Here is a 57671-nt window from a genome sequence, read left to right on the forward strand (position 1 = left end):
ACGACGGCCGGCGGGTCGCGGTCAAGATCATGTATCCGGGCGCGCGGGCCGCGATCGAGGGCGATCTGGTGCAGTTGCGCCGGATTTCCATGCTGGCCACGGTGTTTCTCGCCGGCGCCGATGTGAAGGGCGTGACCGAGGCGATCTGCGACGGCGTGCGGGCCGAACTCGATTACGCCGCGGAAGCCGAACATCAGCGCGCGTTCGCCGCCGCATATGCCGGCGATCCGGATTTCTGCATCCCGAATGTGGTGGCGCAGCGCGGCGATGTGCTGATCACCGAATGGCTCGATGGCACGCCCCTGACCCGGGTACTCGCGAACGGCAGCCAGGACGAACGGGATCGGCTGGGCATGCTGATGCTGCGTTTCGTGTTGTCGGGGTGGGCCCGCGACGGATTGCTCTATGCCGATCCGCATCCCGGTAATTTCCGGGTGCTGCCGGACGGTCGCCTCGGTATCGTCGATTTCGGCGCCTGCTGCCCGTGGCCGCCCGAGGGCTTCGACGAACTCGCCCTGGATTACTGCACCGCCATTTTCAAAGGCGGCCCGAAAGATCTGGAACTGGCCGCGCGCCGGCACGGATTCGTGGAATCGAGCCGGGTTTTCGATATCGACGCGTTGTTCAAGACGGTGATGTCGGCCAGTGAGCCGTTCCGCCGGTCCAGGTATCGGCTGACCACCCCCTGGCTGCGCACCCAGGTCCTGCGCACGACCAAACTCGAATTGTCGAACGTGACACGGCAATTGACGATGCCCGCGTATTTCACGCCGTTCGCGCGCTCGGCGCTGACCCTGATCGGGACGCTGTCGCAGCTGGAAACCGAAGGGCCGTATCGGGACGAGATCGTGCGCTGGCTGCCGGAGCTGGAGCAGGCGATCGAGGCACAGCCGCGGAAGCCCAGCGGCCCTGTCGATTTGGCCGGTGTCCGGGAACGGCGGGCGCGGTCCGCGGAGCGGCGAATCGGGTAATTCCCTTCCGTCCCAGACAGTGTTACCGTCGATGGTGGACTACCAACGGAGGTAACCATGTCGACTGCACGGCAGCGCGCGGAGCGACCGGCGGCGGGCGAACGGCCCGACTACGAGGTCGTGGTGATCGGGGCGGGTTTCGGGGGGATCGGCATGGGGGTGGAGCTGCGCAAGGCCGGTATCCACAACTTCCTCATAGTCGACAAGAACAGCGATATCGGCGGGACCTGGCACGCCAATACCTATCCCGGTGTGGCCGTGGATATTCCGTCGGTCTACTACAGCTTCTCCTACGAGCCGCCCAAGCAGTGGTCGCGGATGTTCGCGCCGGGCGCGGAGGTGAAGGCGTACGCCGATCAGGTGGTGGACGCCTATGGTTTGCGTTCCCGAATCCGGTTGAACACCACCGTGGTCGGTGGCGAATGGGATGAGCAGCGGCAGCTGTGGCGCGGGCGCACCGACACCGGGGAGGAAGTCACCTCGCGTTTCGTGGTCGGCGCGGTGGGCGGCCTGGAGGTGCCCAAGCTGCCCGAGATCGAGGGCATCGACAAGTTCGCGGGCAAAGTCGTGCACACCGCGAAGTGGGACCACGACTACGACTACCGAGGCAAACGGATCGCGGTGATCGGCACCGGAGCGACGGCGCTGCAGCTGATTCCGGAGCTGGCCGATATCGCGTCCCGGTTGACCGTGTTCCAGCGCCGGCCGATCTGGGTGGTGCCCAAGGCCGACTTCCCGATCCCCGAACTGGCCAAGAACATCATGGTCAATGTGGGCCCGTTGCGCCGGGCGATCCGGGCCGCGGTCACCCTGGGCATCGATTTCGGCATTTCCGGCGTCGGGGTTTTCCACAGCTATATCCCCGGGATCGTGCAGCTCGCGCAGCGCGGCGGGGGCGCGTTGTACAAGGCGCAGCTGCCGGGAAACGCGGAGCTGGCAGCGCGATTGACGCCCGACTACGCGCCGGGTTGCAAGCGGCCGTCGGTGTCGAACCGGTACTTGCAGACCTTCACCGAGGAGCACGTCGAGCTGGTCACCGAGCCGATCCAGAAGATCACCAAGACCGGGGTGGTAACCGCGGACGGGCAGCTCCGCAAGATCGATGTGCTGGTGTGCGCCACCGGGTTCCGGGTCATGGAGAAGGGGTACACCCCGCCCTATCCGCTGATCGGACGGGACGGCCTGGAGCTGGGGGAGTTCTGGGATCGCGAGCGCTACCAGGCCTATCAGGGCGTGAGCGTGCCGAAGTTCCCGAATCTGTTCCTGATCACCGGCCCGTACGGCTTCGCGGCGGGCTCGTATCTCGCGATGATCGAGTGCACCAGCCGGCACGCGGCGCGTGCGATCAAGGAGGCGAACCGGCGCGGCGCCACCGCGGTGGAGATCAAGCAGGAACCGCACGACGCCTACTTCCGGAAATGCCGGAAACGGGGTGCGCAGACGATGTGGCTATCGGAGGCGTGCGCGGACTCCAACACCTATTACGTGAACTACCAGGGCGATCCGGCGCCGATCCGGCCGAGTACGCACGTCGAGATGTGGTGGGGGAACAAGCATTTCCCGTTCAGTCACTACTCGTTCACGACGCGACCGGCTACCCTCGCCACGCCGGTCGAGCGGAAATCGGTGGGAGCGCGGTGAGATGGCACAGCTCTACGACCACGAGATCGCGGTAATCGGAGCCGGTCCCGGCGGGATCGCCGCGGGGGTGAAGCTGATCCGGGCCGGGCTGGACGACTTCGTCATCCTGGAACGGGCCGACGACGTCGGCGGCAGCTGGCACGAAAACCATTACCCGGGCTTGAGCGTCGATATCCCCGCGCTGGCGTATCAATACTCGTTCGCGCGAAAGGCGGACTGGAGCCGGGTCTTTCCCCGGGGCGCGGAGGTGAAGGCGTACCACGTCGAGGTGGCGCGGCGGTTCGGTCTGTATCCCCGCCTGCGGTTCGGCGCCGAGGTGATGCGGCAGGAGTGGGACGACCACCGGCATGTGTGGCGGCTGCATCTCGCCGGCGGCGGCGAGGTCACCGCGCGGTATGTGATCAGCGCGGTCGGCGCGTTCGTGAATCCCAAAGCCGATCCGGGTATTCCGGGGCTGCTGGACTACCACGGCAAGGTGCAGCGGCCCAGCGCCTGGGACGACGACTACGACTATCGCGGCAAGCGGGTCGCGGTGATCGGGACCGGGGCGAGCTCGGTGCAGATCGTGCCCGCGCTGGCGCGTTCGGTCGCGAGTTTGACCGTCTTCCAGCGCACGCCGGTGTGGTCGCTGCCCAAGCCCGATGCGCAGGTGCCCGGGGCGGTGCAAGCGGTCCTGCGAATTCCCGGTGTCCAAGCCGGGATTCACGGGGGCGTGCTGGTCGCGGTGGATCTGATCCTGCGCGCCGGGGTGGCCGCGCCGATGTGGCTGGCGCGTCCCGCACTGCGCACCATCGACACGGTCGCGATCGGCGCCTACCGGCGCTACCTGCGCCGGGTGGTGCGGGATCCGGAGACGGCCGCGGCGCTCACGCCGCACTACGGCCCGATCGCCAAGCGCCCCACCATGTCCGGGTACACGTTCGCGTTCAACCGGGACAACGTCGCGCTGGTCACCGACCCGATCCGGCGGATCACCGCGAACGGGATCGAGACCGATGCCGGCACCCGGCACGAGTTCGACATGATCGTGCTCGCCACCGGATACGAGGTCTTCTCCGATCCGGAGACCTACCGGCCTGGAATGATATTGGGCCGCAACGGATTCGACCTGAGCACCTTCTTCGACGAGCACGGCTTGCAGGCTTACCAGAGCGTCGCGCTGCCGCGGCTGCCCAACCGCTGGATGCTGGTCGGCCCGTACTCGTGGACCGGCAGCGGCTGGCACGCCTTCGTCGAAATGACCGCCGACCACGCGGTGCGTGCCATCACCGAAGCCCGGCGCCGCCAGGCCACCAGGGTGGAGGTGCGGCAAGCCGTGCACGACGCCTACCACGAGCGCATCCACCGCAAGGCCGCGTTCCTGCGCTACTACCTGGCCGATCTGAACGGGCACGTGCCGACGTACTACCGGAACTCCCAGGGCGACACCACCTACATTCGTCCCTCCGGGTTCTTCGAAGCGCGCCGCGGCAACCAGCGATTCCCGCTCGACGACTACGAGTACACCTCGCTGCACACCGCGCTGGCGGCCGGGCGCAGCAACGGAAAGGCTGCGTCGACGCAATCCGCCACCGCCTGAGCGCGGGCGGAGCGCGCTAGCGGGACAGCCACTCCTGCCACCGCGGCAGGACCAACGCGGCGAGTACTTCGTACCCGGCCGCGCCCGGATGCGCCCCATCGCCCTCGCGCACCTCGCGCATCCACACCGCACTGCCCAGCAACGCCTGATGTACCTGGACGTAGGGCACCGCCGCCGCCGCGCAGATCTCGGCGAACCGCTCGTCCAGCTCCGCCGTGCGCGCGTTCTGCTCGGCCTCGCTGATCGGCGGCGGCGCGACCATCAACACCTGCCAGCCGCGTTCGGCCGCTTGCCCGAGCAGTTCCGTCAAGTTGGCCGCCGACCCCTCCGGATCGACCCGCGGCCCGCCGTTCTCGTAGGTGGTGTCGTTCACGCCGAACGACACCACCACCCGGGCATCGGTTCCCGGGAGCAACCGCTGCTCGCATTCGGACGCGAAGCGGTTCAGCACATCCGCCGAGGTCTGACGGCGCACGCCGAGGTTGTAGGCGGTGAGCGCTACGCCGTCGTCGACCGCACGCTGCCCGAGCCGTCCGGCCCAGCCCAGCAGCAGCGGATCACCCACTCCCGCCACGAACGAATCCCCGACGAAACACACCCGCACATCAGCACTCACCCGGCCATCTTGGCAGGCGCCGACTAGATCGCGTCCTCCAGTTCGCTCAGCGCGTTCTCCAGGTGGTCCAGGATCCGGTTCATGTCCGGCACGCTGCGCCGGCACCCGACCAGGCCGAAGTCCAGATTCTCGGCGGTGGTGGTCAGGGTGATGTTCATGGCCTGACCGTCGAACGGAATCGACATCGGATAACTCGCGTCGAGCCGGGCGCCGTTGAAGTACATCGGTTCCCGCGCACCCGGCACATTGGAGATGACGATGTTGAACGGCGGCGCTGTCCGCTGCACCAGGGCGGGCAGCAGCGACATCGCGATCGGGCTGAGCGTCAGCGCCGACAGCGCCATCGACTGGGTACTCGACAGCTGCCGGTAGACGTTCTTGGTGTCGTGCATAGATTCGCTGATCGCGGTCAGCCGGGCCAGCGGGTCGACGACGTCGGTGCCCAGGTTGCACAGCGCGGCGCAGACCTTGTTGCCGCTGGTCTCGGTGTCGTCCTCGCCGCGCAGGTTCATCGGCACCATGGCGATCAACGGCTTGTCCGGCAGCGCGTCGCGTTCCATCAGATAGCTGCGTAGCGCACCCGCGGACATCGCCAGCACCACATCGTTGATGGTCTTGCCGCTGGCCTTCTTCACCTGCTTGATCCGCTCCAGCGGCCAGGACCGTACCGCGACGGTGCGGGCGCCGCCGATCGGGACGTTGAGCATGGTGCGCGGCGCCTCGAAGGGCAGTGTCAGCTGCTGCTCCAGCAGCGCCGAGCGCGCGGCGCGGGCCAGCTTGGGGCCGAAGCCGGCCGCGGACAACAGGTTTCGCGCGCCGTCGCCGAGCCAGGAGCCCTCCGGCTTCGGATCATGGTGTCGCCGTGGCAGATTCCACGGCACACGTAGCTCTCGTGCGGCCGGGTCGGCGGTGAGGGTGCGCTGCATCAGACGCTGCCCGGCGACGCCGTCGATGAGCGCGTGGTGCATCTTGGTGTACAGCGCGAAGCGGCCGTCGTTCAGGCCCTCCACCACGCGGATCTCCCACAGCGGGCGGTGCCGGTCCAGCAGCTGGCCGTGCAGCCGTGCGGCCAGATCCAGCAGCTGGGTGACGGTGCCGGGGCTCGGGAGCGCGGACCGTCTTACGTGATAGTCGAGTTCGACGTCGGGGTCTTCGGACCAGCCCAGCTGCGGTGCGCCGAGCCAGGTGGCGGGACGCTTACGGAAGGTGGGACTGATCGTGTCGTCCGCCAGCACCTGTTCATAGATGGAGCGGGCGAAGTCGGGGCCGGCGTCCTCGGGCGCCTCGAAGAGTTGCAGGCCACCCACGTGCATCGGGTGTTCCCGGGATTCGGCGAGCAGGAAAATGGCATCGATCGGTGAGAGTAACTCCATGGAGCGTCGCCCCCTGACGACAGTGGTGAAGTCTTGTAACGGATCGACCACGTTGTCGGACGAGCGATAGTCCAAAGTTACCCGGCCGGTCGGCCTGGTGTACGGCGAATTATCGTGGCTTCCAGCACAACACGTAGGCCTGCTCGAACCGCTCGCCGGGGCCGGGTTCCCGGACCATTCGCGCGAGCACCTGGAATCCGCTGTCTTGCAACAGCTCGGCAAGCCGCTCGGGCGACCAGCGATACGCGCGAATCACCTTGTGATCGAACGGTTCCACCACCTCAGAACCGTCCGTCGCCTGGAAGGCGAGCAAGGCGTGCCCTCCGGCACGGAGTACCCGATGAAACTCCGCCAACACCCCGGGAATGCGATCGGGCGGTAGATGGATGATCGAATACCAGGCGACCACGCCGTCGAGGGTGGCGGCGCCGAAGTCGAGGTCCTCCATGCTGCCCGCGTCGAAGCGCAGGTGCGGATATTCGGTGCGCGCCATAGTGAGCAGCGCGTCGGAGACGTCGATGCCCCGCACGTCCAGGCCCGCTCCGGCCAGTTGCGCGGCGATCCGGCCCTGACCACAACCGATATCGGCGACCGCGCCGCCGGGGCCCACCAGCTCGGTGAAGGCGGCCAGCATCGCATCGTCGAACGGCTGGCTGTAGAGCGGTTGGCGCACCAGTTCGTCGTAGAGCACGGCGATTTCGTCATAGGCCGCACCGATCGCGGCGATGTCATTCATCGCCGTTCATCGTAGGCGCCGGGCGGCACCGGCACGTCGGCGCACGGGACCGGCTGGATGTCGTCCTCGGTCTCGGTCTTGCGCGAGCGGGCGGTGCCGAGGATCGAACCCAGGATGACCAGTGGGAAGCCGATGGCCATTCCCGCGGTGAGCGGTTCGTTCAGCGCGGTCACGCCGAGCAGGATCGCCACGGCCGGATTGATATAGGTGATCACGGTGGCGCGGGCCGGGCCGACCTCGCTGATCAGGGCGAAGAACACGAGGAACGCCAGCGAGGTGCAGATGACGGCCAAGCCCACCACCGACCAGCTGGCGTCGGCCGGGTAGTGCTCCGGCATGCGCAGTGCCGCGATCGGCGCGTAGATGATCGCGGCCAGCACCAGCGACGCGGTGACCACACCCATCGGCGGCAGGTCGGCGAGCGAGCGCGCGATGATGATCGGCCCGAGCGCGTAACCGATCGCGGTCAGCCCGATCGCGCCGATCGCGGCCGGGTTGGACAGATCGACATCGAGCCCGACCAGCGTCGCCACGCCGCCGAACCCGACGATCAACCCGAGCACCCTTCGGGTATCGAAGGTTTCGTGCCCCATCGACGCGACCAGCACCACCGCGATCAACGGGACCGCCGCGATCAGCAGCCCGACGGTGGAACTGTTCAACGTGGTCTCGGCGTACCCGATCAGAAACCACGGCCCGGTGATCTCCACCAAGGTGTAGGCCAGCAACGGTTTCCATCGCCGCAGCACCGGCATCAACGATTTCGAGTACAGCGCGATCGGCAGCAGGATCAGCCCGCCGAGCAGCGTGCGCCCGAACGCCACCACGAACGGGTCGAAGTCCTCGACGGCAATCCGGATCATCGCGTAGGGCACGCCCCAGATCGCGCCCATCGCGAGAAACAACACCCAGCCACGCCTGGTCATCGGCTTACTCCTCTGCGATCCACCCGGAGCCTAACCAAAGATCCGATGATCCGACATAGGAACGGGATGCCCCGGATCCGGTACCGCCGCCGATCAGCGCGCGGTCGAATCAGCCAGTTCCCTTACGGTTTCGATGAACGGGGCGACCAGCGGATTCTTGTGCGCGGTCGGCCACATCAAGCCGTAGTCGATGGGAGGTGCGTCGTGAAAGGGAACGAAGGCCATGCCTGGGCGGGTGTGAAACTGTTCGGCGGCGGCCGAAACGGTGCTGACACCGACCCCCTGACTGACATGCACCAGTACCTCCGGCCAGAACACCGCCGCGGGCCCCTGCGGGATCGGGCGCCCGGACGGGGTGCGGCGCGGAAAGTAGTAGTCCATCCAATAGCGCGGGACGGCGTCGCTCTTGATCGTGATCAGCGTGGTGTCGGCGAGATCTTCCAGCGATACCGAGTCCCGGCTCGCGAACGGATGATTCGCCGGCACCATCAGGCTGCGGGGTTCGGAGAAGATGATCGGCCCGGTGCTGATGTCGGGCTCGGAGATGGGAAACTCGGTCAGCTGTAAATCGACAGCGCCCGAACGCATCCGGCCGAGCGGGTCGGTGAGCTGGATCTCCTCCACGGTGACCAGGCTGCCCGGGTAGCGGTCCCGGAAGACATGGGCCGACTTGACCAGCAGGTTCCCGCACCAGGGGGCGGAGAAGCCGACCGTGATCGTCCGGGCGATCAGATTCCCGCTGCTGGCGGCGGCCACCCCGGCCGTGATCTGGTCATAGGCGGGGCGCAGATCATCACGCAACTGCTTGCCGACGACCGTCAATACGACCTTGCGGCTGGAGCGTTCGAACAGCGGCGCGCCGATCCGGCGTTCCAGCTGGCGGATGGTCTGGCTGACCCGGCTCGTCGTCACATGCAGACGTTCCGCCGTCCGCCCGAAGTGCAGTTCTTCGGCGAGCGTCAGAAACGCCTCCAGTTCCAGCCGTTCCAGCATCGAGATCCCTATCGTGAAGCAGAAGTCAACGCAGCGTAGCTGTTTCCGGTCTTGACGCCATGCCCCCAATTCTTGCAGGTCAGGGTCATTGCAACGCGGAATCGGGCAGCGTGCGGAAAGCGGCGCGCCCACCGTGCGGAAACCGGCGCGGAGATGAGATCGCTCACCGCCTGCCCCCGAACGCAAAACGAACCGGCCGGAGGGAGTCCGGCCGGTTCGCTGTGCGGTGCTTCTACTTCGACTCGGTGGTGGTCGGCGCGGCCGATTCCGTGGTCGTCGTGGTGGTCGGCGCCGCCGTGGTGGTGGGCGCGGTGGTGGTGGGCGCGACGGTCGTCGGCTTCACCGCCTCGGTGGTGGCCGGTGCCGTGGTGCTCGGCGCCGTGCTGGTCGTGCTCGGCGCGGTCGTCGAGCTCGAGGTGCCGGACGGCGTCGTGGTCGGCGCCTGGGTCGTCGAGGCCACCGCCGCATCGGACTTCGTGGTCGTCGTGGTGGTGCTGGTCGGCGACTTACTGGTCGAGGTGGCCGCCTGGGTGGTGGTCTTCGGGGCCTTCGACTCGTCGACTGCCTTGTACATCGCCTGGACGTCCTCGGACTTCGGCGTGGCCGTCTTGTCCACCGGCTCACCGGCCTGCGCCTGCTTGGCCAGATGGGTCAGCCACGCGGCCGCGTACTCGGCGGAGGTCAGCGGCTTGCCGTTCTCCGGATCGGCGTTCTTCCAGTAGTCGAAGTGATGACCGGTGTGGTTCGGGCCGAGGGTGAGCTTGTAGGGATCGCTCATGACCACCGGGATGGTGTTCTGGTTGGTCACGATCAGCCCAATGATCTCGTTGAGCACCTTCTGCGGCAGGTAGGCCAGCGGCGACATCTCGTCGGTCGAGATCTCCGACTTCACCGGCACCGCCTTGGCGGTACCCGGCTTGTAAGCCGGATCCGAAACCCGCAGCAGCACAGTCAGGAACGTCTCGTCGCTCTTCATCCAGTTCGGCTGCGCCGCGATATCGGCGAAGGCCGCCATCGCGATCCGGCCGAGCACCTCGGCGACATTCTGGCCCGTCGCCGGGGTCAGGCCCTCCCGCTCCAGGTTGTCCACATTGATCTGCCGGCCCACGTTCGCCGCCAGTTGCAGCAGCGAAATGTTCTGCGGCGCGGCGCAAGTCAGGTCACCCTCGGAGCAGAACGAGGCGATCTTGCCGTTCAGCTTGCCGAAGCCGCCGCCGGTGCCCTGCATGACGCCCTGGCCCGAGATCGGCTTGCCGCCGTACTGCTGATCGAAGTTGTCCGGGTTGTTCGGATCCTTCGCGCCGATGAAGGTGCCGTCGCCGGCCGAGCGGCCCGGGTCGGCCAGGATGACCACGCCGACCACGTCGTCCGGGTTGACGATCCCGTACTTGCCGTCCTTGTCGGCCTCCTGGTTGCCGACCTCCATCGCGACCCGGCGCACCACGTCCGCGCCCTCGCTGTAGCCGACGATCGAGAAGCGGGTGTCGGGGCAGGCCTGGGCGATCTCCCGCATGACTTGCTTGGTATTCGCTACACCGGCGTTCACGGAGTCCTCGTAGCTGGACATGTTCGCCGGGTACGCGACATACACCGCGCGATAGGAGCCGGGCTCCACGTCGTCGGCGGGCGCGTTGACGACCGGATCCACCCACTCGCTGCGATGGTCACCCGACAGCGCGGCCGGCAGCGGATTGCCGTTGGCGTCGACCAGCATCGCCGTGGTTTCCGGATTCGGAGTGTCGTTACGACCGGCGACCGAGATGGTCACCATGTCGTGGCACTCGGTAACCGAGCTGGTCAGCCGGGTATCCCGGGTTTCCGGTGTGGATGTCAGCGTGAACGAGGCGGCAACCACCGCCGCCACGCCGAGCACCGCCGGTGCGGCAACGCCCACGCCGATCCGATGGCGCGCAAAGAACTCGCGAAGAGCCATGTCCTGATCCCCAATTTCATGAAGCGACAAGAAGAAATGGACAGGCCCCCCGACGGGCCATGTGTCACGGAAGCTGTCGTCCCAGGACACGTGAGTGTTACGGATTGTGTGCTACGCCCTGCTCACCCGCGTGTCGCCCGGCACGGACCGCAGCAGTTCCTGCCGCTTCTCGTCCTTGGACCACCAGGTGCGCGCACCGGGCTTGCGGGCCTCGTAGCTCAGCTGCCAAACGGTGCTCCAGCAGACCACCTCCTTGAGTAGCGCGCCGGGACGTCCGCCCAGGTAGCGCTTGGTGGCCTGGTCGTCCTTCGACGAGAACTGGAAGACCCCCGCGCGCCTGCCCAGGCTGATGCACTGACCCGCGAAACCGACGTCGATGGTCGAAGGCGTGTTGCCCGTGATCCGGCTCAGGACAGTCTCGGCGGCCTGCGGTCCGGTCTGCACAGCGGACTGGCAGCCCATCCGGAACGGTAGATCCGAGGGTGCCGCCGAGTCACCGGCCGCGATGATGCGCTCGTCGTCGATGCTGGTCAACGTCTCGTCGGTGCGCAAGCGGCCGGCCGCGTCGGTGCTGAGTCCGCTGCGCGCGGCCAGATCCGGCACACCGAAGCCGGCGGTCCAGATGGTCACCGCGCTCGGCAGCTCCCGGTCGTCGGCCAGTCGCACGGCAGTGCCGGTCACGCCGGTCACCTTCGCGCCGCCGCCTTCGAGCACCGTCACCCCGAGCTTGGCCAGCCGCTCGGCGATCGATCGCCGGCCGCGCGGGTGCAGGTAGGGGCCCAGCACGCCGCCGCACACCAGCGTCACCGCGCGGCCCTGCTCGGCCAATTCGGCCGCCGTCTCGATCCCGGACGGGCCGCCTCCGACCACCGTCACCGTGCCCTGCGCCGGCGCGGCTTCGAGGGCGGCCCGCAACCGCTCGGCTTCCTCGAAACTGCCCAGCGGGTAAGCGAATTCGGCCGCGCCAGGTGCGGCGGGGTCGGCGGTGCCGCTGCCGACCGCGTAGACCAGGTAGTCGTAGCCGAGCGTGCCGCCGTCGCGCAGCGCCACGGTGCGTCCGGCGGCGTCGATCCGCGTGACGGTGTCGACCACCAGCCGCACCCGCTCGTTCAGCACCTTGCCGTACTCGGCGACCGCGGAGTGGGTGCCACTGATCAACTGGTGCAACCGAATTCGTTCGACGAAGGTGGCACGCGGGTTGATCAGTGTCACGGTCACGTCGTCGCGCTGGGTCAGTCGGTTGGCCGCCATGACTCCGGCGTAACCGCCGCCGATCACAACTACGTCGATGTTCGCGCTCATGGTGTCTCTCCTCTGTTTCAGGCGTTCGGCCATGAAGACACCGGGTGCGCGGAAGTTGTGACAGCTGTGTGAGGCAGCTCACTCCTGCTGAGCGTCGAACTGGGTTCTCGCGCGCTCTACCTCGGGCAATGTGACGGTGGACCAGAGCAGCAGAGCGTCGATGAGGCCCTGCAAGGTCTTGCCGAGCGGCGTGATGCCGTACTCGACGGCGATCGGCCGGGTGCCGACGATGCGGCGCTGGACCATGCCATTGCGCTCCAATCGACGCAGCGCGGTGGTGAGCGACTTCTGGGTCACGACCGGGATGGCGCGGCGCAGTTCGTTGAAGCGCAACGACTTTCCGCAGAGGGCGTCCAGGATTTGCAGCGACCACTTGTCGAGCATCTCGTCCAGCAGCTCCCGGTGCTGGTGGGTGAGCTGCGGGGCGTCCGGCGGGCTGGTGGCGGTTTCTCGCATGCCACCTAGTCTCGTTGAAGTGCCCTTCCGGTACCAGGTAGACATCGGATACCTACTCCGGAAGGGAACTCTTCGATGACAGTGCAACTGCTCAGCCCCGAGGGCATGTTCAGTCCTGTTCCGTACCACCATGTTTCGATCAGTACCGGGGCGCGCCAGGTGCATGTGGCCGGGCAGATCGCCCGCGATGCGGACGGCAATCCGGTCGCGACCGGCGATCTCGCTGGTCAGCTCGCCCAGGCGCTGCGCAATACCGCCCGCGGGCTGGCCGGAGCCGGCGCGAGTTTCGCCGATGTGGTCCGGCTGCGGTTCTTCGTCACGCACTGGACCCCGGACAAGTACGACCAATTCCTCGCCGGAATCGATGCTGTGGCAGAAGAACTCGGTCTGCCGCGACCGTTGCCGCCGGTGTCGGCGATCGGCGTGGACTACCTCTTCGAACCCGACGTGCTCGTCGAGGTGGAGGCGTACGCGGTGCTCGACTGACAGATAGTGATCCAGATCACTGTTGAGGTTGACCTCGGGTCAGGGTGGATGTTTGTGGCACAGCACGAGATCGGCACCCCACCCGAGGAGCAACCACCATGAACGCCATCGCCACCAGCCAGAACGGCCCGGAACTGCAGAAGACCATCGACGAGCTCGTCGGCACCGGATTCACCGGCCTGTCGCTGCGGGTCACCGACGAACTCGGCGCCTGGGTCGGCAGTGCCGGCGTCGCCGAACTCGGCAAGCCGGGCGCGCCGCCGGTCGACGGGCACATCCGGATCGGCAGCAACACCAAGACTTTCCTCGCGACCGTGGTGTTGCAACTGGTCGCCGAAGGCAAGATCGCCCTGGACACCCCGGCGGTCGAGTACCTGCCCGAGTTCGACCTCGATGCCCGGATCACGGTGCGAATGGTGTTGCAGCACACCAGCGGTGTCTTCAACTTCACCGGCGAGGTCTTCGAGGACGGCAGCACCGCGCCCGGCATCGACTGGTCCGGCCAGGCCTGGGTGGAGAACCGTTTCAAGACCTACCAGCCGGCGGAACTGGTGCGATTCGCACTGTCCAAGCCGGCCCGCTTCGAGCCCGGCACGGACTGGAGCTACGCCAACACCAACTACGTGCTGGCCCGCCTGATCATCGAAAAGGTCACCGGCCGCGGGCTGGCCGAGGAGATGCGACGACTCATCCTGGGCCCGCTCGGTCTGTCGGGCACCGTGGTCCCGGACACCGCCACCGAAATCCCGGAGCCGCACGCGCACGCCTACTACCGCTACAACGACGCCGCGGGCGTCGAGCAGATCGCCGACGTCACCAGTCAGAACCCGTCCTGGATCTCCGGCGGCGGCGACATGATCTCGACCTCCGCGGACCTGCACACCTTCATCTCCGCGCTGGTCGGCGGCCAGTTGGTGCCCCCGGCCCTGCTGGAAGAGATGTTCACCCCGCACGCCAAGATCCCCTACGGCCTGGGTGTCTTCGTTCAGGAAACCGCCAGCGGCACCGTCATCACCCACAACGGCGGCCACGGCGGCCACGGCGCCCTGATGTACGCCACCCGGGACGGCAGCAAGACCATGACCGCCACCCTCAACTACATCGACGACGCCGACCTGTCCCTGGCCGGGGAGTTCCAGGCCACCACCCAGCGCCTGATCAACGAAGTCTTCGGTGCCGCACCAGCGGAGTAGGCATCCGCATCACCCGGTCCACGTGGAGCGGGGGCCGCCTCCGTCTGATGTCGGAGTCACGTCCTCGACCCGTGGACGTTGGTGGCTGTGCGGCACCGGATTCGAACAGCACACCGAATCGATTGCCACCGGCTCGGCCAAGTCCACCGGCCCCGGTTGTGCGTCACCGCCCGCGAAATCGTCGTCGAGCACCCGCTCGCGGCACAACTCCAGCCCCGGCCCCATAGCCCTACTGTCCATTCCTTCGACGGCTCGCTCTGCGGCGACTGTCTCCAACACACAGCAACTCCCGCTGCGAATCGTAGAGGTTGAAGCGTTTAGTTACCAACCGGAAGCGTCAAATCATGAAAGGGCGAGTTCAGCGACAGTCGTTGTGCGCTAACAGCTTTGAAGTACCCGAATCGTGTATTGCGTCGCGATCACCCCGCGTGGCACCCAGCTAACGAATGGCATCGGCACCGGTTCTCCCGCGCGGATTCGACGCCGGAAGTCCGGTTTCGACCTGTATGTCACACTTTCCTCCCGCAGATCGTCAACCAGGTAGCAACCTAGAAGTCGTAGCAACAGCAAGCGAGGACAGAGCAATGAGTATCGAGGAATTGCGGAGCGCGGCCCGTGGACGTGTGCTGCTGCCCGGTGACGCGGGATTCGATCAGGCCGTGCAGCCGTGGAACGTGGCGGTAGCGCAGCCGGTGTCCGGCGTCGTCGCGGTCGCCGACGCTCAGGACGTCGCCGACGTGCTGAAATACGCGAGCAGCGCGGGTCGGCAAGTGGTGACGCAGACGACCGGCCACGGCGCGACCGGCGGTATCGAGGACGCGATTCTGATCCGCACCGGCGCGCTGGACCGCCTCGAGATCGATGCCGAGCGCCGGGTGGCGCGGGTCGGCACCGGCGTGCAGTGGGGCGCGGTGCAGGCCGCGGCTGCCGCACACGGGCTGACCGGGCTAGCCGGTAGCAATCCCGTCGTGGGCGTCACCGGTTACACCCTCGGCGGCGGGTTCGGCTGGTTCGCTCGCAAGTACGGCTGGGCCGCGGACGCGGTCCGTGCCTTCGAGATCGTCGACGCCGACGGCCGGCCCGCCCGCGTCACCGCCGACTCCGATCCGGAACTGTTCTGGGCGTTGCGCGGTGGCGGCGGCGACTTCGCGATCGTCACCGAGATCGAATTCGACCTCTTCCCGCTGCCGCGGCTGTACGGCGGCCGGGTGATGTGGTCCGCCGACCGCACGCAGGAAGCCTTCGAACTCTTCACCGAGCTCACCACCGACGCACCGCGGGAACTGTCGGTCTGGTTGCAGCGCTACCAGATTCCCGGCGCCGCACCCACCGTCGCGATCGACTTCGCCTACCTCGGTGCGGCGGAGGAAGGCCGCGCCCTGACCGCCCGCCTCGACAGCATCGACGGCATCCTCGCCGACACCCGCGGCACCCTCACCCCCGCCCAGATCGGCGAGATCACCGCCGAACCCACCGATCCGAGCCCGTCGCTGTCCCGCGGTGAACTCCTCACCGATCTCGGCGACGCGGTGGTCAAAACCCTCATCGAAGCACCCGTGGCGCCCCTGCTCAACATTCAGATCCGAGCCCTCGGCGGCGCTCTCGCGGAAACGCGGCCCGAGGGCGGCGCCCGCGGCCCCATCACCGAGCCTTACGCCCTCTACCTGCTCGGCCTCGGCCTGCCCCACCTCCTCGCCGACATCCGCACCCGGTTCGCCGGCATCCTCGACGACCTCGGCACCCACATCACCGGCGCGAAGCCCTACACCTTCCTCGCGCCCGGCGAATCCGCAGCCGCGGCCTTCGATCCGGAAACCCTTGCCCGCCTTCAGCAGATCAAGTCCACCCGCGACCCCCGCGACACCATCCGAGCCAACTTCCCGCTGCACAGCTGAACCCTGCAACCCCGGGATCCGGGAACCTGCGAGCCGCGTAGGTTCCCGGATCCCGTTGTGTATTCAAATGTCTTGGTCGGCAATGGCATTCCGCCTTGTAGCACCGAGAGTTCGACGGATGGCATTGCGGAGCCACTGGTGTGCTCCGTCGGCGGCGTGGCGGGGATGCCAGGCCATGCCGATGGTCAAAGACGGTAGGGGCAGGGGGATTTCGAGCAGGTGCAGGCCAAGTGCTGCGGCGTCATCGGTTAGCGGGGACTGGGCCGTGCCGGGGAGGGCGGCGGGTACCAGGCAGACGATGTCGCTGCGCGCGGCGAGGGTCATGGCGGCGAGGTGGCTGGGCAGGACGACGCTGACTCGCCGCCGCAGGTGCTGTGCGGCGAGGGCGGTGTCGAGCGGGCCGGTGAACCGGCCCCGGCGGCCGACGGCGACATGCTCGGCGGCGGCGAGAAGGGCTGGCGTCAACGGTTGTTCGGCGAGCGGGTGCCCGGCGCGGACGGCCGCCATCATGCGCAAGGTGGTCAGTTCCTCGACCCGTGTTTCGGGGTCCACGTGGTCGATGGATCCGATCTCCAGATCGATCCGGCCGTCGCGAAGTGCGGATCCGGCCTCCAGCTCTTCGGCCAGGAGCCGGAACGAGACCCCCGGCGCCTCCTGCTGCGCCAGGCGCAGCAGGCGGGGAGTCAGGGCCGCGCCGACCAGGTCCGCGGCCTGCAGGGTGAAGGTGCGAGTCAGGTGGGCGGGATCGATGGCGGCGCCGGGGCTGAGCAATGCCCCGAGATCGCGAACCACCGCGGCTGCTTCCTCGCGCAAGGCCTCGGCGCGCGGGGTCGGGACCATAGTCTGGCCGGCGCGGACCAGCAGCGGGTCTTGCAGGATGCGGCGCAGCCGGGCGAGGGTGCGGCTCATGGCGGCGGGGGAAGTGTGCAGCCGCTCGGCGGCGCGAGTGACGCTGTGCTCAGCCAGCAGGGCGTTCAATGCGAGGGCGAGATTGGCGTCGATCACCGGATCAGGGCTGTTCACCAGCATCATTCCATTTCAGTCAATGATTCAGTGCTGAAATTCCCATTGTGGCAAAGCTGGGCCGCTCGCAGGATGGCCACATGATCGTTATTACCGCTCCCACCGGAAACATCGGCCGTCCGCTACTGGCTCAGCTCCTGGAGTCCGCCCCCGCCGCGAATGAGGAACTGCGCGTAATCGTCCGCGATCCCGCGCGACTCCCGGCCGCGGCGCGCGGTCACGTCGAGGTGATCACCGGCTCGCACGCCGACAGCGTCGTCCTCGACCGCGCTTTCGCGGGCGCGGACGCCGTCTTCTGGCTCGTCCCGCCCGACTCCTCCCGAACCCCGCACGACGGCTACACCGGCTTCACCCGCCCCGCCGCGAAAGCGCTTGCCGCTCACGGCGTAAGCCATGTCGTCGGCGTCTCCGCGCTGGGCCGCGGCACCTCGGTCGCCGACCGCGCGGGCCTGGTCACGGCCTCCCACGCCATGGACGATCTGATCGCCGGCACCCGCGTTGCTTACCGGGCTCTGGCCAACCCGTCCTTCTTCGAGAACCTGCTGGAGGAGGCCGACACGATCCGCGCCACAGGCGTCTTCACCGACGTCGTCGACGCCGACCGCAAAGCCCCGATGGTTGCTGTCGCCGACATCGCCGCCGTCGCGGCGCGCCTGCTGCTGGACCGCTCCTGGACCGGCGTCGCCGACGTCCCCATTCTCGGTCCCCGGGATCTGTCGCCGAACGATTTGGCCCGCATCATGACCGAACAGCTCGGCCGCTCCGTCCGCTACGAGCGCCAGTCGTTCGACGACCTGCACGCCACCCTGGTCCACGAGGGTCTGCGCGCACCATTGCTCGAAGGTGGTGGGAGACATGGTGTCCGGGGTACGAGCAGCCCCGGCGTCGAGGCCCTGGTCCTTGGCCCGCTTCATGTCGACGATGCCCTGGACGAACGCCTCGTCGAGGCCGTAGCCGAGCCCGCCGTCCGCGACTGAGAGGCCGCGGCGGCGCACATCGACAGCCAGGCCGGTCACACGCGCGGGCGCCGGGTCATGGTTGTCTCCTGATCCCGGAAGGTCAGGACCAGGACTTTTTACACCCGGAATAGAAGCCGATCGACCGGCCGATCACGAACGGCCTGAGATGGGTCGGCAGGCGATCGGCCGTTTCGACCCGGTCCAGGGACGCGCATTGGATTTTCCCGGTACCCGGGCCGGCCTCTTTGGCGGCGTAGATGCGGTACGGCCCATTCCCGGCGTTCATCCGGGCCGTTTCACAGAGCCCGGTGAACTCGCCCTTGTTCGTATCGAATGTCGCTTCGATGCAGACCCTGGTCGCCAGCGGTTCCGCGTGCGCCGGCGTTCCGGCGCAAAGAACAGCGCCGATGCCAGCGGTGACGACAGCGGGAAGCACACGCTTCGCGCTCATATTCCCTCCTCGGTGTGTCTTGCCGGTGCGGGGAAAGCGAATTGATGCGATGCGCGGAATCAGCCGCGAGCCATATCGACGAATCGGCTCAAATGCAGCTGGTGCGCGACGGTGATGGTAGCGGTGGGGCCGTTACGGTGTTTGCCGAGGATCAGGTCGGCCTCGCCGCCGCGGGGATCGTCGCGCTCGAAGGCGTCGGGGCGATGGAGCAGGATGACCATGTCGGCGTCCTGTTCCAGCGAGCCGGACTCGCGAAGGTCGGAGACCATGGGGCGCTTGTCGGTTCGCTGTTCCGGACCACGGTTCAGCTGGGAGATCGCGATAACCGGAACTTCCAGTTCCTTCGCCAGCAGTTTGAGATGTCGCGAGAATTCCGAGACTTCCTGCTGCCGGGATTCGACCTTCTTACCCGAGGACATCAGCTGGAGGTAGTCCACGACGACGAGTTTCAGGTCGTGACGTTGTTTGAGCCGACGCGCCTTGGCGCGGATTTCCATCATGGTCAGGTTCGGCGAATCGTCCACGAAGAGTGGGGCTTCGCTGATCTCGCTCATACGGCGAGCAAGTTTGGTCCAGTCGTCGTCGCTCATCCGGCCGGAGCGCATATCGCCGAGTTTGATTTTCGCTTCGGCGGAAAGCAGGCGCATGACGATCTCGGTGCGGCTCATCTCCAGGGAGAAGATGACGCTGGCCAGGCCGTGTTTGATCGAACAGCTGCGCATGAAGTCCATGCCGAGCGTCGAATTGTGGGTGGGCACCCGGGTTTCGCCGGCGAGGTAGAGATGGTCGGGGTTGTCGACCTCGACGCACCGCACCGGCAGGCTGTCGATCTTGCGGACATCGACGATGTGGCGGGGGCCCGAATGGGCGGTTCCGGGTACCAGGTGGTTCAGGCCACCATCGAAGCCCCGCAGCGTATGCGCGATGTCACCGGTGGTCCGCACCGCGACGCGGTTTGCCGAGTCGAGGCCGGACTCGGTGAGCCATTGGTGCTGCTCGTCGGCGACGAGCACTGTGCCGTCGGAGAATTCGACCTCGTAGCACGGGCGGTCGTTCATGACTTCGGTGGCGGCGACGACACGGGTGGGGCGGCCGTGGGCGTCGAGGATTTCGTCGCCGGCGCGGACTTCGCCCATCGTGGTCCAGCCGGTGGGTGTCGGCAGCGGGGTATCGAGGGCGAGAGCCTTGCCGACACCGGGGCGGGCCGCGACGATGATCATCTGGCCGGGGTGCAGGCCGTTGGTGATTTCGTCGAGTTCGGTGAAGCCGGTGGGGACGCCGAGGGAGATGCCGCCGCGGGAAGCGATGGAGTCGATTTCGTCCATGGTGGGCTGGAGGAGTTCCTCCAGAGGCATGAAGTCTTCGGTGGTGCGGCGTTCGGTGACCTCGTAGACCTCGGCTTGGGCGCGGTCTACCACCTCGGCGATGTCCTGGCCGTCGGCGCCGGCGTAGCCGTACTGGACGATGCGGGTGCCGGCCTCGACGAGGCGGCGCAAAATGGACTTCTCGGAGACGATTTCGGCGTAGAAGCCGGCGTTGGCCGCGGTCGGGACGGTCTGGGTCAGGGTGACCAGGTAGGGCGGGCCGCCGATGCGTTTCAGCTCGCCGCGGCGGTCGAGGCCGGCCGAGACGGTGACCGGGTCGGCGGGTTCGCCGCGGCCGTAGAGGTCGAGGATGGTGTCGTAGATGGCCTGGTGCGCGGGGCGGTAGAAATCTCCGGGGCGCAGCACCTCGACGACATCGGCGATGGCGTCCTTGGACAGCAGCATGCCGCCGAGAACCGACTGCTCGGCCGCCATGTCGTGCGGCGGCTGGCGACCGAAATCCTCGCCGGGAGGTTCGGGCGGGAACTCCGAGGTGTGCCCGCGGTCATCGACGACTGCCACCAGACTCGACCGTCCTCTCGTCCCCTCGACCGGGATCACACTATCGATGAGTTGTTCTACTCCCGGGTACCGACACGTTTGCCAGCAAACCGTTGCGGCACTGTCGAACCCGATCTTTGTCCCCGGTGCCGGGATGAACCTAGGCGACCGCGCGGCGGGTCGCCAAACCGACCTGTGTACACAACTGTGGATAACTTGGGGAGTGTTAACCCCTCGGTGTGCAGCCGCTGTGGACTACTTGGGGAAAACGCAGGTCACACCGCAGAAAGATGCAGCTGGACAGTGATTTTCCGACCAATCGGCGTGTGGATTAACAAAGCCACGGCGTGTCGGTCGAGATGAACAACCGGGCGTGTTGGGTTAACGGCGGATGTGGAGGAGGCTGCCGCGCCTCACATTGCGATCGGTCGGTTTCCTAGTAATCCACAGGCCGAATAACCGGTGGTAGGGCCGGGGTCCGACATTCGCCGGGGATACACCCGAGCGTTGCCCCGAGGGAATGGCAAATTCGCGGCTATCAACGTATCCTCGTCGCCGCGCAGCCGAAGACCACCCTCGCGCGAACGCGAGGGTGGTCTTCGAGTGAACTCAGTTGGCCGCGACCTGCAGGTCGAACTTGGCAACCACATCGGGGTGCAGGTGCACCACGACGCCGTGCTTGCCAACGGTCTTGATGTGCGACTTCGGCAGCTCGATGCTGCGCTTGTCGACAACGGGGCCGCCCGCGGTCTTGATGGCCGCGGCGACATCCGCCTGGGTCACCGAACCGAAGAGCTTGCCGGTGCCGGCGGTCTTGACCGACAGCGAGACCGACTCCAGGCCCTCGATGGCCTGCTTCAGCTCGTTGGCGTGGTCCAGGTCGCGCACCTTGCGGGCGTCCTGCGCCCGGCGGATGCCGGCGACCTGCTTCTCGGCGCCACGGCTGGCGACGATGGCCAGGCCACGGGGCAGCAGGAAGTTACGGCCGTAGCCGTCCTTCACCTCGACGGTGTCGCCGGGCGCACCGAGGTTGTCCACATCAGCAGTAAGAATGAGCTTCATTGCGATGCTTCCTTTCTCAGCGAGCCGTGGAGACGTAAGGCAGCAGGGCGACCTCACGGCTGTTCTTGACGGCAACGGCGACATCGCGCTGGTGCTGCACGCAGTTACCGGTGACCCGGCGAGCGCGGATCTTGCCGCGATCACTGACGTACTTACGCAGCAGCGTGGTGTCCTTGTAGTCGATCTTGACGGTGCCGGACTTGGCTTCCTTGCAGAAAGTGCAAGCCTTCTTCTTCAGCACCTTTTCGCGCGCGGGCGCTTTAGGCATGGTTTTACTCCGTTAGTTATCGGGCCCGAAGCCCAGGTATGCCGTTCGTCAGAACGGCGGTTCGTCATCTACGCGACCGCCGCCCCCGAAGGAGCCGGCCGCGGGCGCACTGCCCCAGGGGTCGTCCTCGGCGCCGCCGGAACGACCGCCACCACCACCGGAACCGGAGGATTGGGCTGCGGCGAAGTTGTTTCCGCCGCCGCCACCACCGAAGCCGCCTCCGCCACCGCCGCGATTGGCCTTGTTGACCTTCGCGGTGGCGTAACGCAGGGAGGGACCGACCTCGTCGACCTCGAGTTCGACGACAGTGCGCTTCTCACCCTCGCGGGTTTCGTAGGAGCGCTGCTTCAGTCGTCCGCTCACGATCACTCGCGAGCCCCGGGTCAGCGATTCGGCGACATTTTCCGCAGCTTCGCGCCAGATGTTGCAGCGCAAGAAGAGCGCTTCGCCGTCTTTCCACTCATTCGAATTACGGTCGAACACACGGGGAGTCGACGCGACGGTGAAATTGGCCACCGCCGCCCCCGCGGGCGTGAATCGAAGCTCGGGGTCAGCCGTCAAGTTTCCGATGACGGTGATGACCGTGTCGCCTGCCATGTGGTTCCTCCTGCTCGGTGTGCAGTCCGCCTTGCACTCGCTTTGCGCTAGAGCCTAGGCATAGGCACCGACGCAATCGAGGGGGTCACTTGCCGTGGCGCAGAACCTTGGTGCGCAGCACCGACTCGTTCAGACCCAGCTGGCGGTCGAGCTCGCTCACCGTGGCGGGGGTAGCGGTCAGATCGACCACCGCGTAAATGCCTTCGGCCTGCTTGGAGATTTCGTAGGCGAGCCGGCGACGGCCCCAGATGTCGACCTTGTCGACCTTGCCGCCCTCGGTCTTGACGACGTTCAGCATGTTGTCCAGTGTCGGACTAACAGTGCGCTCGTCCAGGCTCGGGTCGAGGATAACCATCACTTCGTAATGACGCACGGACCAATCACCTCCTGTGGGCTAAATCGGCCACGGACGGTCCGTGGCAGGAGGGTTCGTTGCGTCAGCAACCCGACAAGGCTACATGAGGCCCAGGTCAACACTGAAATCGATCTAGTGGGGCTGGGAATAGGAGCGTTCCCGGCCGCGGCCACCTAGGGTGGTCCGCATGTCGACGGGACCGGTGCTGCGCGTACTGGGCTTTCCGCGCCCGTCTCGTCGCGTTGCCCTGGTCACGGTCACTTTCCTGCTCTGCGCGCTGACCTTGGCGCTGGCCTACGCGAACAAGGCGCGGTGCGCGGGCGCGCCGTTCTACGGCGACGGGCGCAGTGTGGCCTTCGATGTCCGCAAGGATTCCGACGTCTGTTATTCCGACATCCAGTTCCTCTGGCTCGGCCGCGACATCGATCAGCACGTTTTCCCCTATATCCACGGCGGCATCACGCCCGACGGCGCGCTGACCGGGGGTGCGGTCGAATATCCGGTGCTCGGTGGCCTGCTGATGTGGCTGGGCGGGATCGGCGCGGACAACGACGCCGAATTCCTGCGGCATTCGGCCTGGCTGCTGGCCCCGTTCGCGCTGCTGACCGCGGTACTGCTGGTGCTGCTGGCCGGGCGCGCCGCGCTGCTGTGGGCGGCCGGTCCGCCGCTGGTGCTCTACGCCTTCCACAACTGGGAGCTGCCGGTGGTGTGCACGGCGGTCGCGGCGGTCTACGTGATGACGGTGACCAGGTATTCGACGCGCACCCGCGGCGTGCTGGCGGCGATCCTGCTCGGGCTCGGGTTCTGTTTGAAGCTGTATCCGGGCCTGTTCCTGCTGCCGCTGCTGGCGTTCGTGCTGACCAGCGAACGCAAGGGCAAGGGCTTGGACGTGCGCGGCGCGCTGCTGACCCTGGGCGCGGCCCTCGGCACGGTCGTCGCCGTGAACCTGCCGTTCGTACTGTTCGGCTACGAGGGCTGGCGCGCGTCGATCACCTTCCAGCAGCTGCGCACGGCCGACATCACCACCAATTCCATCTGGTACTGGGGCCTGCGCCGGCTGTTCGGCGCGGATTACGCGAGCGAGGTCTCCTTCCAGCAGCTGGTCTCCTTCGCCTCGCCGGTGCTGATGCTCGCCGCGTTCGCGCTGGCGCTGTGGCTGGGCTGGAAGCGTTACGACGCGACCGGCGTCTACCCCTGGATCGGCGTCAGTGGGGCCATGCTGTGCGGATTCATGTTGCTGCACAAGGTCCATTCGCCGCAGTACACCCTGTGGCTGCTGCCGTTCCTGGTGTTGCTCGAGGTGCCCTGGCCGGTGATCGGGGCCTACCTCCTGGTCGACGCCGCGATCGGAATCGGCGTCTTCCGCTACTTCCACGCGCTGGCCACCGGCCGCTGGGTGGAGCTCTCGGAGAGCGTGGTGCAGTTCGGGGTGTGGGGTCGCGCGATCCTGCTGGGGGTCTTGTTCTTCCTCTTTCTGCGGTCCGGTCTGCGCGGGGTCCGTCCGGAGCCGCCCGCGGTGCCGCGCTACGAACCCGGCACGCTGGTGACCGCGTAGCCGGTCCCGCAAGGGAATTCGCGGCACACTGTGTGAATGCTGCACATCCGGGTCAATGCGCCGGCCGCGATGACCGACGACGTGATCAAGATCTTCGACGAGGACGACGCCGTGACCGGGCTGTCGGTGCTCCGCGGTGCGTCGGTGAAGCCATCCGGTGATCTGATCCTCGCCGACGTCGCCAGGGAAGCCGGCAACGACGTGGTCACCCGATTACGCGAGCTCGGGGTGCACCGCGAGGGCACCATCGAGGTAGACGAGGTGCGAACCTGGCTCTCCCGCAGCGGTTTCGACGCGGAAATGCGTACTCCGGGCAGCAGTGCCGACGCGGTGGTGTGGGCGGATGTGGCGCAGCGCTCGTACGAGGAAACCGAGCTGAACTGGACCTATCTGAGCTTCATGACGCTGGCGACGGTGATCGCCTCGATCGCCATCATCCTGGACTCGCAGATCCTGGTGATCGGCGCGATGGTGCTCGGCCCGGAATTCGGCGCCATCGCGGCGCTCGGAGTCGCGCTGGTACGCAGGCGGTTCACGCTCTTCGGACTTGCGGTGCGAACCCTGCTGATCGGATTCGCGGTCTCGATCGCCGTCACGTTCGTGCTGGTGCTGATCGGACGCGGATTGGGCTGGATCACCCTCGACGACGTGATCGGGCCCCGGCCGAGCACCGCGTTCATCTACACCCCGGACAAGTGGTCGTTCATCGTCGCGGTCGTCGCCGCTATGGCCGGTGTGCTGGCACTGACCTCGGCCAAAGCGACCGGCATGGCAGGCGTCTTCATCTCGGTGACCACCGTGCCTGCGTCCGGCAATATCGCGCTGGGCGCGGTTTTCGGTGTGGGCGAGGCGGTCTGGGGCTCCACCCTGCAACTGGCGGTGAACCTGGCCGGCATGGCGTTGGCAGGCTGGGCGACGCTCGCGTTTCAGCAAGCTGTCTGGCATCGGATGTCGGTGCGCCGCGCCAAGGCGGCGCACCGGCCCTATCGGATGCTGTGAGGTCAGTGCGCGCCGCGCTTGGCCCGGAAGGCCGCGCTCTTGGCGCGGTTGCCGCACAACGTCATATCGCACCAGCGTCGCGTGCCGCCACGTGAAGTATCCACGTACAGCCGGGTGCAGGGGGGCCGCCCGCACTGCTTGATGCGCTGCCGATCGGGTCCGCCGAGCAGTTCGACGGCGGCCCGCGCGATCATGGCCAGCGCGGCCTCCGGTCCGCCGGCGCGCGTCACCCCGCCATCGGATCGCAAAGTGACGCTGGGTAACTCGCCGCGCGCGCAGTCGTTGACGAGGCGGCGATCGGCGGCGTCGAAGGCTTGACCGCGCGCGGCGGCCGCCGCCAATCGGTAGGCGGCCTCGCGCAGCCGCAGCGCCCGCTCCAGGGTCGCGACATCGCAATCCGCGGTGTCGAGCAGGCCCGCGGCGACCAGCCACCGGGCCAGATCGCCCGCGGTGGGCAGGACATCGACGCTGGTCGTGGATCTGTGCTTCACCGTGCCCGCGAAGTCCAACGCGAGATTCCCGCTGACGAAGGTGAACATCTTCCCATAGTAACCGCCTTGACAGGTTATGCGCCGGACTGCCACCGTAGTAACCACCTTGGCCGGTTATATGGAGGAATGATGAAGGCGCACTTCACCACCGCTACGCCGCCACTGTTCGTCCTGCTGTGGAGCAGCGCCTTCCTCGCGGGCATCATCGGCGTCGGCGCGGCGCCGCCGATGATGGTGCTGCTGGGCCGTTACGCCATCGGCGGCGCGCTCTTGCTGCTGTACGCCTGGGCGATCGGCGCGCGATGGCCGCGCGGACAAGCCCTGCGGCACGTAGTGGTCGCGGGGCTGCTCATGCAAATCGTGCAGTTCGGCGCGTTCTATACCGCGATGTCCCACCACGTTTCGGCCGCCGTCATCGCCCTGATCCAGGGCCTGAACCCGGTGGTCATCGCCTTGTTCGCCGGTTTCCTCGGCGAGACGGTGACCGCACGCCAGTGGCTCGGATTCGGCATCGGCGGGGTGGGCGTCGGACTGGCGGTGGCCGGACAGTCCGGCTTCTCGCTCGCCGGGCTGATGCTGTGCGTGCTCGGCCTGCTCGGCCTGAGCATCGGCACGGTCTATCAGAAACGCTTTGTGCCACAGGTCGATTCGCGCGCCGCGACCGCCGTGCACGCCGCGGCCAGCGCGCCGATCGCCGCCCTGCTGGCCTGGTCGACCGGGCAGTTGCGGATCTGGGACGTGCCGCACTTCGCGGCCGCGCTGACCTGGATCGTGCTGATCAACTCGATGGGCGCGTTCCTGCTGCTGAACGCGATGTTGCGGCGCTGGGACGCCACCCGGGTCGGCCGCCTGTTCTTCGCGACGCCCGCGGTGACCGCGCTGCTGGCGTGGCTGCTGATCGATCAGCCGGCGCCGCCGCTGACGATCGCCGGGCTCGGCGTCGGATTGCTCGGCTTGGTGCTGGCCGCACGAAAAGCGGCCCCTTCCGGAAAGGAAGGGGCCGCCGGGTCTTTCGAGCGGGGATCAGGCGACCGGGGTCGCCGACTTCTCCAGCTCGACCTCGGGGGCGTCGTCCCCGCCATTGCGCTTGTTGCGAATGATGCTGGAAATGAACGCGGCGCCGATCAGGGCGATACCGATGAAACCGGTGACCAGCTCGGGCACGTGCACCTTGATCGAGATGAACAGGATGATCGCCAGGGCGCCGATGGCCCAGTGCGCGCCGTGCTCGAGGTAGACGTACTCGCCCAGCGTGCCCTTGCGCACCAGGTACACCGTGATGGACCGGACGAACATGGCGCCGATCAGGCCGAGGCCCAGCGCGATGATGATCGGGTCGGAGGTGATGGCGAAGGCGCCGATGACACCGTCGAAGGAGAACGACGCGTCGAGCACTTCCAGGTAGAGGAACAGGAAGAACGCTGCCTTGCCGGTGGCCTTGACCAGGGTGGACGGCCCGCCGTGCTCATGCTCCTCGACGAGATCCTCGGTGTGGAACATCGAACCGAGGCCGTCGACCGCGATGTAGACGACCATGCCGAGCAGGCCCGCGAGCAGGACCGTCGAGCGATCCGCGTCGGCGGTGAGGAACTCGGCCGTCAGGATCAGTGAGACGCCGGCCACGACGACCGAGAGCATGTCCAGCTTGCCGGCCTTGGCCAGCGGCTTCTCCAGCCAAGTCAGCCAGGTGATCTCGCGCTCGGAGAAGATGAAGTTGAGGAACAGCATGAACAGGAACATGCCGCCGAACGCGGCGATCGACGGATGCGCGTCGGTGAGCAGCTTCTCGTAACTGGGGCTGCCGTCGGGGAAGGTGAGCTTGCCGTCCTCGGGTGGGTTCAGTGCGAGGTCGAGGGCGCGCTTGGGATCGAGTCCGGCGGTGATCCAGACGATCGCCAGCGGGAAGACCAGGCGCATACCGAACACGGCGATGAGCACGCCGATGGTGAGGAAGATCTTCTGCCAGAACTCGCTCATCCGCTCCAGGATGGTGGCGTTGATCACGGCATTGTCGAACGATAGCGATACTTCGAGGACGCCGAGAATGGCGCAGAGAATGAACGCCTCGGGACCGCCGTAGAGGAAGGCCACGATCAGCGATACCACCGTGACGGCGATGGAGAGTCCGTATATGCGCAGGACCACTGGGGGACCTTTCGTGTTATGTCTGATGAGAATCGAGTGCTGGGGTCTCTTTCAGCGTGGTCGCTGACGCGCTGGATGTCCAACTGCCGCCCCCCGAATTTGCGTCCCGCTGATCATGGGCCGCAGACACACGAGGAAGGGGGCCCGGCGGCGAGCCCCCCTCTTCGTCAGCGACGTCGTTAGACGTTGACGCCGTAGTCGCGAGCGATACCGGCCAGACCGGCGGCGTAGCCCTGACCGATGGCGCGGAACTTCCACTCGGCGCCGTTGCGGTACAGCTCACCGAAGACCATGGCGGTCTCGGTGGAGGCGTCCTCGGAGAGGTCGTAGCGGGCGAGCTCCTCGCCGCTGTCGCGGTTCACCACGCGGATGTAGGCGTTGCGGACCTGACCGAAGGACTGCTGCCGGGTCTCCGCGTCGTAGATCGAGACGGGGAAGAAGATGGACTCGATGGTCGGCGGGGTGCCGGCCAGGTCGACGTTGATGACCTCGTCGTCGCCCTCGCCTTCACCGGTCTTGTTGTCACCCGCGTGCTCGATGGCACCCTCGGGGGACTTCAGGTTGTTGAAGAAGACGAAGTGCTGGTCCGAAAGGACCTTCTTGTCCGCGCCGGTCGCGATGGCGCTCGCGTCGAGGTCGAAGTCGGTGCCGGTGGTGGTCCGAATATCCCAACCGAGGCCGACAGCCACCTTGGTGAGGCCAGGCGCCGCCTTGCTCAGCGAGACATTTCCGCCCTTGGACAAACTGACACCCATGCGGGGATCCCTTTCAATAGTCCGTCTAGTGGTTCCCAGCATGTCCGAATAGCCGGGTACGTCAACGACAGTAGTAGGTTTCCGCGGACTTGCGTAGGAACTGGTTAAGGCCGCCGATCGTGAACACCGCATACGATCGGGGCGTGGCAGGCCGTAGACGTGGTTGGTTCCGGCCATCCGAGAGCAACGAATGGATCGAGGCCGCTCGCGCGCGCCTGACCGAAGCGTTCCTGGACATGGATCGGCGGCAGAGCGCGGCCGAGGCGGCGGTGCACGCCTCCGAGCAGGTCTATCCGGAGCGACGGCACGCGGCGGGGTGGGAGCCGGTGCGCGCCCGATGCTACGAGGCGGCCGGGGCGTACCTCAGCTTGACCGAGGAGCTGGAGACCGCCGAGCGCGCGAAGGCGCCGTTCCCGCAGGGGCAACAGCGCGCGGACACGGTGACCAGGCAGCTGATCGACGCGGCCCGTGGGGTGGACGAGTTCTATCGCGGGCATCAATCCCAGCTCGAGCATGCGATCACCGTGCTGGGTTCGGTGCCGCAGCTGGCCCGGCAGGTGAAGCTCACCGCCGCGAAAACGCGTGGTGAGGCTGCTGCGAGCGAGTTCGCCGAGTACCCGTCGGTGCGCGCCCGGGCCGCCGCCGTCGATGAGGCTCTCATCACACTGGAGGCGGCCGAGCTGGGCTCCGATGGCGCCGGGCGCGGCGCGGCCTCGAAAGTACGTGCGGCGGCCACCCGGCTGGAGACAGTTACCGCCGAATTGGCAGATGCCTTGGCGCAGGCCCCTTCTCGGCTCGGCGCCGCGCGCACCGCCATCACCTCGGTGAATACCAGGTTGTCGGCGGTGCGGACGCGCGCGGAACGACTGGACCCGGCGTTCTCGTCGTTGCTGCGCGAGTTCAATGCTGCAAGTTCGGCGGATCTAGCGAACAATGGGCGCGAGAGCCAGCGAGACATGGACGCTGCCGCTGTCGCCTTGGAGCGGGCGCGGGCGGCGCTCGCCGAGAACAACCCGGAGTTAACCCTTGAACTGACCTCTACCGCGCGGGGGCATCTGGCCGAGGCCGAACGCCTGGTCGACGCCGTCACCAAACGACTCGCCCTGCTGCGCGAAGTCCGCGCACAACCGAACGACAAGTCGAAGGCCGTACGCTTCCGGCTACGAGACGCGCAAATGCTGGCCGTGAACCGCGGGCTCGTCGCCGAGTGGGGATCTGTGCTCGACGCGCAGGTGGACCGGATCGACCGAATAACCGAATCACTTACGGGGCGGCACCCCGATTACTGGGCCTATGTCACCGAACTCGATGCCGTCACCGAATTCATCGCCGGCGTGGTGGATCGAATGAGAAAACAAGCAGGACAACAAAGAGAATGAGGTTGGGGATGGGGCACCGATGACCGTGGGCATCGCCGTCCAGCAGGAGATATCCCTGCGGAAGCGTTTGCCGCTGCGCCATTTTCGGCAGTTGCACGGACCGGATGTACGACATCTTTTCCATCGGCCGCCGGAGCCCTTCGGTGACAGCACCGATCGAGATCTACTCGCAATAGCTTTGGGGGCAACGCTTTACGCGCCCGCGACGCGGCCGGACCTGGCGGAGACGATCCGCAAGCGGGCCGAACGCGGGGTGTGTTCGATGGTGATCGACCTGGAGGACGCGGTCGCCGACGACGAGGTGGAATTCGCCAAGGGGCAGGCCGTCGCCGCGCTGAACGTGCTGGCCGAGAGCATGGAACCGAATCCGCTGGTGTTCGTGCGGGTGCGCGACGCCGACACGGTCAACGAGATCGTCGATCAGCTCGGGATCGGCGCGGCGGTGCTGACCGGTTTCGTGTTCCCCAAATTCGACAGTTCCACGGGCGCGAAATACCTTGACGCACTGGAGGAAGCGGCCGAACGGCTACAGCGGCCGGTGTACGGCATGCCGGTCCTGGAGTCGAAAGCCCTGGTGCACCGCCAGACTCGGGATCAGGAGCTCACCGAGATCGCGGCGCTGCTGGCCGAACACCGCGAGCGGGTGCTCGCGGTGCGGGTCGGCGCCACCGACATGTGCTCGACCTTCGGCATCCGCCGCGACCGCGACCTGACCATCTACGACGTGCGGGTCGTCGCCGACGTGATCGCCGACATCGTCAACTACCTGGGCCGCGCCGACGGCACCGGCTTCGTCATCACCGGGCCGGTGTGGGAGTACTTCGCCGACCACGAGCGCATGTTCCGGCCGCTGCTGCGCAGCGCGCCGTTCGAGGAATCCGACGCGGTACCGTTCCGGCAGTACCTGGTGAGCCGGGACCTGGACGGTCTACTACGTGAGATCACGCTGGATCGGGCCAATGGCATCCAGGGCAAGACCGTCATCCACCCCTCGCACGTGGCCGCGGTGCACGCCCTGTCGGTGGTGACGCACGAGGAGTACTCCGACGCGCTGGACATCCTGCAGGTCGAGGTCGGCGGGGTCGCGGCCTCGGAGTACCGGAACAAGATGAACGAGATGCGCCCGCATCGCAGCTGGGCGCACCAGACGCTGCTGCGGGCACGGGTGTTCGGTGTCGCGAACAAGGGCGTGTCCTTCGTGGATCTGCTGACGGCGCTGGTGAAGGTATGAGCGGGCTACCCTGGGCCACCCGAGAACTCGGGATCGAACTGCACCATTTGCGGGCGCATGCCGCCGAGTTGTCGATTCCGGCGCTGATCAAGCCCGGGCTGCGGCGTAACCCGCGGCGCGCGCACCTGCTGGTGTCCACGGTGCTCGGCAAGCATCTGCCGACCGATCCGCGGGTCGTGCTCGACGCCGGCGACCGGCTGGGCGACCTGGTCCGCGCGGCAGTGGGGGAGCAGGAGGTGGTCGTCCTCGGATTCGCCGAGACCGCGACGGGCCTCGGGCATATCGTGGCCGCGCGCATCAGCGCCGGTTGCTACCTGCATTCGACGCGCCGCGACGTGGCCGAGGCGGAGACGCTCACCGGATTCGAAGAGGGGCATTCGCATGCCACCTCGCATCTGCTGCAGCCGATGCCCGCCGAAATCTTCATGAACGATCAGCCGCTGGTGCTTGTCGATGACGAGATCTCCACCGGGGCAACGGCTATCGACGCGGTGCGTGCCCTGCATGCCTTCGCCCCGCGCTCGCACTACGTGCTGGCCTCGCTGGTCGACATGCGTACCGAGGCCGACTGCGAAGCGTTCGAGAAAGCGGCCGCCGATCTGGGCGCGCGCATCGACACAGTCTGCCTGGCCGCCGGACGCACCATGCTGCCCGAGGGCTTGATCGACGCGGTCACCGCGCTGCCCGATCCGGAGCTGAATCCCGTTGCTCCGCAACGTGGGTCGTTTACCCGACTCGAATTGCCTTGGCCGTCTTCGGTTCCCGAAGGTGGACGGCATGGAATCCTGGATTCCGACACCGCCTCGTTCGAGGCCGCGGTTGCCGCCGCCACCGCGGTGGTGCGGGCCCGACTGGCGGCCGCGGCCCCCGGCCGACCGGCAATCGTGCTCGGCCACGAGGAGCTGATGTACCAGCCGCTGCGGCTGGCGGCGGCGCTGGCCGAATCCGGTGTTCCCACCCGTTTCCAGACGACGACCCGCTCGCCCGCCTACGTACTGGACGAGCCCGGCTACCCGCTGCGTCGCGGATTCCGTTTCACCGCACCGGAACCCGATGCCGAAGCCCCCCGCTACCTGTACAACGCGCAGTGGAGCCAGGACCTCGACGCCGAGCTCGAGGCGATGACCGGTGTCACGCCGACGGTTCCGGTTAGAGCTGACGCCGTGCTGGTCGTCGTTATCGACAAGCCCGCCGACACCACCGAACTCATCGCCGAAGGCGGCCTGGTCGACGTACTGACCGCGTCCGGATCCGATGTCATCGTCGCGGTACTGCCGGGCGCGGATCCGCGTGAGTTGCACGAAGAGCGCACGGGTGCGTCGGCCGCTCCAGCCGCTCCAGCCGCTCCAGCCGTGTCGGTGCCGGCCGCCACCGCCGCGGCTACCGCCGACCAGCGTGTACCCGCAGAGCCCACCCGACCGGCCGACAACGGCGACAAACCGGCTCGGATCGATGAACGACCTGGCCGCGGTGCCGCGCGCCAGGATGGAGGACGAGCCGTGACTTCATCGACCGCCCCGCGACTCACGCTGGAACTGCCTACCCCGCTTTATGGTCCGGAGTTCGGTTCCTATGCAGCCGAAGAGGTTTCGTGGCTGCTCAAGGACCTGTCCGGTGCCGACCTCGAGGCCGACGTAGCCGAGCGCGAGCAGCGCATCCAGGCGGGTGAGGCGCATTACGCCGAGTCGCTGCCGATCGAGTTCCAGCCGGACGCCGCCTATCGTGAGCTGTTCGAACAAGTACTCGAGGCGAGCGCGGAACGGTTGGCGCTCGCGGTGGCGACGGTCTCGGAACTTGTGGTGGCCGAACGGGGCGAGGGCATCGTGCTGGTGTCGCTGGCGCGCGCGGGCACTCCGATCGGGATCCTGATGAAGCGCTGGCTGAAGTCTGGCCGCGGCGCGGGTCAGCCGAGCCTGGATGTCCCGCACTACGCCGTGTCGATCGTTCGTGGTCGCGGCATCGATGCCGTCGCGCTGGATTACCTGGCCCGCCACCATGATCCGGCGTCGATCGTGTTCGTCGACGGCTGGACCGGCAAGGGCGCGATCACCCACGAGCTCAACGACGCACTCGACGCCTATCACGCCGCCGGCGGTGCGCGCTTCAACGGTGAACTGGCCGTGCTCGCGGACCCGGGGCACTGTGTGCGCACCTACGGCACTCGCGACGACTTCCTCATCGCCTCGGCCTGCCTGAATTCGACGGTGTCCGGGCTGATTTCGCGCACCGTACTGAACGACACCCTGATCGGGCCCGGCGATTTCCACGGCGGGAAGTTCTACCGGGATCTGGCCGGGGACGATGTGTCGGGGCGACTGCTCGACACCGTCAGCGCGGCCTTCCCCGCCGTGCGCGATCGAGTGTCCGCCGAGCTGGCCGCGATTCACGCGAGCGACCGCACGCCGACCTGGTCCGGCTGGACCTCGGTGGAGAAGGTGCGGGCCGAGTACGGCATCGCCAGCGTGAATTTCGTGAAACCCGGTGTCGGCGAGACGACTCGGGTGCTGTTGCGGCGGGTGCCGTGGCGGGTGCTGGTCCGGGAAGCCGACGCTCCCGAGCACGCGCATCTGCGCCTGCTCGCGGCGGCGCGCGGTGTGCCGGTGGAAGTCGTTCCCGACCTTGCCTATTCGTGCATGGGACTGATCAAGGAAGTGCGTAAGTAATGCTATTCAGCAGACCGCGAAGACAGACCCTGGTCGCCACCGATCTGGACCGCACCATGATTTACTCCCGCAATGCCATGACGGTCGGGGCCGAGGTGCCGACCGTGTGCGTCGAGCATCTCGACGGCGACCCGCTCTCGTTCATGACCACGACCGCCGCGCTGCGCATGCAGTCACTGACCGAGCCGGCCGCCGTGATTCCGACGACCACCCGCACCATCAAGCAGTTCGACCGGATCAAACTCCCCGGCGCCCCATGGCGTTACGCCATCACCAGCAACGGCGGCAACATCCTGGTCGACGGAGTCCCGGACCTGCGCTGGCGGATCGACATCGACACCAAGGTCCGGACCGGCGGCGCTACATTGTCCGAGGTCACCGCCGAACTCCGGGCCCGCATCGACGATTCCTGGGTCACCAAGTTCCGGGAAGCCGATGACCTGTTCTGCTACCTGGTGGTCCGGCCCAAACTGGTTCCCGAAGGCTTCCTCGCCGAATGGGACGCCTGGTGCCGTGCGCACGGCTGGTCCGCGTCGCAGCAGGGTCGCAAGATCTACGCGATGCCGCTGGCGGTCTGCAAGAGCCGCGCGGTCGCCGAGGTCCGGCGGCGGCTCACCGAATCCGGCGAACTCGTCGCGGGCGCAACTACTCTGGCGGCCGGTGACGGCGCGCTCGACGCGGAAATGCTGCGTGCCGCCGACGCCGCGATCCGGCCCCGCCACGGCGAGCTGGAGCAGCTGAACTGGACCAGCCCGAACCTGACCATCACCCAGGCCTCCGGCATCCTCGCCGGTGAGGAAATCATCAACTGGCTGATCCAGGAATCTCCGGCCGCCGCGGCCTGACATCGTCCCAGCATGGGCTTCGGCCGGGACTCAGGCACGCGGTAGGGGCGTGCAGCTGAGTCCCGGCTGAAGATCGCCGCGGCGAGGAGACTGTTTACTTCTGGCCGAGGGCCGCGCTACCGGACTCGATGAGGTCCTGCAGCGGGTTACCCGCGGTGCCGCCGACCTCGACGTTCTTGTTCAGCAGCTCGATCGCCGGCTTGTTCACGGTGCAGCTCTCGCCTTCACCGACGAACAGGTGGACCTGCACGTTGTAGGTGCCGGGTTTGATGTCCGCGAGCACGGCGGAGGGCTTCTCGTGCGTCAGGATGGCCTGCTGGAGGCGATCGTCCAGCATGACCGTCCCGGACCAGCACTTGTCATCGGTGTTGTTGATCGAGACAGTGATGTTGTCCTTGCCGCCCACCGCGTCGGCGGTCCGCGCGGCGGACGCGGTGCCCGCGAACAGCGTGATCGCGGCGGCGGCGAGGGCAGTGGCTCCGGTGGCTAGCTTGAATGTACGCATAGTCCCTTTAGTAACCAAAAATGCTCTTGTTTAACAAGATTCGTCCTACGGCGCGCTGAACAGGCCCTTTTCCAGGGTCGGCCAGGACGACTTCAGGTCATCCTGCCAGTAGCCCCAGGAGTGCGTGCCGCTGTTGCGGTAGACGAAGGTGGCGGGGATGCCGAGCTGGTTCAGGCGGTTGTTCATGTTCTGGTTGGACCAGTTCACGCCCGCTTCGATGATGCCGCCCAGCGCAACGGTTTTCGGGGTTTCCTCCGGGGATTCCATGCGGAACTTGCCGCCCGGCTGGTCGTACTCGCCCGGGATGCCGTTGCCGGTGGAGAAGAACAGGTGGGTGCCGCGCAGCTTCTCGGCGTTGACCATCGGGTCGTTCGCGGCCCACAGCGGGTTGTTGAAATCGCCCCACATGTTCTTGGTGTCGCCGCCGCCCCAGGTCTCCACGGTCAGCTTCACCATCTGCTGCCCGATCGGGTCACTGACCTGCGCGATGCCGCTGTAGGTGGCGACGCTGCGGAACAGGCCCGGCTTCTGGATCGCGAAGTTCAGCACCGAGGTGCCCGTCATCGACAGCGCCGCAACGGCATTGACGCCGTTGGTGCCGAGCGCGGCATCGATCAGCGCGGGCATTTCCTCGGTGACGAAGGTCTGCCACTTGTTGACCCCGAGCACCGGGTCCGCCGCGATCCAGTCGGTGTAGAAGCTCCACGCCCCGCCGACGACCTGCACCACATTGATGTTCTTCTCCGCCAGGAACTCCAGCGCGTCGGTATTGCGCTTCCAGGAGGCGTCGTCCATGCCGCCGCCGGCCCCGTTGAACAGGTACAGCGTCGGGCGCGGCACCGAGGTGTCGGCGGGCCGCAGCACGTCCACCGAGACGTTCTTGTTCATGGCTGTGGAGAAAATCTGCATCCGCACATTGCGGCTGTCCTTGGTCGCGATCTTGTCGACGTAGGACCCGTCCGCGGATTTGATCGCGGGCTTGATCACGCCGGGATTGGTGATCACCGGATCCGCCGTGGCCGGCGCCACCCCGACTCCGAGCGCGACCGCGCCTAGTAGTGCCGCCAGCGCGATCCGCTTGCCCCGGTGGTGCGACATCCGCCCCTCAATTCTTCGTACAGCGATAAAAATCTGGTCCGATGATCAGATCGGCTCTCACTGTAGCGTCGTTAGAGCCCGATCCCACCCACCGGAATTGGGGGGCCTCAGCGCCCGTCTCGCAGCGAGACCAGCCCGCCGAGGGTGCCCAGGTAGGCGGTCCCATCGGGGCCCAGCGCGATGCCCGCGTAGTTGTTGTTGAAGCCGACTCCGCTGCCGGACAGACGCTTCCACACCAGCTCGCCGGTGCGGAAGTCCAGCGTGGTCCAGTACCAGGGATCGGTGGCCTGCGTGCCCTTGGTGTAGGTGTAGATCAGGCCGGTGGCCAGCGAGAGCTTCGGCACGACGGTGGGCGCGGCCTCGGTGCTGTTGGTCCACACCAGATGGCAGCCGTTGCCGTCGTCGTCGATGTCGACGCGAGCGAAGCCGGGCGTGGTGGTCGCGCCGAGCATGGTCGCGTCGGGGCCGGTGTAGCCGTAGTTGTTCTCGACGATCAGCGAGCGGCCCGCGCCGATCAGCGAATTCTCGGTGCTGCTCGCGCCGCGGTCGAACACCGGGACGCTGCAGACCTGACGCTGCGCGGCGTTCGGGGCGGTGCGGTACACCACGACGTTCATCGGGTCGGAGTTGTCGGTGATGGCGACGAAGCCGTCGGGCAGGACGGTCGGGGTCGTCCCGGTGCCGTCGTCCACCTGGCCGGGCTTGTGCTGGCCGCCGTTGGCGTAGGTGACCCGCCAGGTGATGGCCGGGGTCTTGCCGGGGCCCGCGTCGAAGCGCAGCAGTTCCCGGTTGGTGGCGACGTAGACGTCCCCGTTCGCCCCGACCGCGAACGAGTTCTGGATCTGCCCCTCGGCGCCGTTGCCGAGCCGGATCACCTGTGTCGCACCGGTTTCCAGGTCGAGCGTGCCGACCACGCCGCTGGCCTTGGCGACGAACCAGAGCAGTCCGTTGGCGTCGGGCAGCGCGGAGTTCAGGGTCTCGCCGGGGCGCAGCACGGTATTCAGGTCGTAGTCGCGCACCAGGGTGAAGCCGTTGGCGGCGGGGTTCTCCGCGAGGACCAGGATGTGGCCGGTGGCGGTGCCGACGACGGCGCGGTCCTGTTTGTCGACATAGAAGTAGGCGCCGCCGCCGAAGTTGGTGAAGGCGCCCGGTTTCAGCAGGTCGACGGGATTCTTGCCGGGCAGCGGGTACTTGCCCAGCACCTGCAACGACCGTGGATGGATCAGATACAGGCCGGGCTGGGCGCCGATGCAGGTGGCGATGATGCGCCCGGCGCGGTCGAAGGCGACCGAGCCGCACTCGCTCGCCAGGAACAGCGAATTCACCGTGGTGCCGACGCCCAGCGGGCCGGGCCGGGTGTAGGTGTCGCTCATCCAGCCGTCGTTGTGGATGCCCGCGTTGCCGTTGGGCGCCAGGAACGGATGCTGCGGGATCGCCGGAATTCCGAGGATCGGGTCGGCGGTGGCCGGGTCACCGAGGAATTCCGGCACGTCGAGCGGCGGAACCGAGGGGATCGGTCCCGCGCCCGCGCTCGCCGGAACGAGGAAACAGGTGGCGAGGGCGGCGGCGACGGACGCCGCTCGACGCAGGAACTTCGGTGACACGCGCCACACGCTAACAGTCGACATGGGCAGTTGACCAACAGTCTCGGTGGGTGAGACTCGAGGATTAGTACTGCTGCTGGCCCTGCAACTGCTGCATGATCGTGGCCTGCAAGCGCTGTAGCCCGCTGGGACCGATTCCGCTCTGCAATTGCCCCTCGATGGTGCGCACCAGCATCGCGTCGTTCATCACCTTCTCGCTGGACTGGATCAGCACCGTGCCCGCGCCGGTGAAATCGAACTGGCGCTCCTCCCCGGAGGTCGCGCCCATCCGGGCCGCACCCGCCGCCAGGAAGCTGGTGATCCAGCGCTGGTCGTAGTGATGACTCGGGGACGGGCAATCCGCCCAGCCCACCAGCGATTCCGGGTCCACCCGCAGCGGCGGCTCGGCGAACATGACCGGCCCGTTGGAGGAGGCGAGGAACTTGCCGGTGCCGATCAAGGTCAGGAAGCCCGGCACGATGGACTGATTCAGTGACAGCCCCGGCTCGAAGGCGAGCAGGTTGGCGGCGCGGACGGTGAGGTTGCCGTCCTCGAGGTCATAGGAATTGATGTTGTAACCGCGGTCGCCGATGATCAGCTTGCCGTGCCCCTCGGCGACCACGTAGTCGCCGGTGAACAGCGGCGCCGAGAACTGCTGCGACACCATGTGCATCAGCCCGCCCTGCAGGCCGTGGGTGAGCATCTGGAACTGAATCTGCCCGTAGTAGGCGATCATCGCGCCCTTGCGCGTGAACCACGGCTTGTTCAAATCGATGCAGTAGGCGTAGTCGTTTCCCGGGATATTGTCGCTCTCACCGAGATTCATGGGATTGAAGATTTGCGCCATGGTTTACAACTTCTCCTCGGAGGCCTGCACGTACACGACGCCTTGTCCGGCGCAATGCAATTGCATCGCCTCGCCGGACCCCTTGCCCACCGCGTCGCGCCAGCTCGCCGCCGACTTCAACTCGGTCTGCACATTGCCGTAGGCGGCGATGAACGCCTGCGGGTCGACGACGACCGGATTCGGCCCGCCCACTTGCAGTTCCAGGAAACCGCCGTGCGCCAGCAGCACCGCGGCGCCCTGGCCGGACAGCTGGGTGGTGAACATGCCCTGACCGGTCAGCGCGCCGGTGGCCGCGCCACGCAGCGCGCCCATCAGGCCACCGCCGCCTCCGCCGCCTCCGCCCGAACTCATCACCGAGACAACCGAACTCTGCAACGCTGCGGTATTGGCGAGCAGGCGCGAGGCCTCGACCCGCAACATCGCGCCGGGCTGCATCTGGACCACATGCACCTCCAGCCCGGCGAACCCGTAATGCACCTCGCCGTGGCCCTGCGCGAGCATGGTGCGCTCGTGCTCGCCCGCCATCATCCGCCCGGCCATCCGCATCAGGCCGGCACCGCCGCCCATCTGACCGGCGCCCGGGATCTGGTGTGGTGCGAAGGAGACATCGCCGGTGTAGAACAGCATCGCGCCGTTGCGCGCGACCACGCCGCCGGCCATCCCGACATTGACCTTGACGACCTTGCCGTTGACTTTCTCGAACATCGTTGCGCCCTTACCGTTCCGCCGGCTGGATCAGAACCACGCCCTGGCCGTCCCACCTGATCTGGAACGCCTCGCCGGAGCCCGCGCCGACCATGTCACGCCAGCCCATATTGCTGGTGATGAACGAGGACTGCACATTGCCCTGCGCGGCCACGAAGGCGTCCGGGTCGACGATCAGCGGATACTGCGGCGACACCTCGAGGTGGATCAGCGGCCCGCCGGCCGACAGCAGCGCGACCTGACCCTGACCGGTGACCGTGGTGGTGAACAGGCCCTGCCCGCTCGACGCGCCGCTCACCCCGGCGAAGCGCACATCGGTGCGCAGATTCCCGGCGTAGGCGAGCAGTTGCTGCGATTCCACCTGCAGCGTCTCGTTGTTGAGGTTCACCACGGTGACGTCCTGGCCGTTCACCGCGAAGAAGACCCGCCCATGGCCCTGGCATTCCATCAGCGAGAGTTTCTCGCCGGTGGCACGGCGCTTCATTCCGGCGAGCACGCCCTCGCCGCCGCCGAAACCGGCGGATTTGAACTGCACATTGCCTTCGTAGGCGATCATCGAACCCGAGATCGCACGCATGGAGGTGCCGTTCAGTTGGGCCTCGATGACCTTTTTGGATTGCTCTAACAGTTGCGCCATGTGGTGAGTTGCCTGCCCCTTGTCGACCGCTACGGCCGTCACCCTAACGGCCGCAGTCCGAGATCGTCTATCCACTGGCCGCCTGTTAACGCGTTTGCTCCGGCGGGGACCACCACATTTCTCGTAGAGTGACTATCGAATGCACCGACAAGCGAAGGGTCTACCTTGTCCGCAACACTCGCCAAGGGCCAGAACGGTCCCCTGGCCACCAACGATGTGGTGATTTCCGTCCAGCTCGCGGCGCCGGCCGACCTGTCCGCGCTGCTGGTGACCGAACGCGGCAAGGTCCGCACGGACGCGGACTTCGTATTCTTCAATCAACCCAGCGGTCCCGGCGTGAACCTGCAGCCCGCGCCCGCCGGACAGCCCGCTTCGCTTGCGGTGTCGCTGAATTCGGTGCCGCCGGACATCGATCAGATCCGCGCCGTGATCACCCTGGACGACGCTTCCAGCAATTTCGGCCGGTTCGCGCCGCCGACGGCGATCGTGTCGGATTCCAGCGGTAATCGGTTGTTCGAGTACCAGATCACCGGATTGCAGAGCGAGTCCATCGTGATCGCGCTGGAGCTGTACCGGCGCCAGGGCTCCTGGAAGGTGCGCGCGGTCGGGCAGGGCTACGCCGGCGGTTTCGCCGCGCTGGTCACCGATCACGGTGTGACCGTGGAGGATTCCGCTTCCTCGGCCGCCGCTCAGGCCGCCCCGCCGCCGCCGCCGGTGAGCCCGCCGAGTTACCCGCCGCAGCAGCCGCCCCAGCAGCAGTACGCGCCGCCGCCCGGCCAGGGCTACCCGCCGCCGGCCCAGCAGGCCCCGCCGCCACAGCCCACCGGCGAGGTCAGCCTGAGCAAGGACCGCCCGGTCAGCCTGGTCAAGGGGCAGAAGGTCACGCTGCGCAAGGAAGGCGGCGCGGCGCTGACGTTCGTGAAGATGGGCCTGGGCTGGGACCCGGTGCAGACGCGCGGCATGTTCGGCAACCGCACCGTCGACATCGACCTGGACGCCTCGGTGATCATGTTCGCCGACGCCAACCCCGCGGATTACGCCTACTACGGCCAGCTTTCGTCCAAGGACGGTTCGGTCCGGCACCAGGGCGACAACCTCACCGGTGAGGGCGAGGGCGACGACGAGATGATCCTGGTCGACCTGACCCGCATCCCGGCCCACATCAGCACCCTGGTCTTCGTGGTGACCTCCTACAAGGGCCACACCTTCGAGCAGGTGCAGAACGCGTTCTGCCGCTTGATCGACGGCACCAACAACGCCGAGCTCGCGCGCTACACGCTGGCCGGGGGCATGGCGTACACCGCGATGGCGATGGCCAAGGTGTACCGGGTCGGCGCCGACTGGAAGATGCAGGCGCTCGGCGAGGGCTTCCAGGCCAAGCATCCGGGTGAGGCGATTCCGCAACTCGGCCGGTTCCTGTCGCCGAACTAGCCACTTCGTCGAAACAACAGGGCAGATCACGTGATTCAGCTCAAAGCCGGTCAGAACACCGCGCTGGCCTCCGATGTCCTCCGGTTCAGTGCGAAAGCCGCGGCGGCACTGGATGTTTCCGCGCTGGTGGTGGCGGAGAACCTGCGGGTGTTCGACACCGGCGACTTCGTCTTCTACAACCAGACCGCCACGGCGGGAGTCGATCTCACCGGCGACGAGGTGACGGTCACGCTATCGCAGGTCCGCGCCGACGCCAAGGCGGTGCTGCTGGTGGTCAGCGCCGATCCCGCCCCGCTGGGCGGGCTCGGCCCGGTCACCGCCACGCTGTCGGAGAACGGCACGGCGGCAGCGGAATTCACGATCGCGCCGCTGGCGGGGGAGACCGCGCTGATCTGCCTCGAGGTGTACCGGCGCGGCGCGGCGTGGAAGGTGCGCGCCGTCGGCCAGGGCTACGCCGGTGGTCTCGCGGTGCTGCTCACCGCGCACGGCGTCGAGGTGGATCACCCCGGCCCGGACGCGCACGTGCAGTCCGCGCAGGCCGCCACCCCGCACGGCGGCGACCACGGCGCCATCACCGGCCCGCAGGCCGGGGCGCCGCTGGAGATGTCACACGGGGTGGAACGCCTGTGGATGATCTTCGAGGACGCCGCCCGCTCGGCCGCCGCGCTGATCTCCGCACGCGACTACGCGACCGACCGCCTCGACGAGGAGCTGTCCGCCGCCGTCTCCGATCCGGCGACGCGCAACAGCCCGGCCGGCGAGGCCGTCCGGCAAGCGGCCCACCAGCGCTACGACGACCTGATCGCCACCGCGGAGGCGAACCATCGGCGCGACAGCGAGCACCTCATCCAGGAGCTCGCCGCCGCCGACGACCAGCTGCCGCCCGCGCTGGCGTCCTGGGATTCGGCGTCCTGGGATCGCCCGGCCGCCAAGTCCGACGGCATCCGCCTGGGCGAGCTGTACGCGGACGAGCGTGGGCCGCTGCGGATTCCGTACTGCGTACCGGTGCCGCTGACCCGGCCGCTGTGGATCGATACCGAGCACTCCGCGGCCGTCGTCCCGGTGGTCGGCGCGCTGCTGGCTCGTTTACGCGCCGCCGATCCGACCCGCCGCTGCCGACTCGACGTGATCGACCTGTCCGGCGCCTTCACCGGGTTGATCGCCCCGCTGCTGCCGCTGCTGAACGGACCGGTCGTCACCGACCACAGCGAGATCTCGGCCCGCATCAAAGCTCTCGCCGACCAGGCCGAGCTCGCCGAAATGGCGTACTCCACCGACAATTTCACCCCGCCGACCGAGCACCGGGTGCTGATCGCCGCGGACTTCCCGCACGGCTACCAGCCCGTCGACGCTCAGCGCATCGGCGCGCTCATGCTGCGCGGCGACCTGATCGGGTTGTCCATCATGATCGTCGGCACCGACGAATCCGAGTCCGAGGACGAGACCATCGCGGTCCTGTCCCAGGCCAGCCGGCATCTGCCGACGCTGGTCGACACCCCGATGTTCGACCCGTGGACCGGCAGCGCCTGGCACCTGGAGCTGGACCTGCTGCCGCCGGACCCGCATCGGCAGGCCCGGCTGCTGCGCGTCGACTAGCGGCCGGCCGGCTCGGTGGTCCGGGCCGGATGGTGGTTGCGCACGGAATCCCACGGCCGCAACCACACCGGCAGCCAGGCGAGCAGGGGGTCGCCCGCGCGATCGACGATGCCGCCGACCGGATCGTCCACGAAATCGCGGCGCACCAAATCCTGCTCCGGCCGGTAGATCTGCCACACGATCAGCGCGCACAGACCCAGCACGGCGATGTCGCGCAGCAGCACCGTGCCGGTGAACCACTCCTCGGGCAAGCCTTTTCGATCCAGCCCGAGGTAGTAGAACATCCGCGGCGCCCACACCAGGGCGTCGATCGTCATCCACGCCAGCAGGATTCGGCGATGCGGCAGCGCGAGCACGGCCAGCGGCACCAGCCACAACGAGTACTGCGGGCTCCACACCTTGTTGGTCAGCAGGAACGCCGCGACCACCAGGAAGCACAGCTGCGCCAGCCGCGGCCGCTTCGGCGCGGTCAGCGCGATGTAGGCGATGAGCAGGCAGGCGGCGACGAACAGCAGCAGCGAGACCAGGTTCAGCACGGACGGCGCCTGACCGTGCTCGAGTTCGCCGTCGAGCCCGGGCCAGCCGGTGAACGAGGTGATCACGTTGTAGATCGAGTCCGGGTCCGCGTGCCGGGTGGTGTTGAGCCGGAAGAACTCCCGCCAGCCGTCCGGGAACAGCAGCGCGATCGGCAGATTCACCAGAATCCAGGTCCCCAGCGCCGCGCCCACCGCGACGCCCGCGGCGCCGAGCGGGCGCAGGCTGAGCCGCTGGACCCGGGCGGGGGTTTCCCGGATCCAGGCCAGCGCCGCCGCGGCGCTGTCGATATCCCGCAGCCGCAGTCCGGGTCGCGCGCTCGGCAGCCGATGCAGGGGATCCACGCGCAGGCACAGGATCACGATCGGGCCCAGCAGCAGCAGCGGATACAGCTTCGCCGCGCCGCCGAGTCCGAGCAGGACGCCCGCCAGCACCGGCCGGCGGCGCGCCCAGGCCAGCAGGCCGGTCGCCGCGAAAGCTGTTGCGAGTGCGTCGAAATTGGTGAACGCGTGCACGATCACCAGCGGTGAACAGGCGATCAGCGCGACGTCCCAGACCCGCCGCCCGGCCAGCGTCGCCGAGGCCCACACCGTGATCAGCCAGGCCAGCGCCAGACCGAACGCGATCACATTGAAGTAGAGGACGACCTGTAGCGCCCCCGGCAACGGCGACGCGTCCCAGGACTTGGCGATCTGCATCCCCAGGTACTGGTACAGCCCCGACAGCACCGGGTATTCCATGTACCGCGTCTCGACGCCGCCGTCGGGCGTCTCCTCGGTCCACCACTTCTTGTACGGGAACGCGCCCTCGTCCAGCCGCTCCGCGCCGTAGAGCGGGACGGTGTCGGAGTAGCACATCGCGGTGTACTGGCGGCCGTTGTTCCAGTCCAGCATCGGCCGGCCGTCGGCGGCGGTGGTCTGCTGGATACACGGCGACTTCGCGGCCCAGCCGAACGCCAGGAAGATCACGGTGAACAGGAACAGCACCCGCAGCGGCGTCCAGAACCGGGCGCGTCCGATCAGCGCGTGGTCACCGACCGGACCGCCGATGACCGTCGACAGCTGCGCGGTCAGCGAGTCGTTGCGACTCGGCCGATCCCGCGCGTCGGCCGAGCGCAGATCCGGCGCCACCGGGCCGGCCGACACGTAGCGCGCACCGTGGTTGTCCACCTCGACGAGCTCCTGCCCCCCACTGGAGCGCGGCACACTCCCCTTCGTCCGCGCGTCCGTCAGTTGCTGATCCACGGCACCCGAGGTTACAGGCGCATCAGAAGACACCCGCCGACAACCTCGGGGCGCCTACCGATTTCGGGTCGTCGGTTGGGTGCCGTTGCCGTTGCCGTTCCCGTTGTTGGGACGGTTCGAGTTCGTCGTGGTGGGTTGCGAGCCGTCGGTCGGCGCGACCGGCTGACCGGGCAGCGGGCCGGCGTCCGGGGTCTCCGGCGTCTGCTGTTGCTGCTGCTGCTGTTGTTGCTGCGGCTGCTGGACACCGGGCACCGGGATGGTGATGCCGGGCAGGATCTCCACCTGGCTCGGGACGATCACCGGCGGCACGAACTGCTGCTGGGTGGAGGACGGCGCGGTGTAGGGCGCGGACCACTCCGGGACACCGGCCTGGCCCTTGATCGGGGCGGGCTTCGGGAAGGTCTCGTTGGTGGTGCCCGAGAGGGCGCCGTCCATGGTGGCCTTCCAGATGTCCGACGGCAGGCCGGAGCCGTAAATCATGCCGCCCTGGTAGTTCTTCAGCGGATCGCCCTGCTCGGTGCCGACCCATACCGCGGTCGACAGTGAGGGGGTGTAGCCGACCATCCAGGCGTCCTTGTTCGCGCCGGTGTCGCCGAGCTGGGCGGTGCCGGTCTTGGACGCCGACTCCCGGCCATTGGCCAGGTTGTGATTGCGCGACCACGCGGCGATCGGCTTCATCGCGGCGGTGGCGTTGTCGGCCACGGCCGCCGAGACGCGCTGCTCGCCGGCGACCTCGCCGCGGTCGAGCAGGACGTCACCGTCGGCGGTGACGACCTTGGTCACGAAGTGCGGTGCGTGGTAGACGCCGGAGGCGGCCAGCGTCGCGTAGACCGAAGCCATGTCCAGCGGCCGGGCCTGGTACTGGCCGAGCACGATGCCGTTGTTCGGGCCGGAGCCGTCGGACTCGCTCAGCGTCTTGGCGACGCCGGGGATGGACTCGGGGATGCCGAGCTTGTGGCCCATGTCCGCGATCTTCTTCGGACCGTTGCCCATGTCCAGCTGCATCCGGTAGAAGCTGGTGTTCAGCGATCGCTTGAGCGCCTCGGCGATGGTGCAGGTACCGCACTGCTCGCCTTCCACGTTCGTGATCTTGATGCCGTTCACCGTCAACGGGGAGCTGTCGTACATCTGCGAGAGCGGGATGCCCTGCTCCAGGTTCGCGGCCAGGCCGACCACCTTGAACGACGAACCGGTCTGCAGACCCGCGTTGGCGAAGTCGTAGCCCTGGCCGTCGGTGCCGCCGTAGTAGGCCTTCACCGCGCCGCTGCGCGGATCGATGGACACCACCGCGGTCCGCAGGTTGTCGGGTTCGCCCTGCATCTTCTTGGTCGCGGCGTCCACCGCGGCCTGCTGCATCTTCGGGTCGATCGTGGTGGTGATCTTCAGGCCCTGGGTGTTGAGCTCGTGCTCACTGATGCCGGCGGCCGAGAGCTCCTTGAGCACCTGCGATTTCACCAGGCCCTCGGGTCCGGAGTCCTGGGTCTTGTCCCGGACGGTGGCCAGCGGCACCACGGTCGGGTACTGCATGCCCTGCCGATCGCCGCTCTTCAGGTTGCCCATGTCGACCATGCCGTTGAGCACGTAGTTCCAGCGCGTCTTCGCGCCCTCGGGGTTCTTCTCCGGATCCAGCGCGGAGGGCAGCTGAATGGTCGCGGCGAGCACCGCGCCCTCGGCCACGCTCAGTTCCTGCACCGGCTTGCCGAAGTAGGCCTTGGCCGCCGCGTCGATGCCGTAGGCGCCGCGACCGAAGTAGATGGTGTTCAGGTACGCGGTGAGGATCTCGTCCTTGCTCCACTGCCGGGCCATCTTCGCCGAGATGACGAGCTCGCGCAGCTTACGGGTGTAGGAGCGTTCGTCGCCGACCATCGCGTTCTTCACGTACTGCTGGGTGATGGTCGAGCCGCCGCCGGCGCTTTCCTTGCCCAGCAGGTTGTCGCGGGCGGCGCGGGCGAAGCCGGAGATGGAGAAACCGGGGTTGGTGTAGAAATCCCGGTCCTCGGCGGCGATCACCGCGTTGCGCACATGCGGCGGGATCTGGTCGATGGTGACGTCGGTGCGGTTGCCCTCCGGCGGCACGACCTTGCTGAGCACCGTCTCGCCGTCGTTGCCGTAGATGTAGGCGACCTGATTGTTCTTCAGGTCACCGGGTTTGGGCACCGACACCGCGGAATAGGCGATCAGGAACGCGGTGCTCGGCACCACGATGGCCAGCGCCATCAGCACATACAGGGTGCGGCGCACGATCTTCCACGGCGAGCGCTTGCGCTGGGCGGGACGGCGCTTGCCGGGCCCGTCGTCGCCGCCGTCACCACCGCGGCCACCGCGGCGCGGCGGGGGACCGGACGGCGGACCGCCCGCGGTCACCCGGCGCTCGCCGGAGGTGGGGCCGTTCGGACGGCCGTTGCGACCCGTGCGTTCGACACCTGGACGATTCTCGCGGCCGGTGCGTTCGACACCGGGACGCTCGGTCGCGGGGCGCGGCGCGGTCACCGGTCGCGAGCCGGTCGCGGCCCGGCCGCCGGCGCCCGCCTCCGGGCGCCGATTGCGTTCGGCCACAGCCTCGCTCAACGAGCCCGGCCGGCCCGGCTGCGGAAGCTTCTGGGTGGCTTGCGGATTGGGCGCGCCCTGCGGGGGACGACCCTGCGGCGGCCGGCCCTGGGGCGGCTGGCCCTGGGGCGGCTGGCCCTGGGGCGGGCGGCCTTGCGGGGGCGGACCCTGACGCGGCGGCTGCGGCCCACGCGGCCCACCCTGCGGGGGCGGTGGATTCTGGTCACTCCGCGGGCTCCGCTCCCGCGGATCCCGCGCGTGCGGCGGGGGCAGTGGACGAAAACCGGGCGGCGGGCCCTGACGTCGCTCCGGTGAGCCGGGACCCGGATGTGAACCTCGCTGTGGACGGCCGCCGTGCGGTTCATCGCCGTAGGGGGAAGTCTCGTAAGGCGAATTCACTGACAAGATCTCCATAACTCGTATCGGACTGCGTGCGGGCGTTAGGTCATTCGGCAGCTGTGCGCCGGTTCGCGCGGCGACGCGTGGGCGCCGGAGCGGTGCCGAGCACATAGGACTGCACCAGATGATTCCAGCTGCAGGTCCGGCAAACCTCGACGACATGAACCGAGAATTCCGCGCGCGTCTCGGCGAGACGCGCCAGCTCCTCGGGGGTACGAGCGGACCCGGCTGCCGGTCCGAGCTCGTCGCCGTAGACCCAGGATACGAGTGTCAGCTGCTCTTTCCTGCAGATAGGGCACGTAACCTCGCTCCCCCGGCCGTGGAACTTGGCCGCACGCAGGAGGTAGGGATTTGCATCACATACCTCGGCCACGCCTACCCGGCCCGCATACACGTCAGCCAGCAGTGACCGGCGCCGGAGCGCGTAGTCGACCACCTGCCGCTGAATAAGCACGGACCCCAGAGTACTGGTGAACCAGGAGTGCTGCCCTGGCCAGAGTGAGCCGTGGCCTGGAGGTGCGGACAACTATATCGGCGCGATATAGTAGGCAATCGCATCTGTTGGTTAGGTCTGTACATCAGTCAGGGGGTGAAGCCCGATGCTCGAACTGGCAATTCTCGGGCTGCTCCTCGAAGCGCCCATGCACGGCTACGAGTTGCGCAAGCGGCTCACGGGTCTGCTCGGGCCGTTTCGGGCCTTCTCCTATGGGTCGCTCTATCCGACGCTGCGGCGCATGCAGGCCGACGGATTGATCGACGAGGAGAACGTCGCGGGCGTCACGATGCGCCGCGCGCGACGGGTCTATCAACTGAGTCCGCAGGGGCGGGAACGGTTCACCGAACTGCTCGCCGACACCGGCCCGCAGAACTACACCGACGACGGCTTCGGCGTCCACCTCGCCTTTTTCAACCGCACCCCCGCCGAGGCGCGGATGCGCATTCTCGAGGGCAGGCGCAGGCAGGTCGAGGAACGCCGGGAGAGCTTGCGGGAGGCGATCAAGAAGGCCAGCGGGTCGCTGGATCGCTACACCAAGCAGCTCCACCAGCTCGGTCTGGAATCAAGCGAGCGCGAAGTGCGCTGGCTCAACGAGTTGATTGCGGCGGAGCAATCGACGAACGCGGCACCACAGAAAGAGGGAAACACCGGCCATGAGTAGTGAAGGTCAAAAGCAAGTTCGCGTGGCCATTGTGGGCGTTGGCAACTGCGCCTCCTCCTTGGTCCAGGGCGTGCAGTACTACAAGGACGCGGACGAGAACTCGACCGTTCCCGGTCTGATGCACGTCAAGTTCGGCCAGTACCACGTTCGCGACGTGAAGTTCGTCGCCGCGTTCGACGTCGACGCCAAGAAGGTCGGCTTCGACCTGGCGGACGCCATCTTCGCGAGCGAGAACAACACCATCAAGATCTCCGACGTGCCGCCGACCGACGTGGTCGTGCAGCGCGGTCCGACCCTGGACGGCATCGGCAAGTACTACGCCGAGACCATCGAGCTGTCCGAGGCCGAGCCGGTCGACGTGGTCGCCGCGCTGAAGGCCGCCGAGGTCGACGTGCTCGTCTCCTACCTGCCGGTCGGCTCGGAAGAGGCCGACAAGTTCTATGCCCAGTGCGCCATCGACGCGGGTGTGGCCTTCGTCAACGCGCTGCCGGTGTTCATCGCCTCCGACCCGGTGTGGGCGCAGAAGTTCGTCGACGCCGGCGTCCCGATCGTCGGCGACGACATCAAGTCGCAGGTCGGCGCGACCATCACGCACCGGGTGATGGCCAAGCTGTTCGAGGATCGCGGTGTGCAGCTGGACCGCACCATGCAGCTCAACGTCGGCGGCAACATGGACTTCAAGAACATGCTCGAGCGTGAGCGCCTGGAGTCCAAGAAGATCTCCAAGACGCAGGCCGTCACCAGCAACCTGAAGAAGGAACTGGGCGCCAACGACGTGCACATCGGCCCGTCCGACCACGTCGGCTGGCTCGACGACCGCAAGTGGGCCTACGTGCGCCTGGAAGGCCGCGCCTTCGGCGACGTGCCGCTGAACCTGGAGTACAAGCTCGAGGTGTGGGATTCGCCGAACTCCGCGGGCATCATCATCGACGCGGTGCGCGCCGCGAAGATCGCCCTGGACCGCGGCATCGGCGGCCCGGTCATCCCGGCCTCGGCCTACCTGATGAAGTCCCCGCCGAAGCAGCTCGCCGACGACGTCGCGCGCGAGCAGCTGGAAGCTTTCATCATCGGCGCCGAGTAAACACTGCTGAACAGAAAACCGGCCGGAGGCGAAATGCCTTCGGCCGGTTTCTTTTCGGTCCTGCTCAGTCGAGCGAGACGTACACCTCGACCGAGGTCGGCCCGGTGTAGCGCTCCAGTTCCGCTCGGTGCGAGCGCGTGATCTTGCCTGCCGCTTCGGCTTTGGTGACCTGCGCCCACGCGGTGCGCAACAGGTCGTAAGGCTTGTCGGAGACAACGAATTTGGCGTAGCGGCCGGTGGGGATCCGGGTCAGCACGTCACCGGCGTCCACCTCGTCCAAGCCGCGCACCTCGTAGCCGAGCACGGCCACGGCGTGATCGTTCTGGCCGATGTAGGCGGCCATCCGGGGTACCGCCTTCTCTCTGGAGAGGTAGCGATCCCAGGTGAAGTTCACCAGGTCCAGATCGCGGTTGGTCACTTCGCGGCCCGCCAGCGGAATGGTCAGGCCCGCGACCAGGCTCTCGTCCAAGGTGACAATCTCGAAGTCCACGGTTCTACCCCTCGCCCTGGTCGTCTGCCAGCGCCACGAACACCTCGGCCGTGCGCGAATCCGGATAATGCTCCAAGTCTCCGGTGTAGGAGCGCACGAACTTGCCCGCCGCCTCGGCGTCCCACACCGCTCGCCAGATGCTGACGACGGTGTCGCCGAGGTTGTCACCGCTGGCGGTGAACCGGGCGAACCGGCCCGCCGGCACCCGGGCCAGCACGTCGCCGGCCTGGAGATCGTCCAGGCTCTTGCAGCGGTAGCCGACGATATGGGTCAGATACGAGTTGATCTCCGGCGCGTGGTCGACGTACGCGGTGGTCGGGGGTCCGGGCAGCGTGCGCGCCATGGTGCGTTTCCACGCTTCTTCGACCTTGACGCGGCGCGGACCTTCGACCGCGAGCGCCGGGCTGCGAAGTACTGTTCCCGCCACCAGCGTCTCGGGACGGTCAACGACATTGAAATCCACCGGCGTTGCCCCTATGTCTAGTCTGTTTCGCTTAGCGGCGCTCCGGAAGCCGATGCTCCGGGCCTTCCTGGCTCGTCGTTCGCGCCGCTGTTCGTCGCTCGAGCGCCTATCCTTCCGCATCCTGGCTGCGGCGTCACCTTCGCTCTCACTCTGGCAAACGATGCTGCCATGTCATGTGTTCCTGTGGGGCGTGGTAGGTCACAAGATCGATAAGACTCCCTGTGAAATGGCTGTCACCTGGGCACCGGGATACTGAAACCGGGGAAAATCTCCACCTCCGCGGGGCCGGGAGCGGGCGGGAACACGATGACAGGCTCTCGATCCTGCCGTGGGGACTGATTCTGTGGATTGAGGATGTCGTATGGCCCCCCCGACGGCTTGCCCGGAATGAGGCCCTGCGCGGGGGCCGGGGCGGCGGGTTCGGGGAAGTGTTCGATCGGCGTGCCGGCCAGTGCGCCGTCCATCACCTGCTTCCAGATGTCGGCGGGCAGGCCCGACCCGTAGATGTCGGCGCCGCGGGCCGTGCGGATCGGCTGGGACTGCTCGGTGCCGATCCAGACCGCGGTGGACAGCGACGGTGTGAAGCCGATCATCCACGCGTCCTTGTTCCACTTGCTGTCGCCGAGCTGGGTGGTGCCGGTCTTGGCGCCGGACGGCCGGCCCTCGGCCAGGCTGTGGGCGTTGGAATAGGCGGCGATCGGTTCCATCGCGGCGATCGTGTTCTCGGCGATGCTGCGCGGAATGCGCTGCTCGCCCTCCGGGAGTTGCTGGCCGACGCGGGTTTCGGGAGCGCCGCGGTCGAGCAGTACGCGCCCGTCGCCGGTGACCACGCGCTGCACGAAGTACGGCGGGTGATAGACGCCGCCGGCGGCGATGGTGGCGTAGGCCGAGGCCATGTCGATCGGGCGAACCAGGTACTGGCCCAGCACGATTCCGTTGAGCGGGCGCCCGCCGTCCTCGGTCAGCGTCTTGCCCGCCACCCCGGGGATCTCCTCCGGAATGCCGGCCTGGTGCGCCGCGTCGGCGATCGCGCCGGGACCGTCGAACATGGTCATGGTCAGCCGGTAGAAACTGGTGTTCAGCGAGCGCTTGAGCGCTTCGGCGAGGCTGCACTTGCCGCAGCTCTCCCCGTCCACGTTGGTGATCTTGGTGCCGCGATCGGTGATCGGTGAACTGTCCATCACCCGGTGCAGTGGAATGCTCTGCTGCTGGGCCGCGATCGCCGCGAAAACCTTGAAGGCCGAACCGGTTTGCAGCGGCGCCTGAGCGAAGTCGTAGCCGATGCCGTCGGTGCCGCCGTAGTAGGCGCGCACCGCGCCCGAGCGCGGATCGATCGACACCACGGCGCCGCGCAGTTCGGGCGGCTGCCCGCCGAGCCGGTCGCCGAGCGCGCCGAGCGCGGCTTGCTGGGCCCGGGTGTCGATGGTGGTGGTGATCTGCAGTGCGCCGGTGTTCAGGTCGCGTTCGCTGATGCCGGAGTCGCGCAGTTCGCGCAGCACCTGGGTGCGGATCAAACCCTCGGGGCCGCGCGCCTCGTTCTCGCTCGGCATCTCGGAGATCGGGAGGATGTCGGGGAAGCGGGTCGCGTCCCGGTCGCCGGGGGCGAGCACGCCCATCTCGATCATCCCGTCGAGCACGTACTGCCAGCGCGCCTTCAGTTCCGGCAGATGGGTTTCCGGATCCAGCAGCGAGGGGGTGCGCAGCACGGCGGCCAGCACCGCGCCCTCGGCCCGGGACAGGTGCACCGGGTCCTTGCCGAAGTAGGCCTTGGACGCGGCGGCGATCCCGTAGGCGCCGCGGCCGTAGTAGACGGTGTTGAGGTAGGCGGCGAGGATGTCGTCCTTGCTCCACTGTTTGGACATCTTCGCGGCGATGATCAGCTCGCGCATCTTGCGGCTCACGGTGCGTTCGGAGCCGAGGAAGGCGTTCTTCACGTACTGCTGGGTGATGGTGGAGCCGCCGCCGGCGTTCTCCCGGCCGAGCAGGTTGTCGCGGCTGGCGCGCAGGAAGCCGGAGCTGGAATAGCCGGCGTTGGTGTAGAAGCTGCGGTCCTCGGCGGCGATGACCGCGTCGCGCACGTGCTGCGGCACCTGGGTGAGCGGGACCGGGGTTCGATTACCGTCCGGGGGAACGACTTTGGAGATGACGGTGCTGCTGTCCGAAGCCAGGATGGTGGCGATCTGATTGGTCTGCATGGCGGCCGGGTCGGGGATCTCGGCGCTCCAGTAGGCCAGGCCCGACAGCAGCGCGGGCACGCCGACGAAGAGGATGAACAGCGCCAGCGCCAGTCTTCTGGCACGTTCGGCGCGCGAGCGCGTCGGCCGATCGGGGCTCGGGGCCGGGCGTTTCCTGGCGGGGCGGGGTCTGGGATCGGCCTTGACCGGTGCGATCGCCGGCAGTGTCGGCTCGTCCCAGCCCGCGAGCGAGGGATAGGACGCGGCGGGTTTCTCCCGCCCTCTTCGCTTGCCGAACAACGATCGCACGAGCATCTCCTCCCGGAGCGTCGGTCGAACTCACCTGTGCCAAAGCAACGATCGGTAAAGCACACCTGACGCTTCGAGAGTATCGCGCCGGGATGTGCCGGGATGCTATCACCGCACCCCGGCACGCGATTCCTAGCTCTTGACGCCGCCGGCGGTCAGGCCGGAGATGATGCGCCGCTGGAAGATCAGAACCATGATCACCAGCGGAATGGTGACGATGGTGCCCGCGGCCATGATCGCGGCGTAGGGCGGAATGGTCGGATCGTTGCCGGAGAATCGGGCGATCGCGACGGTCACCGGCTCGGTGGTGCCGCTGGAAAGCAGACGCGCCAGCAGGTATTCGTTGACGGCGGCGATGAACGCCAGGATCGCGGTGGTGAACACCGCGGGCGCGGCCAGCGGCAGCATGACCAGGCGGAAGGCCTGCATCTTGCTGGCGCCGTCGATGCGCGCGGCCTCTTCCAGCTCCCACGGGAGCTCGGTGAAGAACGAGGCCAGGATGTAGACCGTCAGGGGCAGCACGAACGAGATGTTCGGAATGATCATCGCCTGGTACTTGCCGATCCAGCCGATATCGGTGAACAGCTGGAACAGCGGGGTGACCAGCACGACCACGGGGAACATGGACGCGGACAGGATGATTCCCGACACCAGGTACTTGCCCCGGAACACCAGCCGGGCCAGCGCGTAGGCGGCGAAAATGCCGATGATCAGGGCGAGCACCGTGGTGATCGAGCCGATGATCAAGCTGTTGATCAACGCCCGGCCGAAGTCGTTTCCGCGTGAGGTGTCGAAGGCGTTGCGGAAATTCTCGAAGGTGACGTGGGTCGGCCACGGGGTGTTGTCGAAGGTGTAGTTCGGGTCGCGGAACGCGGTGACGGCCATCCAGTAGAAGGGGCCGAGCCCCCACACCAGGATGATCAGCACACCGAGATACAGCCGGACCGACGTGAGTCGCTTGGTCCACGGGACCGATCCCGCGGCCGGGGTTTTCGTCGCGACGGACATCAGCGCACCGCCCCTTCTCGCTGGGCTTCCTGAGTGCGAACGGCGTTGGCGCCCAGCACCTTCACGAGCAGGAACGCGACCGCGAAGATGAGCAGGAAGGTGATGGTGGACAGCGCCGCGGCACTGTTGGGGCCCTGCCGGAACTGATCGACCACCAGGATCGACACGGTCCGGGTGTTCTCGTTGCCCGCGGTCATGATCGCGGGGAGGTCGAACATGCGCAGCGCGTCCATCGTGCGGAACAGCACAGCCACCAGCAGTGCCGGTTTCAGCAACGGCAACGTGATCTGGGTGAATCGCTGCCAGGCGGAAGCGCCGTCGACGCGTGCCGCCTCGTACACATCACCGGGGATCACCTGCAAGCCCGCCAGGATCAGCAACGCCATGAACGGCGTCGTCTTCCACACGTCGGCGGCGATCACCGCGAACCGCGACGCCCACGGATCGGTGGTCCACAGAATGTTGGTGCCGAGCACCCGGTTCACCACACCGTCGTACTGGAACATGAACTCCCACAACCGCGCTGTGACAGCGGTCGGGATGGCCCACGGGATCAGCACCGCCGCGCGCAGTAGTGCGCGCCCGACGAAGGTCTTGCCCATCACCATCGCCATGCCGAGGCCGATGGTGGCCTCCAACGCGACGGTGACCACGGTGAACAGCAAGGTGACACCGATCGCCAGCCAGAACTGCGACCCGAGGGTGCCGTCCGAGCAGGGGACAGTCTCGCCGAGGCTGTTGCCGCACTGTTGCAGGAGCCAGTGGGTGTAGTTCGAGAAGCCGGCCGAGCCGCCTTCGGTGAACATGCCCGTGGCCGGGTCCAGGCCCGCGTCCTTCTGGAACGACATATAGATCGCGCGGAACACCGGATATCCGATGACCACGGCCAGTGCGATGAGCACCGGTGCGACGAACAGCCACGGCTTTCCGCTCTCACGGAAGCTGAAACGTTTACGTGTAGCCGTTCCAGAAGGATCCGACACCGTTAATCTCTCTCCTACGGTTGGGTCGGGTCTGCTACGAGCCGGCCGACTCGATGCCCTTCTGCATGCCGACGATCGCGTCGTCCACGGACTTCTCACCGCGCAGCGCTGCCGCGGCGTTGTCCTGGATGGCCTTGGAGACCGCCGGGTAGAACGGGGTGACCGGGCGCGGCACCGCGCTGGCGATCGAGTCCTTGAGGGCGGGCAGGTACGGCATCTTCGCGATCAGCGCCGGGTCGTCGTACATCGAGGCGCGCACCGACGGCAGCGAGCTCGCCGCCACCAGCTGCTGGGCCTCTTCGCTGATCAGGTACCGCAGGAAGTCCAGCGCGGTGGCCTTGTTCTTGGAGAAGGCGCTGATCGCCGCGTTGTAGCCGCCCAGGGTGGAGGCGCCGACGCCGTTCTCGCCGGGCAGCGGGGCCACGGCGAACTTGTCCTTCACCGAGGAGCCCTCGGAGCCGAGGTCACCGAAGGTGGACGGCCAGCCGCGCAGGAACATCAGCTTGCCGGACTGGAAGGCGTTGGCCGACTCGGGCTCCTTGAAGGTGATGGCCTCCTTGGGGATATCACCGTTCTTGTAGGCGTCCACCAGCGTGGTCAGGCCCTTGCGGGCCTGCGGGCTGTTCACGGTCGGGGTCTTGCCGTCCGGGCCGACGAAGGTGCCGCCGAAGCCGTTGATCACCTCGGAGGTGTTCACGGTCAGGCCCTCGTAGGTCGCGAACTGGCCGGCGTAACAGCCGATGTTCTGCGCCTTGGCGACCTCGCACTGGCCGAGCAGGTCGGTCCAGGTCTTCGGCGGGGTCTGCACCAGGTCGGTGCGGTAGAACAGCAAGCCGCCGTTGGTGTTCCGCGGCGCGGCGTAGAGCGTGTTGTTGTAGGTCGCGCTGGCCACGGGCGGGGACAGCAGCGCCGAGGTATCGATGGAGAAGGTGTCCTTCAGCGGCTGCAGGTAGCCCTTGGCGGCGAACTCGGCGGTCCAGGGCACGTCCAGGGCGACCACGTCGTAGTCGGCGGACTTGGAGCGCATGTGCTCGACCAGGTCGTCGTACTGCTGCGAGGCGTCGTTCGACTGTTCCTTGAACGTCACCTGCTCGGCCGGGTGCGAGGCGTTCCAGCGCTCGATGAGCTGCTTGACCACGCCCGTGTCGGTGGTGTCCTTACCTTCGACATAGGTGATCGGACCGCGACCGGTCAGGTTCTGGCTGGTCGGGTTCGTGCCACTGTCGCTGGAGCAGGCACTCGTGAACGTCGCTGTGAGCAGCGCGCACGCGGTGACCGCCAGCGCGGCCCGCGGCGCGAGCGATGTACGTAGGGCCGACACCTTCTTCAAAGCCATCGCGTTCACTCCAGGGTTGATCGTGAGCGGCGGCACAGACTGCCGCTGCACAAGGCAAGATACATGGTGCGTGTGGAAGCCGTCCCGATTGTGCCGGTTTCGTACTCACCGCGGCCCGTCCCGCGCGTCTCTCTTACGATGGCTGGCGATGACTGCGCCGAATGAGGTTCCCGACCGGATGCTCACGCGGATCGGGGGATTGCTGCGGCAAGCCGAATCGACCGACAACGAGCACGAGGCCGAAGCCTTCCTGGCCGCGGCACAGCGGCTGGCCACCCGGTCGTCCATCGATCTCGCGGTGGCGCGGGCGCATGTGCACGGACGCGAACGCAGGCCGACGCCGGTCCAGCGGGCCATCCCGATCGGCGAGGCGGGAAAGAAGGGGCTGCGCACCTACGTCCAGTTGTTCGTCGCGATCGCGCACGCCAACGACGTGCGCTGCGATGTTGCGCGGACGTCGACCCAGGTTTACGCCTACGGATTCGATTCCGATATCGATACCTGTGAAGCCCTGTATACAAGTCTGCTGATCCAGATGGTGCGGGCTTCGGATCACTACATCAAATCCGGCGCGTACAAAACCGCGACCGTGGAGAAGGTGGTCGCCGAAAAACGCTGGGGGCGAACAGTACAGCGCCGGGTGCAGGCGCCGGTGGCGCCGGTGACGGCACGGCTGAATTTCCAGATGGCGTTCGCGGCGCGGGTCGGGAAGCGGCTGGCGGTGGTGAAGCAGGAGGTCGAGACCGAGGCGGTGGCGCCGTCGGAATCGGCGAGCGGCACGGCATTGGCGCTGCGCAACAA

The 57671-nt window shown here is 67.3% G+C and carries 51 protein-coding genes and 1 pseudogene (2 of these 52 running past the window's edge); 19 read left to right on the forward strand and 33 right to left on the reverse strand.

Annotated features, from left to right (window positions below; genetic code table 11):
• The 3 genes in view from AB0M14_RS17965 to AB0M14_RS17975 are tightly spaced (at most 57 nt apart) and all read left to right on the forward strand, a layout consistent with a single transcriptional unit that may run on beyond the window.
• Positions 1 to 971, forward strand: partial view of an AarF/ABC1/UbiB kinase family protein gene (locus tag AB0M14_RS17965; RefSeq protein ID WP_364996076.1) — the 3' portion only. 433 nt of this gene lie to the left of the window's left edge; only the last 971 of its 1404 coding nucleotides appear in the window; its start codon lies off the left edge, out of view; its stop codon occupies positions 969 to 971.
• Positions 972 to 1028: 57 nt separating this feature from the next.
• Positions 1029 to 2612 (forward strand): NAD(P)/FAD-dependent oxidoreductase, encoded by a 1584-nt coding sequence (locus tag AB0M14_RS17970; RefSeq protein ID WP_364996079.1) that lies wholly within the window; start codon positions 1029 to 1031, stop codon positions 2610 to 2612.
• A 1-nt stretch (position 2613) separates the two neighbouring features.
• Positions 2614 to 4191: an NAD(P)/FAD-dependent oxidoreductase gene (locus AB0M14_RS17975; RefSeq protein ID WP_364996082.1), complete on the forward strand. Its 1578-nt coding sequence runs from the start codon at positions 2614 to 2616 to the stop codon at positions 4189 to 4191.
• A gap of 16 nt (positions 4192 to 4207) precedes the next feature.
• Here the strand turns inward: AB0M14_RS17975 and AB0M14_RS17980 are convergent, their stop codons facing one another.
• From AB0M14_RS17980 to AB0M14_RS18015, 8 genes are all read right to left on the reverse strand, one after another.
• On the reverse strand, positions 4208 to 4807 hold the full coding sequence (locus tag AB0M14_RS17980; protein ID WP_364996085.1) for a GDSL-type esterase/lipase family protein: 600 nt from the start codon (positions 4805 to 4807) through the stop codon (positions 4208 to 4210).
• 23 nt (positions 4808 to 4830) lie between these two features.
• Complete coding sequence (locus AB0M14_RS17985; RefSeq protein ID WP_364996087.1) at positions 4831 to 6180, reverse strand: wax ester/triacylglycerol synthase family O-acyltransferase; 1350 nt, start codon at positions 6178 to 6180, stop codon at positions 4831 to 4833.
• A gap of 109 nt (positions 6181 to 6289) precedes the next feature.
• Entirely contained in the window at positions 6290 to 6916 is a 627-nt protein-coding gene (locus AB0M14_RS17990; RefSeq protein WP_364996090.1) for a class I SAM-dependent methyltransferase, read from the reverse strand.
• On the reverse strand, positions 6913 to 7842 hold the full coding sequence (locus AB0M14_RS17995) for a DMT family transporter (RefSeq protein ID WP_364996093.1): 930 nt from the start codon (positions 7840 to 7842) through the stop codon (positions 6913 to 6915). Before AB0M14_RS17995 ends, AB0M14_RS17990 begins: the two co-directional genes overlap by 4 nt.
• A gap of 93 nt (positions 7843 to 7935) precedes the next feature.
• On the reverse strand, positions 7936 to 8967 hold the full coding sequence (locus AB0M14_RS18000) for a LysR family transcriptional regulator (protein WP_364996096.1): 1032 nt from the start codon (positions 8965 to 8967) through the stop codon (positions 7936 to 7938).
• 100 nt (positions 8968 to 9067) lie between these two features.
• Positions 9068 to 10768, reverse strand: coding sequence for a cutinase family protein (locus AB0M14_RS18005; protein WP_364996098.1), 1701 nt, complete (start codon positions 10766 to 10768; stop codon positions 9068 to 9070).
• A 111-nt stretch (positions 10769 to 10879) separates the two neighbouring features.
• A complete protein-coding gene (locus AB0M14_RS18010; protein WP_364996100.1) occupies positions 10880 to 12070 on the reverse strand; it encodes an FAD-dependent oxidoreductase in 1191 nt (396 codons plus the stop codon).
• Positions 12071 to 12148: 78 nt separating this feature from the next.
• Positions 12149 to 12526, reverse strand: a complete 378-nt coding sequence (locus AB0M14_RS18015; RefSeq protein WP_364996103.1) for a helix-turn-helix domain-containing protein — start codon at positions 12524 to 12526, stop codon at positions 12149 to 12151.
• Positions 12527 to 12601: 75 nt separating this feature from the next.
• Between AB0M14_RS18015 and AB0M14_RS18020 the strand changes: the two genes are divergently transcribed.
• The 3 genes from AB0M14_RS18020 to AB0M14_RS18030 all read left to right on the forward strand — a co-directional run bounded on the left by AB0M14_RS18020 (position 12602) and on the right by AB0M14_RS18030 (position 16100).
• On the forward strand, positions 12602 to 13012 hold the full coding sequence (locus AB0M14_RS18020; protein ID WP_364996106.1) for a Rid family hydrolase: 411 nt from the start codon (positions 12602 to 12604) through the stop codon (positions 13010 to 13012).
• Between the two features lie 98 nt (positions 13013 to 13110).
• Positions 13111 to 14205 (forward strand): serine hydrolase domain-containing protein, encoded by a 1095-nt coding sequence (locus AB0M14_RS18025; protein WP_364996109.1) that lies wholly within the window; start codon positions 13111 to 13113, stop codon positions 14203 to 14205.
• Positions 14206 to 14789: 584 nt separating this feature from the next.
• Entirely contained in the window at positions 14790 to 16100 is a 1311-nt protein-coding gene (locus AB0M14_RS18030) for an FAD-binding oxidoreductase (protein ID WP_364996112.1), read from the forward strand.
• A gap of 63 nt (positions 16101 to 16163) precedes the next feature.
• Here the strand turns inward: AB0M14_RS18030 and AB0M14_RS18035 are convergent, their stop codons facing one another.
• Positions 16164 to 17123 (reverse strand): LysR family transcriptional regulator, encoded by a 960-nt coding sequence (locus tag AB0M14_RS18035; protein WP_364996114.1) that lies wholly within the window; start codon positions 17121 to 17123, stop codon positions 16164 to 16166.
• 80 nt (positions 17124 to 17203) lie between these two features.
• Here AB0M14_RS18035 and AB0M14_RS18040 point away from each other — a divergent pair, with 80 nt between their 5' ends.
• A complete protein-coding gene (locus AB0M14_RS18040) occupies positions 17204 to 18100 on the forward strand; it encodes an NAD(P)H-binding protein (protein WP_364996116.1) in 897 nt (298 codons plus the stop codon).
• A gap of 82 nt (positions 18101 to 18182) precedes the next feature.
• On the opposite strand, the gene AB0M14_RS18045 is transcribed toward AB0M14_RS18040, so the two are convergent.
• The 6 genes from AB0M14_RS18045 to rpsF form a co-directional block, all read right to left on the reverse strand.
• Entirely contained in the window at positions 18183 to 18533 is a 351-nt protein-coding gene (locus AB0M14_RS18045) for a hypothetical protein (protein WP_364996118.1), read from the reverse strand.
• Positions 18534 to 18592: 59 nt separating this feature from the next.
• Positions 18593 to 20419 (reverse strand): replicative DNA helicase, encoded by a 1827-nt coding sequence (dnaB, locus tag AB0M14_RS18050; RefSeq protein ID WP_364996121.1) that lies wholly within the window; start codon positions 20417 to 20419, stop codon positions 18593 to 18595.
• 588 nt (positions 20420 to 21007) lie between these two features.
• Positions 21008 to 21460: a 50S ribosomal protein L9 gene (rplI, locus tag AB0M14_RS18055; RefSeq protein ID WP_364996124.1), complete on the reverse strand. Its 453-nt coding sequence runs from the start codon at positions 21458 to 21460 to the stop codon at positions 21008 to 21010.
• Between the two features lie 16 nt (positions 21461 to 21476).
• On the reverse strand, positions 21477 to 21728 hold the full coding sequence (gene rpsR, locus AB0M14_RS18060; RefSeq protein ID WP_209885537.1) for a 30S ribosomal protein S18: 252 nt from the start codon (positions 21726 to 21728) through the stop codon (positions 21477 to 21479).
• Between the two features lie 48 nt (positions 21729 to 21776).
• Positions 21777 to 22325, reverse strand: coding sequence for a single-stranded DNA-binding protein (locus AB0M14_RS18065; protein ID WP_364996126.1), 549 nt, complete (start codon positions 22323 to 22325; stop codon positions 21777 to 21779).
• A gap of 85 nt (positions 22326 to 22410) precedes the next feature.
• On the reverse strand, positions 22411 to 22698 hold the full coding sequence (gene rpsF, locus AB0M14_RS18070; protein WP_209885541.1) for a 30S ribosomal protein S6: 288 nt from the start codon (positions 22696 to 22698) through the stop codon (positions 22411 to 22413).
• 169 nt (positions 22699 to 22867) lie between these two features.
• Here rpsF and AB0M14_RS18075 point away from each other — a divergent pair, with 169 nt between their 5' ends.
• Both AB0M14_RS18075 and AB0M14_RS18080 read left to right on the forward strand, forming a co-directional pair.
• Positions 22868 to 24235, forward strand: a complete 1368-nt coding sequence (locus AB0M14_RS18075) for a hypothetical protein (RefSeq protein WP_364996128.1) — start codon at positions 22868 to 22870, stop codon at positions 24233 to 24235.
• A 36-nt stretch (positions 24236 to 24271) separates the two neighbouring features.
• A complete protein-coding gene (locus AB0M14_RS18080; protein ID WP_364996131.1) occupies positions 24272 to 25234 on the forward strand; it encodes a DUF389 domain-containing protein in 963 nt (320 codons plus the stop codon).
• A gap of 2 nt (positions 25235 to 25236) precedes the next feature.
• On the opposite strand, the gene AB0M14_RS18085 is transcribed toward AB0M14_RS18080, so the two are convergent.
• Positions 25237 to 25773: a CGNR zinc finger domain-containing protein gene (locus tag AB0M14_RS18085; RefSeq protein ID WP_364996133.1), complete on the reverse strand. Its 537-nt coding sequence runs from the start codon at positions 25771 to 25773 to the stop codon at positions 25237 to 25239.
• Positions 25774 to 25854: 81 nt separating this feature from the next.
• On the opposite strand from AB0M14_RS18085, the pseudogene AB0M14_RS18090 reads away from it, so the two are divergent.
• Positions 25855 to 26631 (forward strand): annotated as a pseudogene (locus AB0M14_RS18090) (DMT family transporter); the annotation flags it as partial.
• Between the two features lie 117 nt (positions 26632 to 26748).
• On the opposite strand, the gene AB0M14_RS18095 reads toward AB0M14_RS18090, so the two are convergent.
• Both AB0M14_RS18095 and AB0M14_RS18100 read right to left on the reverse strand, forming a co-directional pair.
• On the reverse strand, positions 26749 to 27870 hold the full coding sequence (locus AB0M14_RS18095) for a DUF475 domain-containing protein (protein ID WP_364996135.1): 1122 nt from the start codon (positions 27868 to 27870) through the stop codon (positions 26749 to 26751).
• A 179-nt stretch (positions 27871 to 28049) separates the two neighbouring features.
• A complete protein-coding gene (locus tag AB0M14_RS18100) occupies positions 28050 to 28625 on the reverse strand; it encodes a TerD family protein (RefSeq protein WP_364996137.1) in 576 nt (191 codons plus the stop codon).
• A 143-nt stretch (positions 28626 to 28768) separates the two neighbouring features.
• On the opposite strand from AB0M14_RS18100, the gene AB0M14_RS18105 reads away from it, so the two are divergent.
• The 4 genes from AB0M14_RS18105 to AB0M14_RS18120 are packed head-to-tail and all read left to right on the forward strand — an operon-like array spanning position 28769 to position 34743.
• Positions 28769 to 30004 (forward strand): hypothetical protein, encoded by a 1236-nt coding sequence (locus AB0M14_RS18105; RefSeq protein ID WP_364996140.1) that lies wholly within the window; start codon positions 28769 to 28771, stop codon positions 30002 to 30004.
• Between the two features lie 19 nt (positions 30005 to 30023).
• On the forward strand, positions 30024 to 31235 hold the full coding sequence (locus AB0M14_RS18110) for an HpcH/HpaI aldolase/citrate lyase family protein (RefSeq protein WP_364996143.1): 1212 nt from the start codon (positions 30024 to 30026) through the stop codon (positions 31233 to 31235).
• Positions 31232 to 33898 (forward strand): phosphoribosyltransferase, encoded by a 2667-nt coding sequence (locus AB0M14_RS18115; RefSeq protein WP_364996146.1) that lies wholly within the window; start codon positions 31232 to 31234, stop codon positions 33896 to 33898. Before AB0M14_RS18110 ends, AB0M14_RS18115 begins: the two co-directional genes overlap by 4 nt.
• Positions 33898 to 34743, forward strand: a complete 846-nt coding sequence (locus AB0M14_RS18120; RefSeq protein WP_364996148.1) for an HAD family hydrolase — start codon at positions 33898 to 33900, stop codon at positions 34741 to 34743. The genes AB0M14_RS18115 and AB0M14_RS18120 overlap by 1 nt, the downstream gene beginning before the upstream one ends.
• Before the next feature lie 94 nt (positions 34744 to 34837).
• On the opposite strand, the gene AB0M14_RS18125 is transcribed toward AB0M14_RS18120, so the two are convergent.
• The 6 genes from AB0M14_RS18125 to AB0M14_RS18150 form a co-directional block, all read right to left on the reverse strand.
• The gene (locus AB0M14_RS18125; RefSeq protein ID WP_364996151.1) at positions 34838 to 35248 is read right to left on the reverse strand and encodes a hypothetical protein; all 411 of its coding nucleotides are present in this window, start codon (positions 35246 to 35248) and stop codon (positions 34838 to 34840) included.
• Between the two features lie 45 nt (positions 35249 to 35293).
• The gene (locus tag AB0M14_RS18130) at positions 35294 to 36346 is read right to left on the reverse strand and encodes an alpha/beta hydrolase family protein (protein WP_364996154.1); all 1053 of its coding nucleotides are present in this window, start codon (positions 36344 to 36346) and stop codon (positions 35294 to 35296) included.
• A 107-nt stretch (positions 36347 to 36453) separates the two neighbouring features.
• Complete coding sequence (locus tag AB0M14_RS18135; protein ID WP_364996157.1) at positions 36454 to 37950, reverse strand: hypothetical protein; 1497 nt, start codon at positions 37948 to 37950, stop codon at positions 36454 to 36456.
• 64 nt (positions 37951 to 38014) lie between these two features.
• The gene (locus AB0M14_RS18140; protein ID WP_364996160.1) at positions 38015 to 38776 is read right to left on the reverse strand and encodes an AIM24 family protein; all 762 of its coding nucleotides are present in this window, start codon (positions 38774 to 38776) and stop codon (positions 38015 to 38017) included.
• A 3-nt stretch (positions 38777 to 38779) separates the two neighbouring features.
• Positions 38780 to 39481 (reverse strand): AIM24 family protein, encoded by a 702-nt coding sequence (locus AB0M14_RS18145; protein ID WP_364996162.1) that lies wholly within the window; start codon positions 39479 to 39481, stop codon positions 38780 to 38782.
• A 10-nt stretch (positions 39482 to 39491) separates the two neighbouring features.
• Positions 39492 to 40118 carry an AIM24 family protein gene (locus AB0M14_RS18150; RefSeq protein ID WP_364996165.1) on the reverse strand — a complete coding sequence of 209 codons (627 nt, stop codon included), beginning with the start codon at positions 40116 to 40118 and terminating at the stop codon, positions 39492 to 39494.
• A gap of 165 nt (positions 40119 to 40283) precedes the next feature.
• Between AB0M14_RS18150 and AB0M14_RS18155 the strand changes: the two genes are divergently transcribed.
• Positions 40284 to 41549, forward strand: a complete 1266-nt coding sequence (locus AB0M14_RS18155) for a TerD family protein (RefSeq protein WP_364996168.1) — start codon at positions 40284 to 40286, stop codon at positions 41547 to 41549.
• Positions 41550 to 41579: 30 nt separating this feature from the next.
• Positions 41580 to 43145 carry a TerD family protein gene (locus AB0M14_RS18160; protein WP_364996170.1) on the forward strand — a complete coding sequence of 522 codons (1566 nt, stop codon included), beginning with the start codon at positions 41580 to 41582 and terminating at the stop codon, positions 43143 to 43145.
• Here AB0M14_RS18160 and AB0M14_RS18165 read toward each other — a convergent pair.
• From AB0M14_RS18165 to AB0M14_RS18175, 3 genes are all read right to left on the reverse strand, one after another.
• On the reverse strand, positions 43142 to 44848 hold the full coding sequence (locus tag AB0M14_RS18165; RefSeq protein ID WP_364998919.1) for a glycosyltransferase 87 family protein: 1707 nt from the start codon (positions 44846 to 44848) through the stop codon (positions 43142 to 43144). The two genes, AB0M14_RS18160 and AB0M14_RS18165, sit on opposite strands and share 4 nt — an antisense overlap.
• Positions 44849 to 44977: 129 nt before the next feature.
• Complete coding sequence (locus AB0M14_RS18170; protein ID WP_364998921.1) at positions 44978 to 47140, reverse strand: transglycosylase domain-containing protein; 2163 nt, start codon at positions 47138 to 47140, stop codon at positions 44978 to 44980.
• Between the two features lie 775 nt (positions 47141 to 47915).
• The gene (locus AB0M14_RS18175; protein WP_357329852.1) at positions 47916 to 48305 is read right to left on the reverse strand and encodes a DUF5318 family protein; all 390 of its coding nucleotides are present in this window, start codon (positions 48303 to 48305) and stop codon (positions 47916 to 47918) included.
• Positions 48306 to 48468: 163 nt separating this feature from the next.
• On the opposite strand from AB0M14_RS18175, the gene AB0M14_RS18180 reads away from it, so the two are divergent.
• Positions 48469 to 49026 carry a PadR family transcriptional regulator gene (locus AB0M14_RS18180; protein WP_364996172.1) on the forward strand — a complete coding sequence of 186 codons (558 nt, stop codon included), beginning with the start codon at positions 48469 to 48471 and terminating at the stop codon, positions 49024 to 49026.
• The gene (locus AB0M14_RS18185) at positions 49019 to 50107 is read left to right on the forward strand and encodes an inositol-3-phosphate synthase (protein ID WP_364996175.1); all 1089 of its coding nucleotides are present in this window, start codon (positions 49019 to 49021) and stop codon (positions 50105 to 50107) included. Before AB0M14_RS18180 ends, AB0M14_RS18185 begins: the two co-directional genes overlap by 8 nt.
• A 64-nt stretch (positions 50108 to 50171) precedes the next feature.
• On the opposite strand, the gene AB0M14_RS18190 is transcribed toward AB0M14_RS18185, so the two are convergent.
• From AB0M14_RS18190 to AB0M14_RS18215, 6 genes are all read right to left on the reverse strand, one after another.
• Positions 50172 to 50597 carry a GyrI-like domain-containing protein gene (locus tag AB0M14_RS18190; protein WP_364996178.1) on the reverse strand — a complete coding sequence of 142 codons (426 nt, stop codon included), beginning with the start codon at positions 50595 to 50597 and terminating at the stop codon, positions 50172 to 50174.
• 4 nt (positions 50598 to 50601) lie between these two features.
• A complete protein-coding gene (locus AB0M14_RS18195) occupies positions 50602 to 51060 on the reverse strand; it encodes an effector binding domain-containing protein (protein WP_364996181.1) in 459 nt (152 codons plus the stop codon).
• A gap of 233 nt (positions 51061 to 51293) precedes the next feature.
• Positions 51294 to 53549: a transglycosylase domain-containing protein gene (locus tag AB0M14_RS18200; RefSeq protein ID WP_364996183.1), complete on the reverse strand. Its 2256-nt coding sequence runs from the start codon at positions 53547 to 53549 to the stop codon at positions 51294 to 51296.
• Positions 53550 to 53675: 126 nt separating this feature from the next.
• Positions 53676 to 54551, reverse strand: a complete 876-nt coding sequence (locus AB0M14_RS18205; RefSeq protein ID WP_364996185.1) for a carbohydrate ABC transporter permease — start codon at positions 54549 to 54551, stop codon at positions 53676 to 53678.
• Positions 54551 to 55468, reverse strand: coding sequence for a sugar ABC transporter permease (locus tag AB0M14_RS18210; RefSeq protein ID WP_364998923.1), 918 nt, complete (start codon positions 55466 to 55468; stop codon positions 54551 to 54553). Before AB0M14_RS18210 ends, AB0M14_RS18205 begins: the two co-directional genes overlap by 1 nt.
• A 100-nt stretch (positions 55469 to 55568) precedes the next feature.
• Positions 55569 to 56870, reverse strand: a complete 1302-nt coding sequence (locus AB0M14_RS18215) for an ABC transporter substrate-binding protein (protein ID WP_364996188.1) — start codon at positions 56868 to 56870, stop codon at positions 55569 to 55571.
• 148 nt (positions 56871 to 57018) lie between these two features.
• On the opposite strand from AB0M14_RS18215, the gene AB0M14_RS18220 reads away from it, so the two are divergent.
• Positions 57019 to 57671 carry the 5' portion of a DUF2786 domain-containing protein gene (locus tag AB0M14_RS18220; protein WP_364996190.1) on the forward strand. It continues 196 nt past the right edge of the window, so only the first 653 of its 849 coding nucleotides appear in the window; the start codon lies at positions 57019 to 57021; its stop codon lies beyond the right edge, outside the window.

Source organism: Nocardia sp. NPDC051832 (assembly GCF_040681285.1).
Lineage (GTDB): Bacteria > Actinomycetota > Actinomycetes > Mycobacteriales > Mycobacteriaceae > Nocardia.

Bases quoted from the DNA above. Each gene is read 5' to 3' on its own strand.
- AB0M14_RS17970 (WP_364996079.1), top strand. From the start codon at position 1,029: ATGTCGACTGCACGGCAGCGCGCGGAGCGACCGGCGGCGGGCGAACGG.
- AB0M14_RS17975 (WP_364996082.1), top strand. From the start codon at position 2,614: ATGGCACAGCTCTACGACCACGAGATCGCGGTAATCGGAGCCGGTCCC.
- AB0M14_RS17985 (WP_364996087.1), bottom strand. From the start codon at position 6,180: ATGGAGTTACTCTCACCGATCGATGCCATTTTCCTGCTCGCCGAATCC.
- AB0M14_RS17990 (WP_364996090.1), bottom strand. From the start codon at position 6,916: ATGAATGACATCGCCGCGATCGGTGCGGCCTATGACGAAATCGCCGTG.
- AB0M14_RS17995 (WP_364996093.1), bottom strand. From the start codon at position 7,842: ATGACCAGGCGTGGCTGGGTGTTGTTTCTCGCGATGGGCGCGATCTGG.
- AB0M14_RS18005 (WP_364996098.1), bottom strand. From the start codon at position 10,768: ATGGCTCTTCGCGAGTTCTTTGCGCGCCATCGGATCGGCGTGGGCGTT.
- AB0M14_RS18010 (WP_364996100.1), bottom strand. From the start codon at position 12,070: ATGAGCGCGAACATCGACGTAGTTGTGATCGGCGGCGGTTACGCCGGA.
- AB0M14_RS18015 (WP_364996103.1), bottom strand. From the start codon at position 12,526: ATGCGAGAAACCGCCACCAGCCCGCCGGACGCCCCGCAGCTCACCCAC.
- AB0M14_RS18020 (WP_364996106.1), top strand. From the start codon at position 12,602: ATGACAGTGCAACTGCTCAGCCCCGAGGGCATGTTCAGTCCTGTTCCG.
- AB0M14_RS18025 (WP_364996109.1), top strand. From the start codon at position 13,111: ATGAACGCCATCGCCACCAGCCAGAACGGCCCGGAACTGCAGAAGACC.
- AB0M14_RS18030 (WP_364996112.1), top strand. From the start codon at position 14,790: ATGAGTATCGAGGAATTGCGGAGCGCGGCCCGTGGACGTGTGCTGCTG.
- AB0M14_RS18040 (WP_364996116.1), top strand. From the start codon at position 17,204: ATGATCGTTATTACCGCTCCCACCGGAAACATCGGCCGTCCGCTACTG.
- AB0M14_RS18045 (WP_364996118.1), bottom strand. From the start codon at position 18,533: ATGAGCGCGAAGCGTGTGCTTCCCGCTGTCGTCACCGCTGGCATCGGC.
- rplI (WP_364996124.1), bottom strand. From the start codon at position 21,460: ATGAAGCTCATTCTTACTGCTGATGTGGACAACCTCGGTGCGCCCGGC.
- rpsR (WP_209885537.1), bottom strand. From the start codon at position 21,728: ATGCCTAAAGCGCCCGCGCGCGAAAAGGTGCTGAAGAAGAAGGCTTGC.
- AB0M14_RS18065 (WP_364996126.1), bottom strand. From the start codon at position 22,325: ATGGCAGGCGACACGGTCATCACCGTCATCGGAAACTTGACGGCTGAC.
- AB0M14_RS18075 (WP_364996128.1), top strand. From the start codon at position 22,868: ATGTCGACGGGACCGGTGCTGCGCGTACTGGGCTTTCCGCGCCCGTCT.
- AB0M14_RS18080 (WP_364996131.1), top strand. From the start codon at position 24,272: ATGCTGCACATCCGGGTCAATGCGCCGGCCGCGATGACCGACGACGTG.
- AB0M14_RS18085 (WP_364996133.1), bottom strand. From the start codon at position 25,773: ATGTTCACCTTCGTCAGCGGGAATCTCGCGTTGGACTTCGCGGGCACG.
- AB0M14_RS18100 (WP_364996137.1), bottom strand. From the start codon at position 28,625: ATGGGTGTCAGTTTGTCCAAGGGCGGAAATGTCTCGCTGAGCAAGGCG.
- AB0M14_RS18110 (WP_364996143.1), top strand. From the start codon at position 30,024: ATGACCGTGGGCATCGCCGTCCAGCAGGAGATATCCCTGCGGAAGCGT.
- AB0M14_RS18115 (WP_364996146.1), top strand. From the start codon at position 31,232: ATGAGCGGGCTACCCTGGGCCACCCGAGAACTCGGGATCGAACTGCAC.
- AB0M14_RS18120 (WP_364996148.1), top strand. From the start codon at position 33,898: ATGCTATTCAGCAGACCGCGAAGACAGACCCTGGTCGCCACCGATCTG.
- AB0M14_RS18125 (WP_364996151.1), bottom strand. From the start codon at position 35,248: ATGCGTACATTCAAGCTAGCCACCGGAGCCACTGCCCTCGCCGCCGCC.
- AB0M14_RS18130 (WP_364996154.1), bottom strand. From the start codon at position 36,346: ATGTCGCACCACCGGGGCAAGCGGATCGCGCTGGCGGCACTACTAGGC.
- AB0M14_RS18140 (WP_364996160.1), bottom strand. From the start codon at position 38,776: ATGGCGCAAATCTTCAATCCCATGAATCTCGGTGAGAGCGACAATATC.
- AB0M14_RS18145 (WP_364996162.1), bottom strand. From the start codon at position 39,481: ATGTTCGAGAAAGTCAACGGCAAGGTCGTCAAGGTCAATGTCGGGATG.
- AB0M14_RS18150 (WP_364996165.1), bottom strand. From the start codon at position 40,118: ATGGCGCAACTGTTAGAGCAATCCAAAAAGGTCATCGAGGCCCAACTG.
- AB0M14_RS18170 (WP_364998921.1), bottom strand. From the start codon at position 47,140: ATGGCGCTGGCCATCGTGGTGCCGAGCACCGCGTTCCTGATCGCCTAT.
- AB0M14_RS18180 (WP_364996172.1), top strand. From the start codon at position 48,469: ATGCTCGAACTGGCAATTCTCGGGCTGCTCCTCGAAGCGCCCATGCAC.
- AB0M14_RS18185 (WP_364996175.1), top strand. From the start codon at position 49,019: ATGAGTAGTGAAGGTCAAAAGCAAGTTCGCGTGGCCATTGTGGGCGTT.
- AB0M14_RS18200 (WP_364996183.1), bottom strand. From the start codon at position 53,549: ATGCTCGTGCGATCGTTGTTCGGCAAGCGAAGAGGGCGGGAGAAACCC.
- AB0M14_RS18205 (WP_364996185.1), bottom strand. From the start codon at position 54,551: ATGTCCGTCGCGACGAAAACCCCGGCCGCGGGATCGGTCCCGTGGACC.
- AB0M14_RS18215 (WP_364996188.1), bottom strand. From the start codon at position 56,870: ATGGCTTTGAAGAAGGTGTCGGCCCTACGTACATCGCTCGCGCCGCGG.